The organism is Streptomyces sp. NPDC034103 (assembly GCF_055575395.1).
The window spans coordinates 145,847-193,231 of sequence record NZ_JBVISS010000019.1 but is presented as its reverse complement, the minus strand read 5'-3'; the positions used below and the strand labels follow the sequence as shown (position 1 = coordinate 193,231).

The window sequence follows — 47,385 nt, the reverse complement described above, 5'->3', positions numbered from 1 at the left end:
TCGTGACGATGCGGGTGACGCAATGCCGAAAAGTGCCATGGAACGCCGGGCTCCCCTTCCTCGACGTAACTCTACGTAATACGCGCGCAATAGAAGTTCATAGTTTCATCCTCGGGCAGCGCTATGCACAGCAGCTTTCAGAGGCCCTACAAGTCGCCTGTAGCAACGATTTTCGGTAATTAGCAAAACGCCCGAGACGCCTGAACGACCCTGGTCGGGTCCTGCGGATTCTCACAATGTGGACCGGGCGAATCCGCCTGAATTCCGCGGTTCCACCCACTCAGCACCGCTCTGCATTACGACGTGTCATAACAAGAGCGTCACAGCCTCCCCCAGACCCTCCTCCACGATCCCCGCACACGCTTAGAGTCACGGCCAGTCACCGCGCCACCGGATTGCCACGTCAGGACCCGCGCAGCGACTCGGCCGCTTCCAGGCGGGAGCGCCGCGCCAGTGAAAGGACGAATCGTGCGTCAACGTTCGCTCATCACCATCACCGCCGCGCTGGCGGCGGGAGCACTCACCCTCACCGCCTGCGGTTCGCGCGACGGCGACAGCGGTGACTCGGACTCCGGTGGGGGCACCAAGGTCGTCATCGGCGTCGACGCCCCTCTGACGGGTGACCTCTCCGCCCTCGGTCAGGGCATCAAGAACTCCGTGGACCTCGCCGCGAAGAACGCCAACAAGCAGAAGCTCGTGGACGGCGTCACCTTCGAGATCAAGGCCCTCGACGACCAGGCACAGCCCTCCTCGGGCCAGTCGAACGCCGTCCAGCTCGTCAGCGACAAGGCCGTTCTGGGCGCTGTCGGCCCGCTGAACTCCTCCGTCGCCGAGTCGATGCAGAAGGTCTTCGACGACGCCAAGCTCGTCCAGATCTCCCCGGCCAACACCGGTCCGGCGCTCACCCAGGGCGTCAACTGGCAGAAGGAGAAGACCCGGACGTACAAGTCGTACTTCCGCACCGCGACCACGGACGCCATCCAGGGCCCGTTCGCCGCGCAGTACGTCTTCAACGACGCCAAGAAGAAGAAGGTCTTCGTCATCGACGACAAGAAGACCTACGGCGCCGGTCTGGCCTCCACCTTCACCGCGGAGTTCAAGAAGCTCGGCGGCAAGGTCGTCGGCACCGACCACATCGACCCGGACACCAAGGACTTCTCCGCGGTCGCCACCAAGGTCAAGAACTCCGGCGCGGACGTCGTCTACTACGGCGGCGAGTACCCGCAGGCCGGCCCGCTGAGCAAGCAGATCAAGGCCTCCGGCGCCAAGATCCCGCTCGTCGGCGGCGACGGCATCTACGACCCGACCTTCATCGAGCTGGGCGGCGCGGGCAGCACCGGTGACCTCGCCACCTCTGTCGGTGCCCCGGTCGAGGAGCTCGACTCCGCCAAGCAGTTCGTCGCCGACTACAAGGCGGCCGGCTACAAGCAGGAGTACGCGGCCTACGGCGGTTACTCCTACGACGCCGCCTGGGCGATCATCCTCGCCGTGAAGAAGGTCGTCGAGGACAACGACGGCAAGCTCCCCTCGGACGCCCGCGCGAAGATCACCGCCGCCGTCCAGAACGTGTCGTTCGACGGTGTGACCGGCAAGGTCTCCTTCGACGAGTACGGTGACGCCACCAACAAGCAGCTCACCGTGTACGCGGTCGAGAACGGTGCCTGGAAGGCCGTGAAGTCCGGCACCTACACCGGCTGATAGAGACCCGCAGCACCACCTGAACGAGCCGCGCGGGGCGCTGTTCCACTGGCGCCCCGCGCGGACTCGCATCCGGCCTCAACTCGGCCACACACCCGGCCACACATCCGTCGAACATCCGAAGTCTCGGAGGACATGCGGTGAACGAACTGCCGCAGCAGCTGGTCAACGGCCTGCTACTAGGAGCCATGTACGGGCTCGTCGCCATCGGCTACACAATGGTCTACGGCATCGTCCAGCTCATCAACTTCGCCCACGGCGAGATCTTCATGATCGGAGGGTTCGGCGCCCTCACGGTCTACCTCTACGTACTGCCCGACGGCACCACCATGTGGATCGCACTGCCCCTGATGCTCCTCGGAGCCGTCATGGCCGCGGTCGTCGTCGCCGTGGGGGCGGAACGGTTCGCCTACCGACCCCTGCGCACCGCCCCACGCCTCGCACCCCTCATCACCGCCATCGGTCTCTCCCTCGCGCTCCAGCAGGCGGTGTGGGCCTGGTACCCCGGGGCCAAGGAGTCCATCAACTTCCCCGAGATCGCGGGCGGCCCCTTCGAGATCGGTAGCGTCACCATCCAGACCGGTGACGTGTTCCTGCTCGTCGCCGCACCCATCAGCATGGCGATCCTCGCCTACTTCGTCATGAAGACCCGCACCGGCCGAGGCATGCAAGCCACCGCCCAGGACCCCGACACCGCCAAGCTCATGGGCATCAACACCGACCGCATCATCGTGGTCGCCTTCGCCCTCGGCGCCGTCTTCGCCGCCGTCGGAGCCGTCGCCTACGGCCTCAAGTACGGCCAGGTCCAGTTCCGCATGGGCTTCATCCTCGGCCTCAAGGCCTTCACCGCAGCCGTCCTCGGCGGCATCGGCAACATCTACGGCGCCATGCTCGGCGGCCTCGTCCTCGGCCTCGCCGAAACCATGGCCACCGCCTACATCGCCGACGTCCCCGGCTTCGACCTCCTCGGCGGCCAGTCCTGGGCCAACGTCTGGGCCTTCGTACTCCTCATCCTCGTACTCCTCGTCAGGCCACAAGGCCTGCTCGGCGAGCGCGTCGCTGACAGGGCGTGACACCGATGACCACACAGACCACCGAAACCCCCGGCGCGCCGATCAAGAAGAGCGAGCCCACCGGCCTCATCGGCATCCCGGAGAACATCGGCCGCGCCCTCGCCACCGGCGGCGGCATCCTCGCCATCATCTCCACCTTCCTCGCCTGGACCTGGACCAGCGAATTCCCCGGCGACCTCACCGTCACCGGCTACCCCGGCGGCCTCCAGGTCCTCGTCCTCATCGGCGGCGCCCTCACCACCCTCCTCGGCCTCGCCTCCTACCGCATCAAGGGCCTGCGCTGGCTCACCCCCGCAGGAGCCGACAGCGCCATCAAACTGGCCGCACTGGGCACCTTCGTCACCGCCTGGTACACCGTCATCGCGATCAGCGTCCAACTCGGCGGCGTCGTCAACCTCGAACCCGGCGGCTGGATCGCCGCGATCGTCACCCTCGCCACCGTCCTCGGCGCCTACGCACTGCCCTTCGAACGCCCCGAGCCCGAGCCCACCGACCCCGACGACACCGGATGGGAGCAGTTCCGGCACAAAGCGCGCCACAACTGGACCATCTTCAAGTCCGCCGTCGCCTCCGGAACCCCCAGCAAGGCACGCGAACTCCCCGCCTACGCCGAGATCCTCGTCATCGTCGCCGCCATGGCCGTCGGCCTGACCGTCTTCACCTACGGCATCGGCACCGAATACGACGAACTCTTCGTCGGCTTCCTCATCACCGTCGGCTTCGGCTTCGCCGCCCTCGCCAAGGCCGGGCTCGTGGCCCGGGTCTCGGCCATCACCGGCAAACACCGCACCATCACCATGTTCGGCGCCTTCATCGCCGCCGCACTCTTCCCCTTCACCCAGTCCGACGACCAGTACGCGACCATCGGCGTCTACATCCTGATCTTCGCCACCGTCGCCCTCGGCCTCAACATCGTCGTCGGCCTCGCCGGCCTCCTCGACCTCGGCTACGTCGCCTTCCTCGGCGTCGGCGCCTACACCGCGGCCATGGTCTCCGGCTCCCCCTCCTCACCGTTCGACCTCCACCTGCCGTTCTGGCTCTCCGCGATCCTCGGCGCCGCAGTCGCCATGGTCTTCGGCGTCCTCATCGGCGCCCCCACCCTCCGACTGCGCGGCGACTACCTCGCCATCGTCACCCTCGGCTTCGGAGAGATCTTCCGCATCACCGTCCTCAACATGGACGGCACCTCCGGACCCGACATCACCAACGGCTCCAACGGCATCTCCTCCATCCCGAACCTCAACATCCTCGGCTTCGACTTCGGCGCCGAACACACCATCCTCGGGTTCACCATCGCGCGATTCGCCAACTACTTCCTGCTCATGCTGCTCATCACGCTCGTCGTCGTCGTAGTCTTCCAGCGCAGCAGCGACTCCCGCATCGGCCGCGCCTGGATCGCCATCCGCGAAGACGAGACCGCCGCACTCGCCATGGGCATCAACGGCTTCCGCGTCAAACTCATCGCCTTCGCCCTCGGCGCCTCCCTCGCCGGCCTCGCCGGCGCCGTACAGGCCCACGTCACCTACACCGTGACACCCGAGCAATACCAGTTCGCCCACGTCGTACCACCCAACTCCGCCTTCCTCCTCGCCGCGGTCGTCCTCGGCGGCATGGGCACCATCGCCGGCCCCCTCGTCGGCGCGGCCCTGCTCTACCTGATCCCGGCCAAGCTCCAGTTCCTCGGCGACTACCAACTCTTCGCCTTCGGACTCGCGCTCGTCCTGCTGATGCGATTCCGCCCCGAGGGCCTCATCCCCAACCGGCGCCGCCAGCTCGAATTCCACGAAGAGGCCGCAGCGCCCGCAGTCCTCGGCAAGACAGGGGCCTGACACATGACCACCGACACCACCACCGTCACCGGGACGACCGTCCTCGACGCCCGCGGCGTCACCATGCGCTTCGGCGGCCTCACCGCCGTCCGCAACGTCGACCTCACCGTCAACAGCGGCGAGATCGTCGGACTCATCGGCCCCAACGGCGCCGGCAAGACCACCTTCTTCAACTGCCTCACCGGCCTCTACATCCCCACCGAGGGCGAGGTCCGCTACAAGGGCACGGTCCTGCCGCCGAAGTCCTTCAAGGTCACCGCCGCCGGCATCGCGCGCACCTTCCAGAACATCCGCCTCTTCGCCAACATGACGGTCCTGGAGAACGTGCTCGTCGGCCGCCACACCCGCACCAAGGAAGGCCTGTGGTCCGCACTGCTGCGCGGCCCCGGCTTCCACAAGGCCGAGCGGGCCTCACGCGAACGCGCCATGGAACTCCTGGAGTTCGTGGGCCTCGCCAACAAAGCCGAGCACCTCTCCCGCAACCTCCCCTACGGCGAACAGCGCAAGCTCGAGATCGCGCGCGCCCTGGCCAGCGAGCCGGGCCTGCTGCTCCTCGACGAGCCCACAGCCGGCATGAACCCGCAGGAGACACGGGCAACCGAGGAACTCGTCTTCGCCATCCGCGACAAGGGCATCGCCGTCCTCGTCATCGAGCACGACATGCGGTTCATCTTCAACCTCTGCGACCGCGTCGCCGTCCTGGTCCAGGGCGAGAAACTCGTCGAGGGCGACAGCGCCACCGTCCAGGGCGACGAGCGCGTCGTCGCCGCCTACCTCGGCGAGCCCTTCGAAAACGCCCCCGGCGACGAAGAAGCCGCAGAAGTCGAGACGGCGGAGGCCAACGCCCCCTCGGACGCCGCGCCCGGCAAGGAGAACGACCGATGACCGCACTGCTCGAAGTCGAGGACCTCCGAGTCGCCTACGGCAAGATCGAGGCCGTCAAGGGCATCTCGTTCAAGGTCGAGGCCGGCGAGGTCGTCACCCTCATCGGCACCAACGGCGCCGGCAAGACAACGACACTGCGCACGCTGTCGGGCCTGCTCAAGCCGGTCGGCGGCCAGATCAAGTTCGACGGCAAGTCACTGAAGAAGACCCCCGCCCACCAGATCGTCTCGCTCGGCCTCGCCCACTCCCCCGAGGGCCGGCACATCTTCCCCCGCATGACGATCGAGGACAACCTCCGGCTCGGAGCGTTCCTGCGCAACGACAAGCAGGGCATCGAGAAGGACATCCAGCGCGCCTACGACCTCTTCCCGATCCTGGGAGAGCGCCGCAAGCAGGCCGCCGGCACCCTCTCGGGCGGTGAGCAGCAGATGCTGGCCATGGGCCGTGCGCTCATGTCGCAGCCGAAGCTGCTGATGCTGGACGAACCGTCCATGGGCCTGTCCCCGATCATGATGCAGAAGATCATGGCGACGATCGCCGAGCTGAAGTCCCAGGGCACCACGATCCTGCTCGTCGAGCAGAACGCCCAGGCGGCCCTCTCACTGGCCGACCACGGTCACGTCATGGAGATCGGCAAGATCGTGCTGTCCGGCACCGGGCAGCACCTGCTGCACGACGAGTCGGTCCGCAAGGCCTACCTCGGCGAGGACTAGCTCCTCGCGGCGACATGACGAGGCCCGCATCCCCCCTGCCGGGGACGCGGGCCTCGCTTCGTCTCGCTCTGTCCCGCTCCGGGTCAGCCCTTGGACGCCTTCTTCTCCTCCGCGTCCTGGATGACGGCCTCGGCCACCTGCTGCATCGACATACGCCGGTCCATCGACGTCTTCTGGATCCAACGGAACGCGGCCGGCTCGGTCAGCCCGTACTCGGTCTGCAGAATCGACTTCGCCCGGTCGACCAGCTTGCGCGTCTCCAGACGCAGAGTCAGGTCGGCGACCTCCGCCTCCAGCTCCCTCAGCTCGGTGAACCGGGAGACGGCCATCTCGATCGCCGGTACGACGTCGCTCTTGCTGAAGGGCTTGACGAGGTAGGCCATGGCACCGGCATCACGGGCGCGCTCGACGAGGTCGCGCTGGGAGAACGCGGTGAGCATCAGGACCGGGGCGATGCGCTCCTCGGCGATCTTCTCGGCCGCGGAGATGCCGTCCATCTTGGGCATCTTCACATCGAGGATGACCAGGTCCGGCTTGTGCTCACGGGCCAGCTCGATGGCCTGCTCACCGTCACCGGCCTCACCGACGACGCTGTAACCCTCCTCCTCCAGCATCTCCTTGAGGTCGAGGCGGATCAGGGCCTCGTCCTCGGCGATGACGACACGGGTCGTCAGCGGAGGCACGTGCGACTTGTCGTCGTCGGGCGCGTCTACGGGCTGGGGCGACTCGGGGGCGGTCACGGGGGCTCCTTGATCGGGGCAGGGGTGCTGCTGACAAGAGCCTACCTAGCTGCGGTAAGGTGGGGGCACAGCGGGTGACCGCTGACCTTCACATTGAAGGGGGCCCCGGTAGCCCAGCGGTAGAGGCCATGGATTCAAAACCCATACAGCGTCGGTTCGAATCCGACTCGGGGCACTTTTCCTTCGAATCGAAGGTTGCCATCAGAAAGCGGATGTTCCCGTTCTCGTGAACATCCGCTTTTTGCTGCGTGTCGCCGTGAACACTCACACAGTGTGGTCGCATGGAAGAGCACAACCCTTCGATTCGCGCACACGCTGTCGCGCTCATGCGCCAGGGCATCCCGAACCGAGTAGTCGCCGCCCGCCTCAACATCCCGCGAGGGACGGTCGGCTGGTGGCGCAGCGAGGACCGCAAGCTACGCGACGAAACCTACGAGCAGCCCACAGACTGCCCCCAGTGCACTGGCCGCGAATTCGACGAGGTCGCGTATGCCTATCTCCTGGGCCTCTACCTCGGCGACGGCCACATCATCTCGAAGCCCAAGCAGCATCATTTGTCCGTCTTCTGCAACGCCACACAGACCGGCCTTATCAAGGCCGCCGAAGACGCCATGCGCAAGGTGATGCCCCTGCCACGCGTGAGCCAGCGCTTCAAGCCTGGCTGCATCGAAGTGAAGTCGTACACGAAGCACTGGACCTGCATGTTCCCCCAGCACGGCCCTGGCAAGAAGCACGAGCGGCCGATCGTCCTCCACCCCTGGCAACAGGAAATCGTCGACGCCCACCCCTGGGAATTCATCCGCGGTCTCATCCACTCAGACGGCTGCCGCATCACCAACTGGACCACCCGCCTCGTCGCCGGTGAGCGAAAGCGGTACGAATACCCCCGGTACTTCTTCACCAACGTCTCCGACGACATCAGGCAGCTCTACACAGACACCCTCGACAAGCTGGACATCGAGTGGACGCACTGCACCCGCCACGGAAACCCGTACAACATCTCGGTCGCCAAGAAGGCCTCAGTCGCCCTGCTCGACATCCACGTGGGCCCGAAACACTGACTACTTGGGGCTGTCGTCCTCGCCGATGTGGTGGACCCGGACGAGGTTCGTCGATCCGGCGACTCCGGGCGGTGAGCCGGCCGTGATCACGACCACGTCACCCTTCTCGCAGCGGCCGTACTTGAGCAGCAGCTCGTCCACCTGGTCGACCATCGCGTCGGTGGAGTCGACCTGGGGGCCCAGGAACGTCTCCACGCCCCACGTCAGGCTGAGTTGTGACCGAATCGCCGGTTCGGGGGTGAAGGCCAGCAGGGGGATCGGGGAGCGGTAGCGGGACAGGCGTCGCACGGTGTCCCCGGACTGGGTGAAGGCGACCAGGAACTTCGCGCCGAGGAAGTCGCCCATCTCCGCCGCGGCTCGCGCGACCGCTCCGCCCTGGGTGCGGGGTTTGTTGCGTTCGGTCAGGGGCGGGAGGCCCTTGGCGAGGATGTCCTCCTCGGCCGCCGTGACGATCCTGGCCATCGTCCGTACCGTCTCGATGGCGTATTTGCCGACGCTGGTCTCGCCGGACAGCATGACCGCGTCCGTGCCGTCGATGACGGCGTTCGCCACGTCGCTCGCCTCGGCCCTCGTCGGGCGGGAGTTGTCGATCATCGAGTCCAGCATCTGTGTCGCCACGATCACCGGTTTGGCGTTGCGTTTGGCGAGTTTGATCGCGCGCTTCTGGACGATCGGGACCTGTTCGAGGGGCATTTCGACGCCCAGGTCTCCGCGCGCGACCATGATGCCGTCGAAGGCGGCCACGATGTCGTCGATGGCGTCGACCGCCTGGGGCTTTTCCACCTTGGCGATGACCGGGAGGCGGCGGCCTTCCTCGTCCATGATGCGGTGGACGTCCTCGATGTCGCGGCCGCTGCGGACGAACGACAGGGCGATCACGTCGAAGCCGGTGCGCAGGGCCCAGCGCAGGTCTGCCTCGTCCTTTTCGGACAGGGCCGGCACGGATACGGCTACGCCGGGCAGGTTGAGGCCTTTGTTGTCGGAGACCATGCCGCCTTCGATGACGGTGGTGTGGACTCGGGGTCCGTCGACGGCGGTGACCTCCAGGCAGACCTTGCCGTCGTCGACGAGGATGCGCTCACCGGCGGTCACGTCGGCGGCGAGTCCGGTGTATGTGGTCCCGCAGTGCCGCTGGTCGCCTTGGGCGCCTTCTTCCACGGTGATGGTGAAGGTGTCGCCGCGTTCAAGGAGTACGGGGCCTTCGGTGAAGCGGCCGAGTCGGATCTTCGGGCCCTGAAGGTCGGCGAGGGTGCCGACGCTGCGGCCGGTTTCGTCGGAGGCCTTGCGGACGCGCTGGTAGCGCTCCTCGTGTTCGGCGTACGAGCCGTGGCTGAGGTTGAAGCGGGCTACGTCCATTCCGGCCTCGACCAGTGCCTTGATCTGGTCGTACGAGTCGGTGGCGGGGCCCAGGGTGCAGACGATTTTTGCTCGGCGCATGATCCGAGCCTAGGCCTTACCGGCGGGTAGGGATTTGGCGTGGGGTGACTACTCAACAACCTTTGAGTGAAAGGCTTTTGACAAGTGTTGAATTGTGCGGCGGGGTGCTCCGATGAGCGTTCCCGTTCGTGAATTCGGGCGGTTATTCGGGTGGGAATTCGAATGTGGACCGGGGCTCGGGTTCGGGCGCGGTCACAGTTGGGGCGGCGCCATGGTGAAGCGGGCGTTGACCTGGGCGTGGATGCGCTGGCGCTGGGGTTCGAGGTCCAGGGGGGCGGCGGCGGTGTCGTCGTCGGCGGCGTAGGCCATGGAGCGCATCCGTCCGCCGGCGGCGGGGGCGAGGGGTTGGGCGTTCTCGGCGCCGATGTCGGCGAGTTCCACCAGGGCGGCGAGGGAGGTGCCGAGTGCCTCCGCGTACTCCCGGGCGCGTTGGACGGCTTCTTTCACTGCCTGCTGGCGGGCTTGGCGGTGGGCTGGGGAGTCGGGGCGCAGTGCCCACCAGGGGCCGTCGACGCGGGTGAGTTCCAGGTCGGCGAGGCGGGTGGTGAGTTCGCCGAGGGCTGTGAAGTCGGTGAGTTCGGCGGTGATGTGGACGCGGCCGTGGTAGGCGTGGACGCGTTCGCCGCGGCTTTTCTCCTTGAGTTGGGGGGTGAGGGAGAAGGAGCCGGTTTCCAGTCGTTCGACGGCGTCGCCGTAGGACTTGACCAGGTCGAGGACGGTGGCGTTGCGGCGGGTGAGGTCGTCGAGGGCGGCGCGGCGGTCTTTGCCGCGGGCGGTGACGCTGATGCCGATGCGGGCGATCTCGGGGTCGACTTCGAGCTGTGCTTCGCCGCGGACGGCGATGCGGGGTGCGTCGGGGGTGCCGTAGGGCTGGAAGGGGTGGGGGTCGTCCGCGGTGGGTGTGGTCATACGCCCTACTCTGTCACTTCTTGACTGGTGGGTGGCGGCGAATGTCACAGGTTGGGTCATCAGATCGAAACCTGGAGGGGGTGTTGCCGCTTGCGGTGGCCGGGTCAGAATCTACGCGCGTCATTGACCGTTCCTCGAGGAGATCAAGACATGCCGTTGAACCGCAGGAAGTTCCTGGAGAAGTCCGCCGTGACCGGGGCGGGCGTCGCGCTGGCTGGTGCCGTCGGGGCTCCTGCTGCCGAGGCTGTGGAGGCGTCGGGTGTGAAGCGGCCGAAGCCCGCGAAGCGGTACTCCCTGACGGTGATGGGGACCACGGACCTGCACGGCAACATCTTCAACTGGGATTACTTCAAGGACGCGGAGTACACCGACGCCAAGGGCAACGCCAAGGGGCTGGCCCGGGTCTCGACGCTGGTGGACCAGGTCCGCGCGGAGAAGGGCCGGCGCAACACGCTGCTCATCGACGCGGGTGACACCATCCAGGGGACTCCGCTGACGTACTACTACGCGAAGGTCGACCCGATCACCGCTCCCGGTGGTCCGGTGCACCCGATGGCGGCGGCGATGAACGCGATCGGCTACGACGCCGTGGCGCTCGGCAATCACGAGTTCAACTACGGCATCGAGACGTTGCGCAAGTTCGAGGACCAGTGCGACTTTCCGCTGCTGGGTGCGAACGCGTTGGACGCCAAGACCCTGAAGCCGGCCTTCCCGCCCTACTTCATGAAGAAGTTCTGCCCGCCCGGTCTGCCGCCGGTCAAGGTCGCCGTCCTTGGTCTGACCAACCCGGGCATCGCGATCTGGGACAAGGCGTACGTCGACGGCAAGCTGGTGTTCCCGGGTCTGGAGGAGCAGGCGGCGAAGTGGGTGCCGAAGCTGCGGTCGATGGGTGCGGACGTGGTCGTCGTCTCGGCGCACTCCGGTTCCTCGGGCACCTCCTCCTACGGGGACCAGTTGCCGTACATCGAGAACTCCGCGGCGCTGGTGGCCCAGCAGGTGCCCGGCATCGACGCGATCCTGGTCGGGCACGCGCACACCGAGATCGCCGAGCTGCTGGTCACCAACGACAAGACGGGTAAGACGGTCGTGTTGTCGGAGCCGCTCTGCTACGCGCAGCGGCTGTCCTTGTTCGACTTCGAGCTGGTCTTCGCCAAGGGCCGCTGGACGGTGGAGTCGGTGAAGGCGACGGTGCGTGACTCCAGGACGGTCGCGGACGACCCGAAGATCACCAAGCTGCTCAAGGACGACCACGACATCGTCGTGGAGTACGTCAACCAGGTCGTCGGTACGGCTACCGCGACGCTGACGACGGTCGAGGCGCGGTACAAGGACGCCCCGATCATCGATCTGATCACCAGGGTCCAGGAGGATGTGGTCAAGGCGGCTCTGGCGGGCACCGAGCATGCCTCGCTGCCGGTCATCGCGCAGGCCTCGCCGTTCTCGCGCACCTCGGAGATCCCGGCGGGCGAGGTGACGATCCGGGACCTGTCGAGCCTGTACGTGTACGACAACACGCTGGTCGCGAAGTTGATGACGGGCGCGCAGCTCAAGGCGTATCTGGAGTATTCGGCGGAGTACTTCGTGCAGACCCCGGCGGGCGCCGCGGTCGACGTGGAGAAGCTGACGAACGCGAACAACCGCCCGGACTACAACTACGACTATGTGTCGGGTCTGGCGTACGAGATCGACATCGCGCAGGCGGCGGGTTCGCGGATCAAGAACCTGACGTACAACGGTGCCGCGCTGGACGAGACGCAGAAGTTCGTGTTCGCGGTGAACAACTACCGGGCGAACGGTGGTGGCGCGTTCCCGCATGTGGCGTCGGCGCCCGAGCTGTGGGCGGAGTCGACGGAGATCCGTACCCGGATCGCGGAGTGGGTGACGGCGAAGGGTGTGCTGGACCCGGCGGACTTCGCGTCGGTGGACTGGAAGCTCACGCGCAACGGGACGCCGGTCTTCTGAGGCTTCGGCAGCGTTTCGTACTCGGCGCCGGCGCGGATTTTCGCGCCGGCGCCGTGCGCGTTCAGTGGCTTTCGGTCAGCGGGGTGAGTGCGGGGGCCTGGCGGGCGGCGGGGATCTGGGGGCGCGGGTCGAGTCCGAAGGTGGTGAAGGCCGTTCGCGGGGGCAGCGGGTATGGGTCTTTCTGGGTGAGGGAGTTGAGGATGGTGGCGCTGCGCCAGGCGGCGAGGCCGAGGTCGGGGGTGCCGACGCCGTGGGTGTGGCGTTCGGCGTTCTGGACGTAGAGGGTGCCGGTGACGGACGGGTCGAGGACGAGTCTGAACTGTTCGTCGATGCGGGGGCGTTCGCGGCTGTCGCGGCGCAGGTAGGGGTCGAGTCCGGCGAGGATGCGGTCGAGGGGGCGTTCTCGGTAGCCGGTGGCGAGGACGACGGCGTCGGTGGTGAGGCGGGAGCGGGTGTTCTGCTCGGTGTGTTCGAGGTGCAGTTCGACTTTGGTGGTGGCGACTCGGCCCGCGGTGCGGACGCGGACGCCGGGGGTGAGGACGGCGTCGGGCCATCCGCCGTGCAGGGTGCGCCGGTAGAGCTCGTCGTGGATGGCGGCGATGGTGTCGGCGTCGATGCCTTTGTGGAGTTGCCATTGGGAGGTGACGAGCCGGTCGCGTTCGGCTTCGGGCAGGGCGTGGAAGTAGTGCGCGTAGTCGGGTGTGAAGTGTTCGAGGCCGAGCTTGGAGTACTCCATGGGGGCGAAGGCTTCGGTGCGGCCGAGCCAGTGCAGGCCCTCGCGGCCCGGGGGGCGGGTGCGTAGCAGGTCGAGGAAGATCTCGGCGCCCGACTGTCCGGTGCCGACGACGGTGACGTGTTCGGCGCGCTGGAAGGCGTCGCGGTGGGTGAGGTAGTCGGCGGCGTGGATGACGGGCACGCCGGTGGCCTCGACGAGGGGTTTGAGTGGTTCGGGGAGGTAGGGCTCGGTGCCCACGCCGAGGACGATGTTCCGCGTGTAGGTCCGTCCGAGGGCCTCGGCTTCCCCGTCGGTGTCGAGTTGGGTGAAGTCGACTTCGAACAGGTCGCGTTCGGGGTTCCAGCGGACGGCGTCGACCTGGTGTCCGAAGTGGAGTCCGGGGAGGTTGTCGGCGGTCCAGCGGCAGTAGGCGTCGTACTCGGCGCGTTGGATGTGGAAGCGCTCGGCGAAGTAGAAGGGGAAGAGTCTCTCGCGGCTTTTGAGGTAGTTGAGGAAGGTCCAGGGGCTGGTGGGGTCGACGAGGGTCACCAGGTCGGCGAGGAAGGGGACTTGGATGCGGGCGCCGTCGATGAGGAGGCCGGGGTGCCAGTCGAAGCCGGGGCGCTGTTCGTAGAAGACGGTGTCGAGTTCGGCGAGGGGGTGGGCGAGGGCGGCGAGGGAGAGGTTGAAGGGTCCGATGCCGATGCCGACCAGGTCGCGGGGTGCGTCGGGCTCGCGGTGGGGAGGGGTGGGGGTCATCGGTGGGGGGTTCCTTCCAGGGTCTTCAGGAGTGCGGCCAGGTCGTCGGGCCGGGTGTGGGGGTTGAGGAGGGTGGCTTTGAGCCAGAGCCGGCCGTCGAGGCGGGCGCGGCCGAGGACGGCGCGGCCGTTGGTGAGGAGGTGTCGGCGTGCGGCGGCGAGGTCGTCGTCGGTGGCGTGGACCGGTCGGAACAGGACTGTGCTGATGGTGGGCCGGTCGTGGAGTTCGAAGCCGGGGTGGGCTTGGACGAGGTCTGCGAACTGCGCTGCCTGTGCGCAGACTTGGTCGACGAGGTGGCCGAGTCCCGTGCGTCCGAGGGTCTGGAGGGTGACGGCGATCTTGAGGGCGTCGGGGCGGCGGGTGGTGCGCAGGGAGCGGCCGAGGAGGTCGGGCAGGCCGGCTTCGGTGTCGTCGTCGGCGTTGAGGTAGTCGGCGCGTTGCCGCAGTGCGGCGAGGTCGCGGGTGTCCTGGACGGCGAGGATTCCGGCGGCGGCGGGTTGCCAGCCGAGTTTGTGCAGGTCGAGTGTGACGGTGGCTGCGGCGCTCAGGCCGGTGAGCTTGTCCCGGTGCCGGGTGCTGAAGAGGAGTCCTCCGCCGTATGCCGCGTCGATGTGGAGGCGGGCGCCGTGGGTTCGGCAGAGCGCGGCGATCTCGGGGAGGGGGTCGATGAGGCCGGCGTCGGTGGTTCCCGCGGTGGCGGCGACGAGGTGGGGGCCGGGGAGGTCGGTGAGTGCGGCGTCCAGGGCGGTGGGGTCGAGGGTGCCTGCGGGGGCCGGCACGAGGACCGGATCGGGCGTGCCGAGGAGCCAGGTGGCGCGGGGCAGGGAGTGGTGGGCGTTGGTACCGCAGACCAGGCGGACGCCTGCGCCGAGGGCTTCCCGGGCCAGGAGAAGGGCCAGTTGGTTTGATTCGGTGCCGCCCGTGGTCACGAGGGCGTCGGGTGCGTTGTCGGCTGCGGGCCGGTGGGGGCTTGTCGCGCCCCGCGGCGGAGCCGCATGTCGGTACAGCCCCGCGCCCCTGGGTACGTCGGCGTAGACCTCGTTCGCGAGTGCCCGTGTCAGGAGGGACTCCAGCTCCGACGCTGCTGGTGCCTGGTCCCAGGAGTCCAGGGACGGGTTGAGGACTGATGCCGCGAGGTCTGCTGCCGCCGCTACGGCGAGGGGTGGGCAGTGCAGGTGGGCGGCGCACAGGGGGTCCGCCGGGTCGGCGGATCCTTCCGCCAGGGACCGGACCAGGTGCCGTAGGGCTTGCGGGTCGCCTTCGTCCGGGAGGAGGTCGCCCACCGCGTCCCGGACTCGTGCCGCGACTGTCTCCGGGCCGCCGGCCGGTAGTGGTCCCCCGCGCTTCCGCGTGCCGTCGCTGAGTGCGTCGAGGACGGTGGTGAGCAACGGGCGCAGGGCGCGGGGGCCTTCGGGTCCTGAGGCCAGTGGCGGGGTGCGCATGGTGCCAGCTTGTACGCGGTTGCGTGGGCGCGCCCGAGAGGTTCGGCGATTCAGACCCGAAAGGGGGTACTTCGGTGCGGGGGAGAGGTGGCGGGGGTCAGCCCCGGAAGTCCTCGGCGTGGTCGCGGGCCCACTGCTCGAAGGTGCGGGCGGGGGTGCCGGTGATCTTCTCGACGGTGTCGGTGATCTCCGGGGTCGTGCCGACGGTGGCGGCCCAGCTCTTCAGCAGGAACTGGAGGAGGTGGGGCGGCATGTGGGAGAAGAGTTCGGTGGCGGCCTGGTCCGGCGGGAGTTCGACGTACTCCAGGTCGCGTCCGAGGGCTCGGCCGATCGCGGCGATCTGGTCGGCGTTGCTGGTGGCCGCGGGTCCGGTGAGGATGTGGGCGGCGCCTTCGTGGCCGATGTCGAGGAGGGCGCGTTCGGCGACGGCGGCGATGTCGTCCTCGTGGATGGGTGCGCTCATCGCGTCGGCGAAGACGCCGCGGACGGTGTCGCCGGCGCGGATCTGTCCCGCCCAGGAGAGGGCGTTGACGGCGAAGGCGTGGGGGCGCAGGAAGGTCCATTCCAGGCCGCTGTCGCGGACCGCCTGTTCGGCGTCGGCGTGCATGATCCGCAGGGGGTTGTGGTCGTCGGCGCCCTCCTTGACGTATCCGGCGGACAGCAGCACGACGTGGCGGACGCCGGCTTCGCGGGCGGCCGTGAGGAGGTCGGCGTTCGCGGCCTGGACGTAGAGGAAGAGTTTGGTGGCGCCTTCGAAGGCGGCCGGGTCGGGGTGGAGGCGCATGACCTCCACCCCGTCGGGCAGTGCGGCCTTGTGGGGGTCGCGGGTGAGGGCGCGTACGGGTCGGCCTGCGGCGAGGAGGCGGTCGACGAGGGCACGGCCGACGTTTCCGGTGGCGCCGGTTACTAAGATCACGGGTCTGTCTCCCAGGGTTGATCGTCCTTGACTGTCCGTAGCCTAGAGCGGACGATCGCCTTCCCGCGTCGTCTCCCGGGAGCAACCGCGGCCTACGTCTGAGGTCCTAGGCCTGCCTCACTCGCCATGCGCGTGCCAGGTCGTCGAGTTGGTCGGCGAGCTTGCGGCGCAGGGCCGGGATGGGGTCGGCGTCGCGCAGGCAGGCCTCGCCCGCGCTGAGGGTTGCCGCGTCGACGGCGTACGCGGGGAACGCCCAGCGGCCGGCGGCGTCGGCGATGGCGGGGCCGCGGCGGGTGGCGAGGGCGACGGCGTCCTCGAAGTAGCGCGGGACGTACTCCTCCAGGAGTTCGGCCTGCTCGGGCTGCCAGAAGCCCTGGGCGGTGGCGATGAACAGGTAGTTGGACAGGTCGTCGCCGGTGAACATGGCCTCCCACGCGGTGCGCTTGGCGTCCGCGTCGGGCAGGGCGGCCCGGCAGCGGGTGGCGCCTTCCTGTCCGGTGGCGGACGGGTCGCGTTCCAACTCGGCGGCGATGGCGGCCTCGTCGGTGGCGTCGAGGACGGCGAGCCGGGCCAGGACGCGCCAGCGCAGTTCGGGGTCGAGTTCGGGGCCGCCGGGGACGGTGCCGTCGGCGAGCCAGGCGGCGATGGTGTCGGGGTGGGCGGCGACGTCGATGAAGTGGCGTACGGCGATCAGGCGCAGGCCGGGGTGGTCGCCGTCCTCGGTGCGGCGGATCAGGTCGCGGCACAGGTCGGTGAGGGTGGCGAGGGCGGCGGGGCGCTCCTCGGCGGTGACGTAGCGGCCGGCGACCTGGACGCAGGCGAAGGCGAGGACGCCCTGGACGAGGGCGAGGTCGGTCTCGTGCGGGAGGTGGGTGCGGGCGGCCTCCAGGTAGGCGGCGGGGGCCAGTTCGCCGTCGCGGACGCAGTCGCGCAGGGCGTTCCAGACGACGGCGCGGGTGAGCGGGTCGGGCAGCCCCGACAGGTTCGCGCGGACGGTGTCGAAGGAGGCGGTGTCGAAGCGGACCTTGGCGTAGCTGAGGTCGCCGTCGTTGAGCAGCAGGAGCGCGGGGCGTTTGCCGATGGGCTGCGGCGCGCTCTGCGGGATGTCGAGGTCGAGGCGTTCGCGCAGCACGAGGTGGCGGCCCTCGTCGGCGACGTCCTGGTCGTAGAGGCCGACGCGGATGCGGTGCGGGCGGCTGCCGAGGTGTTCGACGCGGAGGGTGTAGGTGCCCTCGTCGCCGGGGGTCACTTCGGGCTTGAGGGTGTCGACGCCGGTGGTGCGCAGCCAGGTCTCCGCCCAGGCGTGGACGTCGCGTTCGGTGCTGCTCGCGAGGGAGTCGATGAAGTCGGCGAGGGTGGCGTTGGCGAACTTGTGCCGGGCGAAGTGGGTGTTGATGCCGGCGAGGAAGTCCTTCTCGCCGAGCCAGGCCACCAGTTGCCGTAGTGCGGAGGCGCCCTTGGCGTAGGAGATGCCGTCGAAGTTGAGCATCGCGGAGGCGGTGTCCGGGACCAGTTCGGGGTCGGGGGCGACGGGGTGGGTCGAGGGGCGCTGGTCGGCCTCGTAGCCCCAGGCCTTGCGGGCGACGCCGAAGTCGGTCCAGGTGTCGGTGAATCGGGTGGCCTCGGTGAGGGTCTGGTAGCCCATGTACTCGGCGAAGGACTCGTTCAGCCAGATGTCGTCCCACCAGCGCAGGGTGACGAGGTCGCCGAACCACATGTGGGCCATCTCGTGGGCGATGACCATGGCGCGGGTCTGGCGTTCGGCGTCGGTGACGGCGGAGCGGTAGACGAACTCGTCGCGGAAGGTGACCAGTCCGGGGTTCTCCATGGCGCCGGCGTTGAACTCGGGGACGAACGCCTGGTCGTAGGAGTCGAAGGGGTAGGGCTCCTCGAACTTCTCGTGGTAGCGGTCGTAGCACTGCTTGGTGATCTCGAACAGTTCGTCGGCGTCCGGGTCGAGGTAGGGGGCCAGGGAGCGGCGGCAGTGCAGGCCGAAGGGCAGGCCGCGGTGTTCGGTGGTGACCGAGTGGTAGGGGCCGGCGGCGAGGGCGACGAGGTAGGTGGAGATCCGCGGGGTGGGGGTGGCCTGCCAGCGGCCGTCACCGAGGTGCTCGGCGCGGCCGTTGGCGAGGACGGTCCAGTTCTGGGGGGCCGTGACGGTCAGTTCGAAGACGGCCTTGAGGTCGGGCTGGTCGAAGGCGGCGAAGACGCGCGGGGCGTCGTCCATGCAGAGCTGGGTGTAGAGGTAGGTCTCGCCGTCGGTGGGGTCGGTGAAGCGGTGCATGCCCTCGCCGGTGCGGGAGTAGCGCATGCTGGCGTCGATGTGGAGTTCGTGTTCGCCGGCGGTGAGGTTCTTCAGGGGGAGCCGGTCGGCGTCCAGGGAGTCGGTGTCGAGGGGCTGTCCGTCGAGGGTGACGGAGCGCAGTTCGGCGGGCTTCAGCTCGACGAAGGTGTCCGCGTCGGTCGTCGCGGTGAAGCGGATGACGGTGCGGGAGTCGAAGGTGTCGTCCCCGGTGGTCAGATCGAGGTCGATCGTGTACCGGTGGACGTCGAGGAGCTTGGCACGGGTCTGCGCTTCGTCGCGCGTCAGTACGGACATGCACGACATGCTGCCTGATGGGAACGGCCGGGCACAGGGGCGGATCGGTACGCGGCCTATGTCCGTTCCTGCTCCAGGCTGCCGCCCCGCGCCCTGTCCGCGCGCTGGAACGGGACCCTGGTGTCCGGGTGGGGCGGGGCGGGTCTCGCGGGGCGGTCGCCGGCCTCGCCATGGCCCTTGACGAGGGCGCGCAGCTCGCGGATCTCCTCCTCCAGGAGGAGCTGGCGGCGGTAACTGTCGTAGAGGTGGCGGACCTTGGTGCGCAGCGCCCAGGGGTCGACGGGCTTCATGATCAGGTCGGCGACGCCGAGCCCGAAGGCGGTGGCGGCCAGTTCGTGGTCGGGTCCGAAGCCGGTGAGCAGGACGACGGGGATGTGCTGGGTCTGTTCCAGGCGGCGCATGTAGCGGACCACGTCGAGGCCGCTGACGCCGGGCATGCGGACGTCGAGGAGGAGCAGTCCGACCTTCCCGCGGAGCACCTGCTTGAGTGCCTCGTCGCCGCTGGTGGCCCGGCCGAGCCGGTACCCCAGCGGGGCGAGGGCGCTCTCCAGCGCGTACAGCGTGTCCTCGTGATCGTCGACGATGAGGATCCTGGCATCCGATGGCATGGCCCGACCGTCCCTCCCGCGTGGGACAACCACCTTGGGTCTAAGGCGCTGACGGGGAGTGCTCGTCAGCTGACAAGGAGTGCACAGCGCAGCATGCCTCCCGCGGGCCCGCCTGTCACGTCCTTGTGCCGTACGCCGGGGTCAGTTGCCTGGGGACGGGCTGCTGTCGGCCGTGCCGTCGGCGATCCGCTCGTGGTGCCTGATCACTTCGGCGATGATGAAGTTGAGGAACTTCTCGGCGAACGCCGGGTCGAGCCGGGCGTTCTCGGCGAGGCTGCGCAGCCGCTCGATCTGCCGGGCCTCGCGCGCCGGGTCGGCGGGCGGGAGCTGGTGCTTGGCCTTGAGGTGGCCGACCTGCTGGGTGGCCTTGAAGCGCTCGGCGAGCATGTGGACGACGGCGGCGTCGATGTTGTCGATGCTGTCGCGCAGCCGGCCGAGTTCCTCGCGCACGGCGGGGTCGACGTCACCGGTTCCGTTGTTGCTGGTGGTCATGGCGGACCAGCCTACGTGTCGCCGCGGCGGGAGACCTCGGGCGGATCACCGACGCCGGGCGCCTCACGGGGTGTCCGCGTCCGTCCCCGGCAGCCGTGGCGGGTCGGCGGGGTCGGGTGTCCGGTCGCTCCAGCCGCCGGGGACGGTGCGGCTCTGCTGGGCGCGGAAGCGGACGGGGGCGGTGCCGACGCGGCGGGTGAACAGGCGGGAGAAGTAGGCGGGGTCGTCGTAGCCGACGCGGCGGGCGACGGCGGCGACGGGGAGTTCGGTGGCGGCGAGGAGTTCCTTGGCGCGGCCGAGGCGGATGCCGAGCAGGTAGTCCTTGGGGCTGCGACCGGCGGCGCGGCGGACGGCGGTGCGCAGTTCGGCGAGGGTCATGCCGTGCCGGGCGGCGTGGTCGGCGACCGTCATCGGCGTGCAGGCGTCGCGGGCGAGGGCCTTGAGGACCTGGTGGCCGTCGGGGGCGAGGTCGGCGCGGGCCCGGCGCAGGGCGACGAGGAGTTCGTGGACGGCGGCGCCGGTCTCGACCTCCAGCAGCGGGTTGTCGCGGCGCGCGGCGCGGGCCATGCGGCCGATGACGGCACGCGGTCCTGCGGCGTCCAGGAGGGGCACGACGGGCCGGTCGGGCTCGATGTAGCCGAGTTCGGTGTAGGTGTCGGCGGCGGGCCCGGTGAAGTCGACGAAGCCCTCGTCCCAGCCGGAGTCCGGGTCGGGCGCGTAGTGGTGCGGGACGCCCGGGGTGAGCCACAGCAGCGCGGGCGCGGTCACGGTCGTACGCCGGCCGCGCGCGTCCTCGTACCAGCCGCCGCCGGTGCTGACGACGACGGCGACGTGGTGGTCCAGGGTGCGGGGTCCGACGGTCGGCAGGGCGCCGTGCTGGAGGCCGACCCCGAGGCAGACGAGGCCGAGGCGGTGGTGGGCGGGGCCGGGGGTGAGGAACCGCATCCAGGTCTGGTACATCGGCGCGGTCCCTCTCCTTCCGTCCAAGCTGCGCCGATCTTTGTCCATGGACCCCGGCCCGCGCCAGAGGTGAGGGTGGCGGCATGAGCGAGTTCACGGTGGGGGACACCGATTTCCTGCTGGGCGGGCGGCCGGTGCGGCTGCTGTCCGGTGCGTTGCACTACTTCCGGGTGCACGAGGCCCAGTGGGGGCACCGGCTGGCGATGCTGCGGGCGATGGGCCTGAACTGCGTGGAGACGTACGTGCCCTGGAACCTGCACGAGCCGCGGCCGGGCGCCTACGACGACGTGGAGGCCCTCGGTCGTTTCCTGGACGCGGCCCGGCAGGCGGGGCTGTGGGCGATCGTGCGGCCGGGCCCGTACATCTGCGCCGAGTGGGAGAACGGCGGCCTGCCGCACTGGCTGACGGGACGGCCCCGCACGGGTGACGAGGAGTACGTGGGGCACGTCGAGCGCTGGTTCCGCAGGCTGCTGCCCCAGGTGGTGGACCGGCAGTGGGACCGCGGCGGGCCGGTGATCATGGTGCAGGTGGAGAACGAGTACGGCAGTTACGGCTCGGACGCCGGGTACCTGCGGTGGCTCGCCGACCTGTTGCGGGCCGAGGGCGTCACGGTCCCGCTGTTCACCTCCGACGGACCCGAGGACCACATGCTGAGCGGCGGCTCGCTCCCCGGCGTCCTCGCCACGGTCAACTTCGGCTCCCACGCCCGCGCCGCCTTCGCGACCCTGCGCCGGCACCGCCCGGGCGGCCCGCTGATGTGCATGGAGTTCTGGTGCGGCTGGTTCGACCACTGGGGCGCCGAGCACGTCGTACGTGACCCTCGCGACGCGGCGGCGGCCCTGCGGGAGATCCTGGAGTGCGGGGCGTCGGTGAACCTCTACATGGCGCACGGCGGGACGAGCTTCGCCGGGTGGGCGGGGGCGAACCGGGGTGGCGATCTGCACGACGGCCCGCTGGAGCCGGACGTGACGTCGTACGACTACGACGCGCCGATCGACGAACTCGGCCTCCCGACCGAGAAGTTCTGGCGCTTCCGCGAGGTCCTCGCCGAGTACGCCGACGTCCCCCTGCCGGAACTCCCCCCGCAGCAGCCGCGGTTGGCCGCTCCCGCCGAGGTGACGCTCACCGACTGGGCGCCCCTGGGACGGGTGCTGGAGACCCTCGGCGGCCCCGAGACCCTCTCCCCCGTACCGCCCACCTTCGAGGAACTGGACGTGGACCGGGGTCTGGTGCGCTACGAGGTGACCGTCCCCGGGCCACGGCAGCCGTACCCGCTGACCGCGCGCGGACTGCGGGACCTGGCGGTGGTGTACGTCGACGGGCAGCCGGCCGGGACGCTCACCGAGGAGGACGAGCGGCTGAGGGAGCCGGTCGCCGGGCACGCGCGCGTGGAGCTGTGGGTGGAGTCCCTGGGCCGGGTCAGCTACGGACCGCGGACCGGTGAGGCGAAGGGGATCACCGGGGGGCTGCTGCACGAGCGGCAGTATCTGCACGGGGTACGCGCGCGTGGGCTGCGTCTGGACGCGCTGGACGCGCCGGCCGACGTCGAGCGGGTGCCCTTCCTGCCCCTCACCGAGCCCGGCGCTCCCGGCACCCACCGGGACACGCGCGGCGAACCCGGCGCCCCGGGGCTCTACCGCGGCACCCTCACCGTGCGCGGCGCGGGCGACGCGCTGCTCGAACTGCCGGGCTGGACGCGGGGGTTCGTCTGGATCAACGGCTTCAACCTGGGCCGCTACTGGTCCACCGGCCCCCAGCACACGCTGTTCGTCCCCGGCCCGGTGCTGCGGGAGGGCGGCAACGACGTGTGGCTGCTGGAACTGGCGGGGACGGCGGCGCGGGCGCCGTACGTCAGGAGCCGGTGACCCGGCCGGGACCGGGCCCGGGGGTGCGGCCGGGGACGGCTGGGAGCGCGACCGGGGAGAACCCGCTCGCATCCTCGTAGAGTGGAACCGGGTTCACGGCGTCTTGGGGGTACGGGCGTGGCGAACGACGGACCGGTCGAGCACGGCTACCCGCACCTGGAGACGGTGCGGGCCTCGATCACCGCGCTCTGGAAGCGGCTGTCGTACGACACCGTGCAGACGTTCTCGACCAGTGTGGCCCCCGCCGACGTGGCGTTCTGCGACACGGACGATCTCCATCTCGGGGCGCAGCGGGTGGCCCGCGAGCTGGTGCGGCACTACCGGCTCCCGGACGCCCGGATGATCGTCGGCTTCCGGGAGATGACCCACGCGGCCAATGTCGAACTGGCCGCCGGTCCCGAGTACTTCGTCGAGCTGAACGACCGTTTCCGGACTCATCGGCGGGACATCGGGGCGGCCCTCGCGCACGAGGTGATGCACGTCTACCTGCACCGGCTCGGGCTGTCGTTCCCCGGCCTCAGGGAGAACGAGATCCTCACGGACACGGCGACGACGTACCTGGGCGCCGGGTGGCTGCTTCTGGACGCGTACCGGGAGGACGCGGCGTCCTCGCAGAAGCTGGGGTATCTGACCCCGGAGGAGTTCGGGTACGTGCTGGCCAAGCGGGCGCTGGTGTTCGGTGAGGACCCGTCGGTGTGGTTCACCAGTCCGCAGGCCTACACGGCGTACGTGAAGGGCATGGGCCGGGCGCGGGAGGACGAGCAGCAGCCCCCGCTGACCGCCGCGGGGTGGGCGGGGCGGCGGCGGTACGCGCGGGACCGGCGGGCGCGTGCGCCGCATCCGGGGGCGCCGTACGCCTTCTCGCCGGAGTGTGAGGCAGGGGGGCTGCGTGTGTCCTTCCCCTGCCCGACCTGCCATCAGCGGATCAGGGTGCCGGTCCGGGGGCGGATGAGGGCGCGGTGTGCCTTGTGCCGGACCGTGCTGGAGTGCGACACGTAGGGGGTGCGTCGCCGGCTGCGGGCAGGGGGGCCCGGTCGCGCCCCTCACCGAGGGGGTGCGTCGCCGGCTGCGGGCAGTGGGGCCCGCTCACGAGGGGGTGCGCCGTCGGCTGCGGGCAGTGGGGCCGCCAGCGCCCCTCGCCCGCTGGGGGTGCGCCTCCAACTCCGGGCAGCGGGGCCCGGCCGGACCCCTCCCGAAGGCCTACGCCCCGTACACCGGCCCCGGTACCTCCGCCTCGACCAGCAGTTTCCGTGCCGCCTCTCCGGCCTCCGCCGGTGTCCACCTCGCCCCCTTGTCGGCGCTCGGGCCCGGTCTCCAGCCCTCCATCACCGTGATGCGGCCGCCCTCCGCCTCGAAGACCCTCCCCGTCACCCCCGCGCTCGCCGCCGATCCCAGCCAGACGACCAGCGGGGAGACGTTCTCCGGGGCCATCGCGTCGAAGCCCGCGTCCGGTGCCGCCATGGTCTCGGCGAAGGCGCGCTCCGTCATCCGGGTCCGGGCCGCCGGGGCGATCGCGTTGACCTGGACGCCGTAGCGCGCGAACTCGGCGGCGGCCACCAGCGTCAGGCCGACGATCCCCGCCTTCGCCGCGCTGTAGTTCCCCTGCCCGACCGAGCCCGACAGCCCCGCCCCGCTGCTGGTGTTGACGACCCGGGCCACCGGTGCGCGCCCCGCCTTGGTCTCCGCCCGCCAGTGCGCCGCCGCGTGCCTCAGGGGCAGGAAGTGCCCCTTGAGATGCACCCGCAGCACGGCGTCCCAGTCGTCCTCGTCCAGGTTGACCAGCATCCGGTCGCGCAGGAACCCGGCGTTGTTGACGAGGGTGTCGAGTCGGCCGTACGCCTCCAGGGCGGTGGCGATCAGGGAGCGGGCCCCGTCCGCCGTGGCGATGTCGCCGCCGTGGGCGATCGCCTGGCCGCCGGTCGCCCGGATCTCGGCGACCACCTGGGCGGCGGGGCTGTCGGCACCCGGCGAGCCGTCGAGGCCGACGCCGAGGTCGTTGACCACGACGCGCGCCCCCTCGGCGGCGAAGGCGAGCGCGTGCGCCCGGCCGAGTCCCCGGCCCGCCCCGGTGACGACGACGACCCTGCCGTCGCAGATTCCGCTCATCTCAGATGTCCTTGTGGGCGATCGCGTCATCTCGGCTCCCTTTGTGGGCGGTTGCGGCGTCCAGGTACAGCGGCCGCTCCCCGCCCCCGTGCACCGGCAGCGAGGCCCCGGTGATGTACGCGGCGGCGTCGGAGGCGAGGAAGACGGCGGCGGCGCCGATGTCCGAGGGTTCGGCGAGACGTCCGAGGGGGACGGTGGAGGCCACCGCGGCGATCCCGTCGTCGCCGCCGTAGTGGAGGTGTGCCAGTTCGGTGCGCACCATGCCGACGACCAGCGTGTTCACCCGGACGTCCGGCGCCCACTCCACCGCCATCGACCGGGCCAGGTTCTCCAGCCCTGCCTTCGCGGCCCCGTACGCCGCCGAGCCGGGTGAGGGGCGGCCGCCGCTGACGCTGCCGATCATGACGACGCTGCCCTGGGACCGTCTCAGATGGTCGTACGCCGCGAGGGAGACCGCCAGCGGGGCGAGGAGGTTGAGCTCCACGACCCGGGCGTGCCGCTCGGCCCCCACGTCCGCCAGCAGCCGGTACGGTCCGCCGCCCGCGTTGTTGACGAGGACGTCGAGGCGGGACAGCCCGGCGAGGAAGGCGTGCACGGCGTCCGGGTCCCGTACGTCCAGGGGCGCGAACTCCACGCCGTCGAGCGGCACTTCGGGTGCCCTGCGGGCGCACGCCAGGACCGTCGCGCCCGCCTCCACGAACGCGCGCGCGATCCCGGCGCCCACTCCGCGCGTACCGCCCGTGACGACCGCGACCTTCCCCTTGAGCTCCATTCGCCGCTACCCTCCACCTAACAAACGTTTGGTGGAAAGGTAGCTGATGCTTCCATGGGTGTCTCCACCTCCGCCCCGGAAAAGGGGCCCGAAAAGGGCGGCGTCGCCGTCGTCACGGTCGACTTCCCGCCGGTGAACGCCCTGCCGGTGGACGGCTGGTTCGCCCTCGCCGACGCCGTGCGCACGGCAGGCCGCGACCCCGAGGTGCGGTGCGTGGTGCTGGCCGCCGAGGGCCGGGGGTTCAACGCGGGCGTCGACATCAAGGAGATCCAGGCCCACGGGCAGCGCGCGCTGGTGGGCGCCAACCGCGGCTGCCACGAGGCCTTCTCGGCGGTGTACGACTGCGAGGTCCCGGTGGTGGCGGCGGTGCAGGGCTTCTGCCTGGGCGGCGGCATCGGTCTCGTGGGCAACGCGGACGTGGTCGTGGCGAGCGAGGACGCCACCTTCGGGCTGCCCGAGCTGGACCGGGGCGCGCTGGGCGCGGCCACGCATCTGGCCCGGCTGGTCCCGCCCCACCTCATGCGGGCCCTGTACTTCACCTCGCGCACGGCTACCGCGGCCGAGCTGCACGCGCACGGGTCGGTGTGGCGCGTCGTCCCGCGTACCGAACTGCGTGGTGCGGCGCTGGAGTTGGCGGGCGAGATCGCCGCCAAGGACGGCGAGCTGCTGCGCCTGGCCAAGGCCGCCATCAACGGTATCGACCCCGTCGACGTACGCCGCAGCTACCGCTTCGAGCAGGGCTTCACCTATGAGGCGAGCGTCCTCGGGGTCGCCGACCGCGTCCGTGACCGGTTCGGGAAGGAGGGCCGTTAGATGAGCGACAAGACCATGAGTGCGGACGAGGCCGTGGCCCGGCTGTACAGCGGCATGACCCTCGGCATCGGCGGCTGGGGTTCCCGCCGCAAGCCGATGGCCCTGGTCAGGGCGCTGCTCCGGTCGGATGTCACCGACCTGACGATCGTCTCCTACGGCGGCCCGGACGTCGGCATGCTCGCCGCGGCCGGACGGATCCGTACCCTGGTGGCGGCCTTCGTCACCCTCGACTCGATCCCCCTGGACCCGCACTACCGGGCGGCCCGTGAGCGCGGCGACCTGGAACTGACGGAGATCGACGAGGCGATGTTTTTGTGGGGGCTGCACGCCGCCGCCAACCGCCTGCCCTTCCTGCCCGTGCGCGCGGGCCTCGGCTCGGACGTCATGCGGGTCAACCCCGGCCTGCGCACGGTGACTTCACCGTACGACGACGCGGAGACGTTCGTGGCGATGCCCGCCCTGCGCCTGGACGCGGCCCTGGTCCACGTCAACCGCGCCGACCGGTCGGGCAACGGGCAGTACCTGGGCCCGGACCCGTACTTCGACGACCTGTTCTGCGAGGCGGCGGACGCGGCCTACGTCTCGTGCGAACGGGTCGTCGACACCGCCGAGTTGACCAAGGAGGCGGCGCCGCAGTCGCTGCTGATCAAGCGGCACACCGTCACCGGTGTCGTGGAGGCGCCGAACGGGGCGCACTTCACGTCCTGCGCGCCCGACTACGGCCGGGACGAGTCCGCGCAGAAGGCGTACGCGACCACCCCGTGGCCGGAGTTCGCGGAGAGCTACCTGAAGGAGGGGCCGTGAACGGGGTCACCCGCGCCGAGTACTGCGTGATCGCCTGCGCCGAGGCCTGGCGGGGCGGCGGCGAGATCCTCGCGAGCCCCATGGGTCTGATCCCCTCCCTCGGTGCCCGGCTCGCCCGGCTGACCTTCGCACCGGAGCTGCTGCTGACCGACGGGGAGGCGATGCTGGTCCGCCCGGACGGCACCGTCGAGGGCTGGCTGCCCTACCGGCAGCATCTGGCCCTGGTCACGGGCGGCCGACGGCACGTGATGATGGGCGCGAGCCAGATCGACCGGTACGGCAACCAGAACATCTCCTGCATCGGCGACTGGGCGAAGCCGCGGCGGCAGCTGCTCGGGGTGCGGGGCGCGCCGGTCAACACCCTGAACAACCCGACGAGTTACTGGGTGCCCAGGCACTCCCGGCGGGTCTTCGTGGAGAAGGTCGACCTGGTGTGCGGGGTGGGGTACGACCATGCGGCGGGCGCCCGCTTCCACCGCGTCCCGCGTGTCGTCAGCGACCTCGGTGTCTTCGACTTCGCCACACCCGACCACTCCATGCGGCTGGCCTCGCTGCACCCCGGGGTGACCGTCGAGCAGGTGGCCGGGGCGACCGGGTTCGCCCTGAGCGTCCCGGACGACGTCCCGTACACGCGGGAACCGACCACCGACGAGCTGAGGTTGGTCCGGGAGGTGCTCGACCCCGCCGGTGGTCGCGCCCGGGAGGTCGCCGCCTGATGGACACGGCACTGACCCGGCTCGTCGGCGTCCGCCATCCCCTGGTGCAGACCGGCATGGGCTGGGTCGCGGGCCCCCGCCTGGTGTCGGCCGCGGCGAACGCGGGCGCCCTCGGCATCCTGGCCTCGGCGACCATGAGCCTGGACCGGCTGCGGGAGGCGGTGCGCGAGGTCAGGTCCCGCACGGACGCGCCCTTCGGGGTCAACCTCCGCGCGGACGCGGTGGACGCCGGCGACCGGGTGCGCCTGATGATCGAGGAGGGCGTCCGGGTGGCGTCCTTCGCCCTCGCGCCCTCCGCCGAGCTGATCGCGGAGCTGAAGGCGGCGGGCCTCGTCGTGATCCCGTCCGTCGGTGCCCGGCGGCACGCCGAGAAGGTCGCCGCCTGGGGTGCGGACGCGGTGATCGTGCAGGGCGGGGAGGGCGGCGGACACACCGGGGACGTGGCGACGACCGTGCTGCTGCCGCAGGTGGTGGACGCGGTGGACATCCCGGTCGTGGCGGCGGGGGGCTTCTTCGACGGGCGGGGGCTGGTCGCGGCGCTGGCGTATGGCGCGGCGGGCGTCGCGATGGGCACGCGGTTCCTGCTCACGTCGGACTCGACGGTGCCGCAGGCGGTGAAGGCGCGCTATCTCGCGGCCACGGTCAAGGACGTGACGGTGACACGGGCGGTGGACGGTCTGCCGCACCGCATGCTGCGTACGGACCTGGTGACCGGGCTGGAGAACTCGGGGCGCGCGCGGTCCCTGCTGCGGGCGATCCGGCACGCGGCCGGCTTCCGGCGCCTGTCCGGACTCACCTGGCGCCAGATGATCCAGGACGGCCTGGCGATGAAGCACGGCAAGGACCTGACGTGGAGCCGGCTCCTCCTCGCCGCGAACACCCCCATGCTGCTCAGGTCGGCGATGGTGGACGGCCGTACGGATCTCGGTGTCATGGCCTCCGGGCAGGTCGCCGGGGTGATCGACGACCTGCCCTCGTGCGCGGAGCTGGTGGAGCGGATCATGAAGGAGGCGGAGGAGGTGCTGGAGGGCCTGCCTCGGTGACGGCGCCGCGAAGGCTCACAGCCTCTCGATGATCGTCACGTTCGCCTGTCCCCCGCCCTCGCACATCGTCTGGAGCCCGAACCGCCCGCCCGTGCGCTCCAGTTCGTGCAGCAGGGTCGTCATCAGCTTCACTCCCGTGGCCCCCAGTGGATGCCCGAGCGCGATCGCGCCGCCGTTGACGTTGACCTTCTCGGGGTCCGCGCCCGTCTCCTTCAGCCAGGCCAGCACCACCGGGGCGAAGGCCTCGTTGATCTCGATGAGGTCGATGTCGGCGATGGAGAGGCCGGTCTTCTTCAGGGCGTGGGCGGTGGCGGGGATGGGCGCGGTGAGCATGCGGATGGGGTCCTCGCCGCGCACCGACAGGTGGTGGACCCGGGCGCGTGGCTGCAGGCCGTGTTCGCGTACCGCCCGTTCCGAGGCCAGCAGCATGGCCGCGGCCCCGTCGGAGACCTGGGAGGAGCAGGCGGCGGTGATGGTGCCGCCCTCCACGACCGGCTTCAGCGCGGCCATCTTCTCCAGCGAGGTGTCCCGGCGCGGGCCCTCGTCGACGGTGACGTCCCCGTGGGCCACGGTCTCCCGGGTGAAGCGCCCCTCGTCGATCGCCCGCAGCGCCCGCTGGTGGGACCGCAGCGCGAACTCCTCCTGGTCCTGACGGCTGATCCCCCACTTCGCGGCGATCATCTCGGCGCCGACGAACTGGTTGACCGGCTTGCCGCCGTACCGCGCCTGCCAGCCGGTGCTTCCGGCGAAGGGGCCCTGGGTGAGTCCGAGCGGCTCGGCGGCCTGCCGGGTCGCGAAGGCGATCGGGATCATGGACATGTTCTGCACCCCGCCCGCGACCACCAGGTCCTGCGTCCCGGACAGCACGCCCTGCGCCGCGAAGTGCACCGCCTGCTGCGAGGAGCCGCACTGCCGGTCCACGGTCACGCCCGGCACCTCCTCGGGCAGCCCCGCCGCCAGCCAGCAGGTCCGCGCGATGTCCCCGGCCTGCGGCCCCACGGCGTCGAGACAGCCGAACACGACGTCCTCCACGGCACCCGGGTCGACCCCCGCCCGCTCCATCAACGCGCCGAGCACATGCGCGCCCAGGTCGGCCGGATGGACCCCGCTCAGTCCTCCCCCGCGCCGCCCGACGGGCGTCCGGACCGCTTCGACGATGTAGGCCTCGGCCATGGCGACTCCCTGCCAGATAGGGGTTATGGGCGTACGGCGATCCCGTCCAGCACCATCGACAGGTACTGCCGGGCGATCTCCTCCGGGCTGTGCTGTCCGCCGGGCCGGTACCAGGACGCGGCGACCCAGACGGTGTCGCGCACGAAGCGGTAGGTGAGCCGGACGTCGAGGTCGGCCCGGAACACCTCGGCCGCGACCCCGCGCTCCAGCGTGGACAGCCACGCCTTCTCGAACGTGCGCTGCGACTCGGCGAGGAACCCGAACCGCTCCTGCGCGACCAGGTGCCTGCTCTCCTTCTGGTAGATCGCGACGGCGGCGCGGTGCCGGTCGATCTCCCGGAACGACTCGGTGACCAGGGCCTCCAGCGTCTCGCGGGGCCCGAGTTCGGCGGCGAGGACGGTGTCGTAGCCGTCCCAGAGCTCGTCGAGGAAGGTCCGCAGGATCTCCTCGAGCATCGACTCCTTGGAGTCGAAGTGGTAGTAGAGGCTGCCCGCGAGCATGCCCGCGTGGTCCGCGATCTTCCGTACGGTGGTGGCGTTGTAGCCCTGTTCGGCGAAGACCTCGGCGGCGGTGTCGAGGAGTTCCCGGCGGCGGGCGGGCGCGGCGGGGGTCACCTGCGGCTTCTTCTTGGTCGGCACATCGTCCATTGTCCTAGGCGTGTTGGCTGCTGACGGCGACGACCTCGCCCGTCATGTACGACGAGTAGCCGGACGCCAGGAACACGATCACGTTGGCCACCTCCCAGGGCTGCGCGTACCGTCCGAACGCCTCCCGCGCGGTCAGTTCCGCGAGCAGTTCCGCAGTGGTCACCTTCACGAGGTGCGGGTGCATCGCGAGGCTCGGCGCCACCGCGTTGACGCGCACGCCGTACGCGGCGGCCTCCATCGCCGCGCACCGGGTCAGTGCCATGACCCCGGCCTTCGCGGCGGCGTAGTGGGCCTGTCCCGCCTGGGCACGCCAGCCCATGACGGAGGCGTTGTTGACGATCACGCCGCCGCCGGTCCCCCGCATCGCCCGCAGGGCGGCCCGGGTGCACCGGAAGGTGCCGTTCAGCGTGACGTCGAGGACGCGGGACCACTGCTCGTCGGTCATGTCCACGAGGTCCGACGTCCCGCCGAGACCGGCGTTGTTGACGACGACGTCGAGCCGTCCGTGCACGTCCGCGGCGGCCTCGAACAGCGCCCGCACCTGGGCCTCGTCGGTCACGTCACACGGCGTCGCGGCCACCGAGCCCGCGCCGAACTCCGCCGCCAGCTCGGCCTCGTACTCCTTGAGCCGGCGCGGGTGCGCGTCGCTGATCAGCACCCGCGCGCCCTCCTCCAGGAACCGCCGCGCGGTGGCCCCGCCGATGCCGGCGCCGGCCGCCGCGGTGACGACGGCGGTGCGCCCGCTCAGCAGCCCGTGCCCTGGCTCGTACGCCGGAGTCTCGACGCCTGTCATAGGGCCACGCTAACCTACCAAACACTTGTTAGGGAAGCGTCGTCGAAGGGCTGCCGCCGATGGACCTCGACTTCACGCGGGACGAGGAGGCCTTCCGTGCCGAGGCCCGCGCCTGGCTCACCGCGCATGTGCCGTCCGAGCCGCTGCCCTCCCTGGAGACGGCGGAGGGCTTCGCCGCGCACCGCGCGTGGGAGGCCGAACTGGCCGCGGACCGCTGGTCGGTGGTCGACTGGCCGACGGTGTACGGCGGGCGGGCGGCGGGATTGGTCCGCTGGCTGCTCTTCGAGGAGGAGTACTACGCGGCGGGCGCCCCCGGCCGCGTCAACCAGAACGGGATCAGCCTGCTCGCCCCGACCCTCTTCGCCCACGGCACGCCCGAGCAGCGCGCGCGGGTGCTGCCGCCGATGGCCGCGGGCGAGGTGGTCTGGGCGCAGGCGTGGTCGGAGCCGGAGGCCGGGTCGGACCTGGCGTCGCTGCGCGCGAGGGCGGTCCGCGCGGACGGCGGCTGGGTGCTGAGCGGGCAGAAGACGTGGTCGTCGCGGGCGGCCTTCGCGGACCGCGCGTTCGGCCTGTTCCGCAGCGACCCGGACACCCCGAAGCCGCACCAGGGCCTGACGTACGTGATGTTCGACCTCCGCGCCCCGGGTGTCACCGTCCGCCCGATATCCCGCCTGGACGGCAGGCCGGCCTTCGCGGAGCTCTTCCTCGACGAGGTGTTCGTGCCGGACGCGGACGTGATCGGCGAGCCGGGGCAGGGCTGGCGGATCGCGATGGCGACGACGGGGAACGAACGGGGGTTGAAGCTGCGCTCCCCGGGCCGTTACCTGGCCGCCGCGGACCGGCTCCGCGCCCTCTGGCAGACCGAGGGCGCACCCGAGGGCGCACCCGGGGGCGCCGCGGACCGCGTGGCCGACGCCCTGATCGGCGCCCGCGCCTACGAGCTGTACACCTACGCCGCCGCCTCCCGCGTCCTGGACGGCGAGTCGCTCGGCCCGGAGTCCAGCCTGAACAAGGTCTTCTGGTCCGAGCTGGACCTGGCCCTGCACGAGACGGCCCTCGATCTCCTGGGCCCGGCGGGCGAGTTGGCTGACACACCCTGGTCCGAGGGCTACGTCTTCGCCCTCGCCGGCCCCATCTACGCGGGCACCAACGAGATCCAGCGCGACATCATCGCCGAGCGTCTGCTCGGCCTGCCGAAGGGACGCCGGTGATGCGCTTCCTCCTCGACACCGAGCAGCGCGCCTTCGTCACCTCGCTGGACGCCATGCTGACGGCCGCGGACACCCCGGCGGTGATACGGGACTGGAGCCGGGGGGTCCACACGAGCGGGCGCGCCCTGTGGTCCCGTATCGCCGAAGCCGGGGTGTTCGCACTGGCGGTACCGGAGGCCCACGAGGGCCTGGGCCCCCGCCCCGTGGAACTGGCCCTGGCCTTCATCGAACTGGGCCGCCACGCGGTACCCGGCCCCCTGGTGGAAACGGTCGCGGCGGCGACGCTCCTCGCCGGCCTGGACGACCCGGCCCCGGCGAAACGTCTGCTGCCCGCACTGGCCGCCGGGGAGACGATGGCCACGACGACGACAGGCCGGTACCTGCTGGACGCGAGCGTGTCCGACATCCGCCTCACAGCGCTCCGGGTGTCACCAGCCCGTCCGGCCCCAGCACCCACCGAACTCCGCCTCGCACCCCCACCCCCCAGCCCCCCGCACCCCTCCCTCGACCCCGCCCGTCGTCTCTCCCCCACCCCCCGTACCGGCGAACTCCTCGCCACCGACCCCCCGTCCCTCCCGCCCGCCCTCCTCCTCGCCCGCCTCGCCACCGCCGCCCAGGCCCTCGGGGTCGGCCTGGCGCTGCTCGACCGCACGGTCGCCCACGTCAGGCGGCGAACCCAGTTCGGCGCCCCCATCGGCTCCTTCCAGGCCGTCAAGCACCAACTGGCCGACGTGAGGATCGCGTTGGAGTTCGCCCGCCCCCTCGTCCTCGGCGCCGCGCTCACCCTGGCCGAGAGCGACGTCGCCGCCGCAAAGGTGAGCGCGTGCGAGGCGGCGTACGCGGCCGCCCGTACCGCGCTCCAACTGCACGGCGCCATCGGCTACACCGCGGAGGACGACCTGCACCTCTGGCTGACCAAGGCCCGCGCCCTGCGCACGGCCTGGGGCGGCCCGGACGAGTGCCGGGCCGTCGTCCTCAGTGGCGGTCGCCGCTGGTGATCTGCCGGTACTCCTCCACCGTCGGCTTGGGGATCCGGGTCTCCGGCCCGAACATCGCCCGCGCCAGCCGCGCCCGCACCCGCTCGGAGACCGTGACCGGCCGCCGCACCCCGTTGCCGTCGACCAGCGGCCCGATCTCGTACGGCGGGTTCTGCTCGTGCTGGGTGAGGGTGTGCAGCCGCTCCTGGGCGAGGGGCTGGTGGACCTCGACGTACTCCCCGTGCGGCAGCCGTTTGACGACGCCCGTCTCCCGGCCGTGCAGCACCTTGTCCCGGTCCCGGCGCTGGAGCCCCAGACAGATCCGCTTGGTCACCCAGAACGCGAGGGCCGGCACCACGAAGACGGAGATCCGCACGAACCAGGTGATGGCGTTGATGGACAGATGCAGGTGCAGGGCCACGATGTCGTTGCCGCCGCCGATCAGCAGCACCACGTACAGGCTCAGCCAGGCCACGCCGAGCCCCGTGCGCACGGGGACGTTGCGCGGCCGGTCCAGGATGTGGTGCTCGCGCTTGTCGCCGGTGATCCACGCCTCGACGAAGGGGTAGACGCCGATGGCGAGCAGGATCAGCGGGAAGAGCGAGAAGGGGATGAGGACGCCCAGCACCAGGGTGTGGCCGAGGGCGCTGATCTCCCATCCCGGCATCACCCGGATCAGCCCCTCGGAGAAGCCGAGGTACCAGTCGGGCTGTGCGCCCGTGGTGACCAGGTCCGGGCGGTAGGGGCCGAACGCCCACACGGGGTTGATCTGGGCGAGGCCGCCCATGAGGGCCAGCACCCCGAAGACGAGGAAGAAGAAGCCGCCCGCCTTGGCCGTGTAGACGGGCAGGAACGGCATCCCCACGACCGTCCGCTCGTCCCGTCCGGGCCCCGGGTACTGCGTGTGCTTGTGGTAGAAGACCAGGATCAGATGCGCGACCACCAGTCCCAGCATGATCCCGGGCAGCAGCAGGACATGCATCGGGAACAGCCTCGGGATGATGTCGTGGCCCGGGAACTCCCCGCCGAACAGGAAGAACGACAGATACGTCCCGAGGATCGGGACCGACAGGATCGCGCCCTGCGCGAAGCGGATGCCGGTGCCGGAGAGCAGGTCGTCGGGGAGCGAGTAGCCGGTCAGTCCGGTGAGGATGCCGAGCATCAGCAGGGTCCAGCCGAACACCCAGTTGGCCTCGCGCGGCTTGCGGAAGGCGCCGGTGAAGAACACCCGCATCATGTGCACCAGCATGCCGGTGACGAAGACCAGCGCCGCCCAGTGGTGGATCTGCCGGATCAGCAGCCCGCCGCGCACATCGAAGCTGATGTCGAGCGTGGACTCGAACGCCCGGGTCATGACGATGCCGTTGAGGGGCTCGTAGGAGCCGTGGTAGACGACCTCGACGCCGCTGGGCTCGAAGAACAGGGTGAGGTAGATGCCGGTGAGGATGACCACGAGGAAGCTGTAGAGACAGACCTCGCCGAGCATGAAGGACCAGTGGTCGGGAAAGACCTTGCGCATGTTGGCCTTGGCCAGCCCGAACAGGCCGAGCCGCCCGTCCGCCCAGTCGGCGAGTTTCTCGCCCTTCGCGGGCGTGCGCCCCCGCGTCTCGTTCACCGATCGTGCGCCGTCCATGGGCCGTCGCCTTTCGCCGGATCACTTTCAGAGTGGCACGACGGTGCGACTTAGCCAACGGGAGGAGCAGCTTCTGAGCCACGGGGACGGCCGGGCCGGACGAGCTCGGCCCCCTGCGGTGGGAGGGGGCCGTTCTCGGGCTGTGAAACCGGCGGTTCAGGCGCCCGGCGGGACGATCCCCTGGGCCCGCGCCGCCACCAGCCACTTCGGGAACTCCCCGACGATCCGGTCGTACAGCTCCGCGTCGGACACCTTCCGCGGCTGCGCTCCGGCGTGGAAGAACCCGGCGTTGTCGACCACCCGCTTGTCCGGCACGGACAGCTCGTCGAGCTTGCGCAGATAGTCGAACTGCTTGCTGCTCGTGTCCCCGAACCCGATGAACTGCCAGAACAGCGGGAGCCTGGCCGCCTTGCACAGGTACCGTTCCGCGGCGAGCTTGTTGATCGGGCCGCCGTCGGTCTGGAAGACGACCAGGGCCGGCTCCCGCGAGCCGCTGTCGAGATAGTGGTCGATGACCGCGTCCATGGCCAGGTGGTAACTGGTCTTGCCCATGTGCCCGAGCCCGGCCACGATCCGATCGATGCGCCCCTGGTGGTCGGCGAGCGCGATCTCCGTCTCGGCGTCCACGTCCGTCGAGAAGAACACCACCGGCACGCTGCCGTCGTCGTCGAGGTGCGCGGACAGCCCCAGCACCCGGTCGGCGAGCGCCTGCACACTGCCGTCCTTGTAGTACGGCTTCATGGACCCGGAGTAGTCGATCACCAGGTAGACCGCGGCGCGCAGCCCGTCCAGCCCGTGCTTGCGCAGCGACACACCGGCGCTCTTGTACAGGCTGACCAGCGCGGGTGCCGTCTCCTCGACCTTGCTGAGACTGATCGCCGCCATGTTCCCCCACTTTCGCTGCGTGCACAGCCATTGGCTATTTTGGTTCGCCGCCGACCCCACCGGCTCAGTGATCGTCCCGTCCCCGAGGAGCCGGCCGTGGAACCCGAGTCCACTCTCACCACCTGCTATCGCCACCCCACGGTGGAGTCCCACGTCCGCTGCACCCGCTGCGACCGGTACATCTGCCCGGACTGCATGCGGGAGGCGGCCGTCGGGCACCACTGCGTGGAGTGTGTGAAGGAGGGCGCGCGGTCGGTCCGCCAGGCCCGTACGGTCGTCGGCGGCCGGGTCTCGGCGGTGCCGGTCGTGACGTACGCCCTGATGGCGGTCAACATTCTGGCCTATGTCGGCGAGATCGTGCGCCCGCGGATCGTGGACCGTTTCTCGATGCTCACCGCCGGTCTGGTGGGCCCGGACGGCGGTCACTACGTCTACCAGTCCGCCCACCCGCCCGGCTTCCACGCCGAGGGCGTGCTGGCCGGAGAGTGGGAGCGGCTGCTGACCAGCGGGTTCCTGCACCTGGAGCCCACTGAGGGAACGTTTGGCCTGCTGCACATCGTGATGAACATGCTGTCGCTGTGGCAGCTCGGGCGGGCGGTGGAGCCGATGCTGGGCCGGGTCCGGTACCTGGCCCTCTACCTGCTCGCCACGGTCGGCGGTTCCGTGGCCGAACTGCTCCTCGCCGATCCCGGGACGCAGTCGCTGGGCGCGTCGGGGGCGATCTTCGGCCTGGGCGCGGCGTACTACGTCCTGGCCCGCCGGGTGGGCGCGGACATGCGGTCGGTCAACCGCTTCATGGGCTTCCTCCTCCTGTGGTTGCTGCTCTCCGCGGGCCTCACCTCCTGGCAGGGCCACCTCGGTGGCCTGCTCACGGGTGGTGCGGTGACGCTGGCGTACGCGTACGCTCCCCCGGGGCCCCGGCGCGCTCTGGTCCAGGTGAGCGCGTGTGTGGCGCTGCTGGCGCTGCTCGTGGCCCTGTCCATCCTGAGAATCTCGGAGCTGACCCAGTGAGACGACCGCGCGTCCTGCTCGTCGTGACCGCCCTACCCGTCGTCATCACCGCGGCGGCCTACCTCCTCGCCCCCACGAACTCAGGGGACGCCCCGGCGCGGCCGTCGGTGTCCGCCTCGCAGGCGGCGCTCCAGGAGGCCAAGGACCGGGCCGAACAGGAGCGGTCGGCGGACGACAAGGCGATCGCCGCGCTGCCGGCCGGGCTCGCCGCGCCCGCGAAGAAGGAGCTGGCCCAGCAGATCGTGGCGAGCGCCGAGAACTCCACCCTCGACTGGCGTTCCGCCTACGGCTACATCGAGGACATCGGGGACGGGCAGGGCTACACCGCCGGCATCATCGGCTTCTGCACCGGCACCCACGACCTGCTGACCCTGGTGGAGCGCTACACCGAGGCCCACCCCGGCAACGGCCTGGCCCGCTACCTCCCCGCCCTGCGCGAGGTCGACGGCACGGACTCCCACGAGGGCCTGGACCCCGGGTTCACGAAGGCCTGGAAGGCGGAGGCCGAGGTCAAGGCCTTCCGGGACGCGCAGGACGCCGAGCGCGACCGCGTCTACTTCGACCCCGCGGTCCGCCTCGCCAAGCTCGACGGCCTGGGCACGCTGGGCCAGTTCATCTATTACGACGCCATGGTCTTCCACGGCCCCGGCACCGGCGCCACCAGCTTCTACGGCCTGCGCGAACGCGCCCTGCACGAGGCCGACCTGCCCTCCGAGGGCGGCTCCGAGAAGGCCTACCTCGACATCTTCCTGGACATCCGCGTGAAGGCGATGCGCACCAGGAAGGCGGACATCGACACCAGCCGCGTCGACACCGCCCAGCGGCGCTTCCTGTACGACGGGAACCTGGACCTGAAGACGCCGCTGACGTGGCAGGTGTACGGGGAGACGTTCCGGGTGCCTTAGGGACGAGGGTGCCTTGGGGGACGCCTGCTGACCTGGCAGGCGTCCGGGGCGGTCCGAGCATGCGACGGCGCCCGCCCTCCGTCCGGTCGGGGACAGGGAGGGCGGGCGCCGTCAGTGTTCCGTACGCCTTTGTACGGGACGTCTGTGGTGCCGCCGGAGCGGATGCCGGGTCAGACCACCAGGGAGCGGTCCGTCGGACGGATCGGGGCCGGCAGGTCGCTGGCACCGGTCAGGAAGCGGTCGACACCACGGGCGGCCGAGCGACCCTCCGCGATCGCCCACACGATGAGCGACTGGCCACGGCCGGCGTCACCGGCGACGTACACGCCGGGGACGTTGGTCTGGAAGTCGGCGTCGCGGGCGACGTTGCCGCGCTCGTCGAGCTCCAGGCCGAACTGCTCGACCAGGCCGTTCTCCCGGTCGGTGCCGGTGAAGCCCATGGCGAGGGTGACCAGCTGGGCGGGGATCTTGCGCTCGCTGCCCGGCTTCGGGGTCAGCCGGCCGTCGATGAACTCGACCTCGGTGAGGTGCAGCCACTGGACGTTGCCGTCCTCGTCGCCCTCGAAGTGGGTCGTCGAGACGGAGTAGACCCGCTCGCCGCCCTCCTCGTGCGCGGAGGTGACCTTGTAGAGCATCGGGAAGGTCGGCCACGGCTGGTGCGGGGCACGGTCCGCGCTCGGCTGCGGCATGATCTCCAGCTGCGTGACCGAGGCCGCGCCCTGGCGGTGGGCGGTGCCCACGCAGTCGGCGCCGGTGTCGCCACCGCCGATGACCACGACGTGCTTGCCCTCGGCGGTGATGGGGGGCGCCACGAAGTCGCCCTCCTGCACCTTGTTGGCCAGCGGCAGGTACTCCATGGCCTGGTGGATGCCCTTGAGCTCACGGCCGGGGACCGGCAGGTCACGGGCGGTCGTGGCACCGGCGGCGATGACGATCGCGTCGTAGCGCTTCTTGAGGTCGGTCGCCTTGAGGTCGCGGCCGATCTCGATCCCGGTACGGAAGCGGGTGCCCTCCGCGCGCATCTGCTCGATACGGCGGTTGATGTGCCGCTTCTCCATCTTGAACTCGGGGATGCCGTACCGGAGGAGGCCGCCGACGCGGTCGGCGCGCTCGTAGACGGCGACGGTGTGACCGGCCCGGGTGAGCTGCTGGGCGGCGGCCAGGCCCGCCGGGCCCGAGCCGATGACCGCGACGGTCTTGCCGGACAGGCGCTCCGGGGCCTGCGGCTCGACGTCACCGCTGTCCCAGGCCTTGTCGATGATCGAGACCTCGACGTTCTTGATGGTCACGGCCGGCTGGTTGATGCCGAGCACACACGCCGACTCACAGGGAGCGGGGCACAACCGCCCGGTGAACTCCGGGAAGTTGTTGGTCGCGTGCAGCCGCTCGGAGGCGGCGGACCAGTCCTCGCGGTAGGCGAAGTCGTTCCACTCGGGGATGAGGTTCCCGAGCGGACAGCCGTTGTGGCAGAACGGGATGCCGCAGTCCATGCAGCGGCTGGCCTGCTTGCTGATGATCGGCAGCAGGGAGCCGGGGACGTAGACCTCGTTCCAGTCCTTCAGGCGCACGTCGACGGGGCGGGACTTGGCGACCTCACGGCCGTGGTTCAAAAAGCCCTTCGGGTCAGCCATTGATCGCCGCCTCCATCATCTTCTCGGTGATCTCGGTCTCGGAGAGACCTGCCTGCTCGGCGGCGACCTTGGCGGCGAGCACTGCCTTGTACGTGCTGGGGATGATCTTGCTGAAGCGCTGCACGGACGTGTCCCAGTCGACGAGCAGCTTCTCGGCGACCGTCGAACCGGTCTCCTCGGCGTGGCGGCGCACCACCTCGTGCAGCCACTGCCGGTCGCTGTCGTCCAGCTCCTCGACCGCGCCGACGTTGCCCACGTTGACGTTGTCGCGGTTCAGGTCGATGACGTAGGCGACACCGCCGGACATGCCGGCCGCGAAGTTGCGGCCCGTCTCGCCCAGGACCACCGCGTGACCGCCGGTCATGTACTCGCAGCCGTGGTCGCCCACGCCCTCCGAGACCACCAGCGCGCCGGAGTTGCGGACGCAGAACCGTTCGCCGGTACGGCCGCGCAGGAACAGCTCGCCGCCGGTCGCGCCGTAGGCGATGGTGTTGCCCGCGATCGTGGAGAACTCGGCGAGGTGGTCGGCGCCCCGGTCGGGACGGACGATCACCCGGCCGCCGGAGAGGCCCTTGCCGACGTAGTCGTTGGCGTCGCCCTCCAGGCGCAGCGTGACACCGCGCGGGAGGAAGGCGCCGAAGGACTGACCGGCCGAGCCGGTGAAGGTGATGTCGATGGTGTCGTCGGGCAGGCCCGCGCCACCGAACTTCTTGGTCACCTCGTGGCCGAGCATGGTGCCGACCGTGCGGTTGATGTTGCGGATGGCGACCTGGGCGCGCACCGGCTGGGCGTCGGTCGCCGAGTCGGCGGCGAGCGCGTCGGCGGCGAGCTTGATCAGCTCGTTGTCGAGCGCCTTCTCCAGGCCGTGGTCCTGCTCGATGACCTGGTGCAGCGGGGTGCCCTCGGGCAGCTCGGGCACGTAGAAGAGCGGGGACAGGTCCAGGCCCTGCGCCTTCCAGTGGTCGACCGCGCGGGTCACGTCGAGGGCCTCGGCGTGGCCGACGGCCTCCTCGATGGAGCGGAAGCCCAGCTCGGCGAGGATCTCGCGGACCTCTTCGGCGATGAACTGGAAGAAGTTCACGACGTACTCGGCCTTGCCGGCGAACCGGTCGCGCAGCGTCGGGTTCTGGGTGGCGATGCCGACCGGGCAGGTGTCCAGGTGGCAGACGCGCATCATGACGCAGCCGGAGACGACGAGCGGCGCGGTCGCGAAACCGAACTCCTCGGCGCCGAGCAGCGCGGCGATGACGACGTCACGGCCGGTCTTGAGCTGGCCGTCGGTCTGGACGACGATCCGGTCGCGCAGGCCGTTGAGCAGCAGGGTCTGCTGGGTCTCGGCGAGACCGAGCTCCCAGGGGCCACCGGCGTGCTTGAGCGAGGTGAGCGGGGAGGCACCGGTACCGCCGTCGTGGCCGGAGATGAGCACCACGTCCGCGTGGGCCTTGGACACACCCGCCGCGACCGTGCCGACGCCGACCTCGGAGACCAGCTTCACGTGGATCCGCGCCTGCGGGTTCGCGTTCTTCAGGTCGTGGATCAGCTGGGCCAGGTCCTCGATGGAGTAGATGTCGTGGTGCGGCGGCGGGGAGATCAGGCCGACACCCGGGGTGGAGTGCCGGGTCTTGGCGACCCACGGGTAGACCTTGTGGCCGGGCAGCTGGCCGCCCTCGCCGGGCTTGGCGCCCTGGGCCATCTTGATCTGGATGTCGTCCGCGTTGACCAGGTACTCGGAGGTCACACCGAAGCGGCCGGAGGCGACCTGCTTGATGGACGAACGCCGCGCCGGGTCGTACAGCCGGTCCGCGTCCTCGCCGCCCTCACCGGTGTTGGACTTGCCGCCCAGCTGGTTCATGGCGATGGCGAGGGTCTCGTGCGCCTCCTTGGAGATGGAGCCGTACGACATGGCGCCGGTGGAGAAGCGCTTGACGATCTCGCTGGCCGGCTCGACCTCGTCGAGGGGGATCGAGGGACGGTCCGACGTGAAGCCGAAGAGCCCGCGCAGGGTCATCAGCCGCTCGGACTGCTCGTTCACCCGGTCCGTGTACATCTTGAAGATGTCGAAGCGGCCGGTGCGCGTGGAGTGCTGGAGGCGGAAGACCGTCTCCGGGTCGAACAGGTGCGGCTCGCCCTCGCGGCGCCACTGGTACTCGCCGCCTATGTCCAGGGCGCGGTGGGCCGGCGCGATGCCGGAGGCCGGGTAGGCCTTGGCGTGCCGGGCGGCGACCTCCTTGGCGATGACGTCGATGCCGACGCCGCCGATCTTGGTGGCGGTGCCGTTGAAGTACTTCTCCACGAAGGCCGAGTCGAGACCGACGGCCTCGAAGACCTGGGCGCCGCGGTAGGAGGCGACGGTCGAGATGCCCATCTTGGACATGACCTTCAGCACGCCCTTGCCGAGCGCGTAGATCAGGTTGCGGATGGCCTGCTCGGGCTCCATGCCGTTCAGGAAGGTGCCCGCGCGCAGCAGGTCCTCCACCGACTCCATGGCGAGGTACGGGTTCACGGCCGCGGCGCCGAACCCGATGAGCAGCGCGACGTGGTGGACCTCGCGGACGTCACCGGCCTCGACCAGCAGTCCCACCTGGGTGCGCTGCTTGGTGCGGATGAGGTGGTGGTGGACGGCCGCGGTGAGCAGCAGCGAGGGGATCGGCGCGTGCTCGGCGTCGGAGTGCCGGTCCGACAGGACGATCAGACGGGCGCCGTTGTCGATGGCGGCGTCGGCCTCGGTGCAGATCTCGTCGATGCGGGCGGCGAGGGAGTCACCGCCGCCGGAGACCCGGTACAGACCGGAGAGGGTGGCGGCCTTGAAGCCGGGCATGTCGCCGTCGGCGTTGATGTGGATGAGCTTGGCGAGCTCGTCGTTGTCGATGACCGGGAAGGGCAGCACGACGGAGCGGCAGGAGGCGGCCGTCGGGTCGAGCAGGTTGCCCTGCGGACCGAGGGCGCTGCGCAGCGAGGTGACGAGCTCCTCGCGGATCGCGTCCAGCGGCGGGTTGGTGACCTGCGCGAACAGCTGGGTGAAGTAGTCGAAGAGCAGGCGCGGACGCTCGCTCAGCGCGGCGATCGGCGAGTCGGTGCCCATCGAACCGATCGGCTCGGCGGCCGCCTTGGCCATCGGCGCGAGGATGACGCGCAGCTCCTCCTCGGTGTAGCCGAAGGTCTGCTGGCGGCGGGTGACCGAGGCGTGGGTGTGGACGATGTGCTCGCGCTCGGGCAGGTCGGAGAGCTCGATCTCGCCGGCCTCCAGCCACTCCGCGTAGGGGGCCTCAGCGGCGAGCTGCGCCTTGATCTCGTCGTCCTCGATGATGCGGTGCTCGGCGGTGTCGACGAGGAACATCCGGCCGGGCTGGAGGCGGCCCTTGCGGACGACCTTGGCGGGGTCGATGTCGAGGACGCCGACCTCGGAGCCGAGGACGACGAGGCCGTCGTCGGTGACCCAGTAGCGGCCGGGACGCAGACCGTTGCGGTCGAGGACCGCGCCCACCTGGGTGCCGTCGGTGAAGGTGACACAGGCCGGGCCGTCCCAGGGCTCCATCAGGTTGGAGTGGAACTGGTAGAAGGCGCGCCGGTCCGGGTCCATGGAGTCGTGGTTCTCCCACGCCTCCGGGATCATCATCAGCACGGAGTGCGGCAGGGAGCGGCCACCGAGGTGGAGCAGCTCCAGCACCTCGTCGAAGGACGCCGAGTCGGAGGCGTCCGGCGTACACACCGGGAAGACGCGCTCGATCGCCTTGTCGTCGTTGCCGAACAGGTCCGACACGAGCTGCGACTCGCGGGCCGCCATCCAGTTGCGGTTGCCCTTGACGGTGTTGATCTCACCGTTGTGCGCGACGAAACGGTAGGGGTGTGCGAGCGGCCACGACGGGAAGGTGTTCGTGGAGAAGCGCGAGTGGACGAGGGCGACGGCCGAGGCGAAGCGGCGGTCGGACAGGTCCGGGAAGAACGGTTCGAGCTGGCCGGTGGTCAGCATGCCCTTGTGCACGATCGTGCGCGCGGAGAGCGAGGGGAAGTAGACGTCGACCTCGCGTTCGGCGCGCTTGCGCAGCACGAACGCCTTGCGGTCGAGGTCGATGCCGGTGCTGGCACCGTCGGCGACGAAGATCTCGCGGAAGGCCGGCATGGTCGACCGGGCGGTGGCGCCGAGCAGCTCGGGGGCGACCGGGACCTCGCGCCAGCCGAGGACGGTGAGGTTCTCCTCGGCGGCGATCGTCTCGATCCGTGAGACGGCCTCCGCGATCCCGTCCTCCGGGAGGAAGGCGATACCGACGGCGTACGCGCCGGCCTCGGGCAGCTCGAAGTCGGCCACCTCGCGGAAGAACGCGTCCGGGACCTGGGTCAGGATGCCCGCGCCGTCACCCGAGTCGGGCTCGGAACCGGTGGCACCGCGGTGCTCCAGGTTGCGCAGAACGGTGAGCGCCTGCTCGACCAGCGCATGGCTCGCCTCGCCGGTGAGGGTGGCCACGAAACCGACGCCGCAGGCGTCCTTTTCGTTGCGGGGGTCGTACATACCCTGCGCAGCAGGGCGAGCATCCATGAAGGACCAGTTCTGGCCATTCGCGGAGTGCTGGGACGGCTGGCGCGGCGTACGCATCGGCTCTCCCGTCGTCGTCTCAAGTGGCATATCTGCGTGCCGAGGGACGACGTTGGCCCTCTGCGTGTGCGCAAAATTTCGTGCAGATTACATGATGGAGCGAATCTCGGGAAGCGGATACCCCGTTCCAACATGCGGACGCCACGGGGGTGCGACGGGGGGTATCGCGCACGTGGCCTGAAGTGTGTGTGGGGGCCGTCAGGACAGATCGATGTCCGCCGACCCGAGGGGCGAGAGAGGCGTCGTCGCCCACCTCGCCGATGCACGGCAGGCGTCATTGCCCACAGCGCTTACGGCTCATGCCCAGTGGTTAAGCGTTCGAAACCAGTGAGTAACGACTACTTATGCGGCCCAACGCATAACATGCAGCCGCCCTATCCTACGGCGGTCCCGAAGAAGCTGCCCAGGGCGTACGTCACACCGGCCGCGGCACCGCCGAGCGCGAGCTGCCGCAGCCCGCTGAACCACCAGCTCCGCGCGGTCACCCTGGCCACCACGGCACCGCAGGTGAAGAGTCCGACCAGCGCCACCAGCACCGCCGGCCACAGCGCGCTCGCCCCGAGCAGGTACGGCAGCACGGGAAGCAGGGCCCCCAGCGCGAACGCCCCGAACGAGGACACGGCGGCCACCAGCGGCGAGGGCAGGTCCCCGGGGTCGATCCCGAGCTCCTCGCGGGCGTGTATCTCCAGGGCCTGCTCGGGGTCGCGCGACAGCTGCCTGGCCACCTCGCGGGAGAGCCGGGGCTCCACACCACGGGCCTCGTAGAGCGCCGCGAGCTCGGCCTCCTCGTCCTGCGGGTGCTTGCGCAGCTCCCGCCGCTCGACCTCCAGCTCGGCCTCGACGAGCTCGCGCTGCGAGGCGACGGAGGTGTACTCGCCCGCGGCCATGGAGAAGGCGCCGGCGGCCAACCCCGCGAGCCCGGTCAGCACGATGGCCTGCCGCCCGACGGACCCGCCGGCGACACCGGTCATCAGGGCGAGGTTGGAGACCAGCCCGTCCATGGCGCCGAAGACGGCGGGGCGGAGCCAGCCGCCGTTCACGTCCCGGTGGGTGTGGTTGTCACGGTGCGCCTCGTGCAGTGGCGCCTCGGTCTCGATGATGGCCATGCGGCTCCCCCAGATAGCTAAGCCAAAGCTAACTTTGGACTGGTTCTAATTATGGAAACCACACTGTACGTCGAGGCATTCCCCTTCCGCCAGAAAGGAAAGGCTGCGCTAACCTGCGGCTTTACCCTCGAATGCGCATACGATCAAGCAGCCGCTCAGATGTCGACCGGGTGATGCTGAGCCTCCCGATGCTCTGCCGCCGTGCGCCGGTGGGACACATCCGCAAAGGCCCCGCGCCCTGTGCGGAGCCCCCGTAGGAGAGGCCGCGTATGGCATCCATCGCCTGCATTCCCCCGGTCCCGGCGCCCGCGGACGCCGCCGGACTCCGCGACCGGGCCCGCGGGGCACTGCTGGGCCTGGCCGTCGGCGACGCCCTCGGCGCCCCCGCCGAGAACATGAAGCCCTCCGAGATCCGGGCCCGCTGGGGCCGCATCACGGGCTACGTGGCCGAGAGCCCCGCGGGCACGGACGACACCGAGTACGCGATCTTCTCCGGCCTCCTGCTGGCCCGCCACGGCTCGGCACTGACGCCGGCGGACGTGGGGGCGGCCTGGCACGAGTGGATCGCCGACCGGGACGAGGGTCCCTTCCGAGGCGCCGGCTTCAGCGAGCGCGGCACCCTGGAGAACCTCCGCCGGGGCCTTGCCGCCCCCATCTCGGCCCAGCACCGCCACGCCTGGAGCGACGGCCTGGCGATGCGGGCGGCCCCCTTCGGCGTCTTCGCCGCGGGCCGCCCCGCGGAGGCGGCCCGCCTGGTGGCGATCGACGGCTCGGTCAGCCACGAGGGCGAGGGCATCTACGGCGGCCAGGCGGTCGCGGCCGGCGTGGCCGCGGCGATGGCGGGCGCCCCCACGATCGCGGTGGTGGCGTCGGCCCTGGCGGTCATCCCCGACGACTCCTGGACGGCCCGGTCCCTGCGCCGTGCGGTGGCGGTGGCGCACCGGGGCGAACGAGCGGTCCGCTCGGCGGTGGTGATCGGCGGCTACCCGTGGACCGACCTGGCCCCCGAGGCGGTCGCCCTGGCCTTCGGCGCGTACGCCGCGGCCGACGGCGACTTCGTGGAGGCGGTCCTGACCGCGGTGAACATGGGCAGGGACGCCGACACCACGGCGGCGGTGGCGGGGGCCCTGGCGGGCGGGACACGGGGCGCCTCCTCGATCCCGGCGGACTGGGCGGCGGCCATCGGCCCGGCTCGCGGCAGCTGTCTCCCGGCGATGGCGGGCCATCACGTCCTGGACGTGGCGGACCGGCTGACCGAGGCGGTACGACAAACGGCTCCCGCACCCGAGAACCCCTGGCCGCCCCCGAACCCGACGGCGTACACACTGGCGGCGGGCGAAGAGCCGGGGGCGACCCGATGAACGCAGGTCTTTCAGCCTGTCCGGCATTCGAGGACGAGGCCCCTTCAGGGCCGACGGGGGTCCAGGAGGCGGAGTCCCCTGGCGGCGGGCGAAGAGCCGGGGGCGACCCGGTGAACGCATGCCTTTCAGCCTGTCCGGCGATTGAGGACGAGGCCCCTTCAGGGCCGACGGGGGTCCAGGGGGCGGAGCTCCCTGGAGGCGGGCGAAGAGCCGGGGGCGACCCGATGAACGCAGGTCTTTCAGCCTGTCCGGCATTCGAGGACGAGGCCCCTTCAGGGCCGACGGGGCTCCAGGAGGCGGAGTCCCCTGGAGGCGGGCGAAGAGCCGGGGGCGACCCGATGAACGCATGCCTTTCAGCCTGTCCGGCGATTGAGGACGAGGCCCCTTCAGGGCCGACGGGGGTCCAGGGGGCGGAGCTCCCTGGAGGCGGGGCCGAAGGGGCGGCAGCCCCTGGAGGCGGGGCCGAAGGGGCGGCAGCCCCTGGAGGCGGGGCCGAAGGGGCGGCAGCCCCTGGAGGCGGGGCCGAAGGGGCGGCAGCCCCTGG

Annotated in this window: 38 protein-coding genes, 1 tRNA gene and 1 pseudogene; 20 read left to right on the top strand and 20 right to left on the bottom strand. The window is 70.5% G+C overall.

Features of this window, described 5'->3' with window-relative positions:
- From ACZ56U_RS35365 to ACZ56U_RS35340, 6 genes and pseudogenes are all read left to right on the top strand, one after another.
- Positions 1–179 (top strand): annotated as a pseudogene (locus tag ACZ56U_RS35365) (Tat pathway signal sequence domain protein); the annotation flags it as partial.
- 289 nt (positions 180–468) lie between these two features.
- Positions 469–1,698, top strand: coding sequence for a branched-chain amino acid ABC transporter substrate-binding protein (locus ACZ56U_RS35360; RefSeq protein ID WP_469088015.1), 1,230 nt, complete (start codon positions 469–471; stop codon positions 1,696–1,698).
- Between the two features lie 140 nt (positions 1,699–1,838).
- A complete protein-coding gene (locus ACZ56U_RS35355) occupies positions 1,839–2,771 on the top strand; it encodes a branched-chain amino acid ABC transporter permease (protein WP_469088014.1) in 933 nt (310 codons plus the stop codon).
- A gap of 5 nt (positions 2,772–2,776) precedes the next feature.
- Positions 2,777–4,600: a branched-chain amino acid ABC transporter permease gene (locus ACZ56U_RS35350; protein WP_469088013.1), complete on the top strand. Its 1,824-nt coding sequence runs from the start codon at positions 2,777–2,779 to the stop codon at positions 4,598–4,600.
- Between the two features lie 3 nt (positions 4,601–4,603).
- Positions 4,604–5,485 carry an ABC transporter ATP-binding protein gene (locus ACZ56U_RS35345; RefSeq protein WP_469088012.1) on the top strand — a complete coding sequence of 294 codons (882 nt, stop codon included), beginning with the start codon at positions 4,604–4,606 and terminating at the stop codon, positions 5,483–5,485.
- Positions 5,482–6,198, top strand: coding sequence for an ABC transporter ATP-binding protein (locus tag ACZ56U_RS35340; RefSeq protein ID WP_469088011.1), 717 nt, complete (start codon positions 5,482–5,484; stop codon positions 6,196–6,198). The genes ACZ56U_RS35345 and ACZ56U_RS35340 overlap by 4 nt, the downstream gene beginning before the upstream one ends.
- A gap of 83 nt (positions 6,199–6,281) precedes the next feature.
- Here ACZ56U_RS35340 and ACZ56U_RS35335 read toward each other — a convergent pair whose 3' ends face one another.
- Positions 6,282–6,938, bottom strand: coding sequence for an ANTAR domain-containing response regulator (locus tag ACZ56U_RS35335; protein WP_469088010.1), 657 nt, complete (start codon positions 6,936–6,938; stop codon positions 6,282–6,284).
- A 102-nt stretch (positions 6,939–7,040) separates the two neighbouring features.
- On the opposite strand from ACZ56U_RS35335, the gene ACZ56U_RS35330 reads away from it, so the two are divergent.
- A tRNA-Leu gene (locus tag ACZ56U_RS35330) sits at positions 7,041–7,113 on the top strand.
- Positions 7,114–7,219: 106 nt separating this feature from the next.
- Complete coding sequence (locus ACZ56U_RS35325; RefSeq protein WP_469088009.1) at positions 7,220–7,999, top strand: helix-turn-helix domain-containing protein; 780 nt, start codon at positions 7,220–7,222, stop codon at positions 7,997–7,999.
- Here ACZ56U_RS35325 and pyk read toward each other — a convergent pair whose 3' ends face one another.
- Positions 8,000–9,436 (bottom strand): pyruvate kinase, encoded by a 1,437-nt coding sequence (pyk, locus tag ACZ56U_RS35320; RefSeq protein WP_469088008.1) that lies wholly within the window; start codon positions 9,434–9,436, stop codon positions 8,000–8,002. It abuts the gene before it with no gap.
- A gap of 192 nt (positions 9,437–9,628) precedes the next feature.
- Positions 9,629–10,345: an SIMPL domain-containing protein gene (locus ACZ56U_RS35315; RefSeq protein ID WP_469088007.1), complete on the bottom strand. Its 717-nt coding sequence runs from the start codon at positions 10,343–10,345 to the stop codon at positions 9,629–9,631.
- A 150-nt stretch (positions 10,346–10,495) separates the two neighbouring features.
- On the opposite strand from ACZ56U_RS35315, the gene ACZ56U_RS35310 reads away from it, so the two are divergent.
- A complete protein-coding gene (locus tag ACZ56U_RS35310; RefSeq protein ID WP_469088006.1) occupies positions 10,496–12,307 on the top strand; it encodes a bifunctional metallophosphatase/5'-nucleotidase in 1,812 nt (603 codons plus the stop codon).
- Positions 12,308–12,368: 61 nt separating this feature from the next.
- On the opposite strand, the gene ACZ56U_RS35305 is transcribed toward ACZ56U_RS35310, so the two are convergent.
- From ACZ56U_RS35305 to ACZ56U_RS35275, 7 genes are all read right to left on the bottom strand, one after another.
- On the bottom strand, positions 12,369–13,781 hold the full coding sequence (locus ACZ56U_RS35305; RefSeq protein WP_469088005.1) for a lysine N(6)-hydroxylase/L-ornithine N(5)-oxygenase family protein: 1,413 nt from the start codon (positions 13,779–13,781) through the stop codon (positions 12,369–12,371).
- The gene (locus ACZ56U_RS35300; protein ID WP_469088004.1) at positions 13,778–15,223 is read right to left on the bottom strand and encodes a pyridoxal phosphate-dependent decarboxylase family protein; all 1,446 of its coding nucleotides are present in this window, start codon (positions 15,221–15,223) and stop codon (positions 13,778–13,780) included. Before ACZ56U_RS35300 ends, ACZ56U_RS35305 begins: the two co-directional genes overlap by 4 nt.
- Positions 15,224–15,320: 97 nt before the next feature.
- A complete protein-coding gene (locus ACZ56U_RS35295; protein ID WP_469088003.1) occupies positions 15,321–16,139 on the bottom strand; it encodes an NAD(P)H-binding protein in 819 nt (272 codons plus the stop codon).
- 106 nt (positions 16,140–16,245) lie between these two features.
- Positions 16,246–18,738 (bottom strand): aminopeptidase N, encoded by a 2,493-nt coding sequence (gene pepN / locus ACZ56U_RS35290; RefSeq protein WP_469088002.1) that lies wholly within the window; start codon positions 18,736–18,738, stop codon positions 16,246–16,248.
- 56 nt (positions 18,739–18,794) lie between these two features.
- Complete coding sequence (locus tag ACZ56U_RS35285) at positions 18,795–19,346, bottom strand: response regulator (RefSeq protein ID WP_469088001.1); 552 nt, start codon at positions 19,344–19,346, stop codon at positions 18,795–18,797.
- A 141-nt stretch (positions 19,347–19,487) separates the two neighbouring features.
- On the bottom strand, positions 19,488–19,838 hold the full coding sequence (locus ACZ56U_RS35280; protein WP_469088000.1) for a chorismate mutase: 351 nt from the start codon (positions 19,836–19,838) through the stop codon (positions 19,488–19,490).
- A 63-nt stretch (positions 19,839–19,901) separates the two neighbouring features.
- Complete coding sequence (locus ACZ56U_RS35275) at positions 19,902–20,798, bottom strand: helix-turn-helix domain-containing protein (RefSeq protein ID WP_469087999.1); 897 nt, start codon at positions 20,796–20,798, stop codon at positions 19,902–19,904.
- An 83-nt stretch (positions 20,799–20,881) separates the two neighbouring features.
- Between ACZ56U_RS35275 and ACZ56U_RS35270 the strand changes: the two genes are divergently transcribed.
- Both ACZ56U_RS35270 and ACZ56U_RS35265 read left to right on the top strand, forming a co-directional pair.
- Positions 20,882–22,663, top strand: a complete 1,782-nt coding sequence (locus ACZ56U_RS35270; protein WP_469087998.1) for a glycoside hydrolase family 35 protein — start codon at positions 20,882–20,884, stop codon at positions 22,661–22,663.
- Between the two features lie 117 nt (positions 22,664–22,780).
- Positions 22,781–23,662 (top strand): hypothetical protein, encoded by an 882-nt coding sequence (locus ACZ56U_RS35265; protein WP_469087997.1) that lies wholly within the window; start codon positions 22,781–22,783, stop codon positions 23,660–23,662.
- A gap of 201 nt (positions 23,663–23,863) precedes the next feature.
- Here the strand turns inward: ACZ56U_RS35265 and ACZ56U_RS35260 are convergent, their stop codons facing one another.
- Together ACZ56U_RS35260 and ACZ56U_RS35255 are read right to left on the bottom strand one after the other, a co-directional pair.
- Complete coding sequence (locus tag ACZ56U_RS35260; RefSeq protein ID WP_469087996.1) at positions 23,864–24,769, bottom strand: SDR family oxidoreductase; 906 nt, start codon at positions 24,767–24,769, stop codon at positions 23,864–23,866.
- A 1-nt stretch (position 24,770) separates the two neighbouring features.
- On the bottom strand, positions 24,771–25,541 hold the full coding sequence (locus tag ACZ56U_RS35255) for an SDR family oxidoreductase (RefSeq protein WP_469087995.1): 771 nt from the start codon (positions 25,539–25,541) through the stop codon (positions 24,771–24,773).
- A 54-nt stretch (positions 25,542–25,595) separates the two neighbouring features.
- Between ACZ56U_RS35255 and ACZ56U_RS35250 the strand changes: the two genes are divergently transcribed.
- From ACZ56U_RS35250 to ACZ56U_RS35235, 4 genes are read left to right on the top strand one after another with little or no spacing between them, the layout of a single operon-like run.
- A complete protein-coding gene (locus ACZ56U_RS35250; protein WP_469087994.1) occupies positions 25,596–26,354 on the top strand; it encodes an enoyl-CoA hydratase family protein in 759 nt (252 codons plus the stop codon).
- A complete protein-coding gene (locus tag ACZ56U_RS35245; protein ID WP_469087993.1) occupies positions 26,355–27,158 on the top strand; it encodes a CoA transferase subunit A in 804 nt (267 codons plus the stop codon). It abuts the gene before it with no gap.
- A complete protein-coding gene (locus ACZ56U_RS35240; protein WP_469087992.1) occupies positions 27,155–27,874 on the top strand; it encodes a CoA-transferase subunit beta in 720 nt (239 codons plus the stop codon). Before ACZ56U_RS35245 ends, ACZ56U_RS35240 begins: the two co-directional genes overlap by 4 nt.
- Complete coding sequence (locus ACZ56U_RS35235) at positions 27,874–28,917, top strand: NAD(P)H-dependent flavin oxidoreductase (protein ID WP_469087991.1); 1,044 nt, start codon at positions 27,874–27,876, stop codon at positions 28,915–28,917. The genes ACZ56U_RS35240 and ACZ56U_RS35235 overlap by 1 nt, the downstream gene beginning before the upstream one ends.
- Positions 28,918–28,932: 15 nt before the next feature.
- Here the strand turns inward: ACZ56U_RS35235 and ACZ56U_RS35230 are convergent, their stop codons facing one another.
- The 3 genes from ACZ56U_RS35230 to ACZ56U_RS35220 are packed head-to-tail and all read right to left on the bottom strand — an operon-like array spanning position 28,933 to position 31,530.
- On the bottom strand, positions 28,933–30,090 hold the full coding sequence (locus tag ACZ56U_RS35230; protein WP_469087990.1) for an acetyl-CoA C-acetyltransferase: 1,158 nt from the start codon (positions 30,088–30,090) through the stop codon (positions 28,933–28,935).
- Positions 30,091–30,113: 23 nt separating this feature from the next.
- Positions 30,114–30,728, bottom strand: coding sequence for a TetR/AcrR family transcriptional regulator (locus ACZ56U_RS35225; protein WP_469087989.1), 615 nt, complete (start codon positions 30,726–30,728; stop codon positions 30,114–30,116).
- A 13-nt stretch (positions 30,729–30,741) separates the two neighbouring features.
- The gene (locus ACZ56U_RS35220) at positions 30,742–31,530 is read right to left on the bottom strand and encodes an SDR family oxidoreductase (protein WP_469087988.1); all 789 of its coding nucleotides are present in this window, start codon (positions 31,528–31,530) and stop codon (positions 30,742–30,744) included.
- 59 nt (positions 31,531–31,589) lie between these two features.
- On the opposite strand from ACZ56U_RS35220, the gene ACZ56U_RS35215 reads away from it, so the two are divergent.
- Both ACZ56U_RS35215 and ACZ56U_RS35210 read left to right on the top strand, forming a co-directional pair.
- A complete protein-coding gene (locus ACZ56U_RS35215; protein ID WP_469087987.1) occupies positions 31,590–32,741 on the top strand; it encodes an acyl-CoA dehydrogenase family protein in 1,152 nt (383 codons plus the stop codon).
- Complete coding sequence (locus tag ACZ56U_RS35210; RefSeq protein WP_469087986.1) at positions 32,741–33,739, top strand: acyl-CoA dehydrogenase family protein; 999 nt, start codon at positions 32,741–32,743, stop codon at positions 33,737–33,739. Before ACZ56U_RS35215 ends, ACZ56U_RS35210 begins: the two co-directional genes overlap by 1 nt.
- On the opposite strand, the gene qcrB is transcribed toward ACZ56U_RS35210, so the two are convergent.
- Together qcrB and ACZ56U_RS35200 are read right to left on the bottom strand one after the other, a co-directional pair.
- Entirely contained in the window at positions 33,717–35,351 is a 1,635-nt protein-coding gene (qcrB, locus tag ACZ56U_RS35205) for a cytochrome bc1 complex cytochrome b subunit (RefSeq protein WP_469087985.1), read from the bottom strand. The genes ACZ56U_RS35210 and qcrB overlap by 23 nt on opposite strands.
- 156 nt (positions 35,352–35,507) lie before the next feature.
- Positions 35,508–36,236: a vWA domain-containing protein gene (locus ACZ56U_RS35200; RefSeq protein ID WP_469087984.1), complete on the bottom strand. Its 729-nt coding sequence runs from the start codon at positions 36,234–36,236 to the stop codon at positions 35,508–35,510.
- Positions 36,237–36,332: 96 nt separating this feature from the next.
- Here ACZ56U_RS35200 and ACZ56U_RS35195 point away from each other — a divergent pair, with 96 nt between their 5' ends.
- Together ACZ56U_RS35195 and ACZ56U_RS35190 are read left to right on the top strand one after the other, a co-directional pair.
- Complete coding sequence (locus tag ACZ56U_RS35195; protein WP_469087983.1) at positions 36,333–37,247, top strand: rhomboid family intramembrane serine protease; 915 nt, start codon at positions 36,333–36,335, stop codon at positions 37,245–37,247.
- On the top strand, positions 37,244–38,152 hold the full coding sequence (locus ACZ56U_RS35190) for a chitosanase (protein ID WP_469087982.1): 909 nt from the start codon (positions 37,244–37,246) through the stop codon (positions 38,150–38,152). The genes ACZ56U_RS35195 and ACZ56U_RS35190 overlap by 4 nt, the downstream gene beginning before the upstream one ends.
- A gap of 170 nt (positions 38,153–38,322) precedes the next feature.
- Here the strand turns inward: ACZ56U_RS35190 and ACZ56U_RS35185 are convergent, their stop codons facing one another.
- The 3 genes from ACZ56U_RS35185 to ACZ56U_RS35175 form a co-directional block, all read right to left on the bottom strand.
- Positions 38,323–39,783 carry a glutamate synthase subunit beta gene (locus ACZ56U_RS35185; RefSeq protein WP_469087981.1) on the bottom strand — a complete coding sequence of 487 codons (1,461 nt, stop codon included), beginning with the start codon at positions 39,781–39,783 and terminating at the stop codon, positions 38,323–38,325.
- Complete coding sequence (gene gltB, locus ACZ56U_RS35180; protein ID WP_469087980.1) at positions 39,776–44,374, bottom strand: glutamate synthase large subunit; 4,599 nt, start codon at positions 44,372–44,374, stop codon at positions 39,776–39,778. The genes ACZ56U_RS35185 and gltB overlap by 8 nt, the downstream gene beginning before the upstream one ends.
- A gap of 374 nt (positions 44,375–44,748) precedes the next feature.
- Complete coding sequence (locus tag ACZ56U_RS35175; protein ID WP_469087979.1) at positions 44,749–45,480, bottom strand: VIT1/CCC1 transporter family protein; 732 nt, start codon at positions 45,478–45,480, stop codon at positions 44,749–44,751.
- Between the two features lie 269 nt (positions 45,481–45,749).
- On the opposite strand from ACZ56U_RS35175, the gene ACZ56U_RS35170 reads away from it, so the two are divergent.
- On the top strand, positions 45,750–46,841 hold the full coding sequence (locus tag ACZ56U_RS35170) for an ADP-ribosylglycohydrolase family protein (protein WP_469087978.1): 1,092 nt from the start codon (positions 45,750–45,752) through the stop codon (positions 46,839–46,841).
- Positions 46,842–47,385 lie beyond the last annotated feature (544 nt).

Coding starts and splice junctions, on each gene's coding strand:
- ACZ56U_RS35350 (WP_469088013.1), top strand. CDS start 2,777: ATGACCACACAGACCACCGAAACCCCCGGCGCGCCGATCAAGAAGAGC.
- ACZ56U_RS35345 (WP_469088012.1), top strand. CDS start 4,604: ATGACCACCGACACCACCACCGTCACCGGGACGACCGTCCTCGACGCC.
- ACZ56U_RS35340 (WP_469088011.1), top strand. CDS start 5,482: ATGACCGCACTGCTCGAAGTCGAGGACCTCCGAGTCGCCTACGGCAAG.
- ACZ56U_RS35325 (WP_469088009.1), top strand. CDS start 7,220: ATGGAAGAGCACAACCCTTCGATTCGCGCACACGCTGTCGCGCTCATG.
- pyk (WP_469088008.1), bottom strand. CDS start 9,436: ATGCGCCGAGCAAAAATCGTCTGCACCCTGGGCCCCGCCACCGACTCG.
- ACZ56U_RS35315 (WP_469088007.1), bottom strand. CDS start 10,345: ATGACCACACCCACCGCGGACGACCCCCACCCCTTCCAGCCCTACGGC.
- ACZ56U_RS35310 (WP_469088006.1), top strand. CDS start 10,496: ATGCCGTTGAACCGCAGGAAGTTCCTGGAGAAGTCCGCCGTGACCGGG.
- ACZ56U_RS35305 (WP_469088005.1), bottom strand. CDS start 13,781: ATGACCCCCACCCCTCCCCACCGCGAGCCCGACGCACCCCGCGACCTG.
- ACZ56U_RS35300 (WP_469088004.1), bottom strand. CDS start 15,223: ATGCGCACCCCGCCACTGGCCTCAGGACCCGAAGGCCCCCGCGCCCTG.
- pepN (WP_469088002.1), bottom strand. CDS start 18,738: ATGTCCGTACTGACGCGCGACGAAGCGCAGACCCGTGCCAAGCTCCTC.
- ACZ56U_RS35285 (WP_469088001.1), bottom strand. CDS start 19,346: ATGCCATCGGATGCCAGGATCCTCATCGTCGACGATCACGAGGACACG.
- ACZ56U_RS35280 (WP_469088000.1), bottom strand. CDS start 19,838: ATGACCACCAGCAACAACGGAACCGGTGACGTCGACCCCGCCGTGCGC.
- ACZ56U_RS35275 (WP_469087999.1), bottom strand. CDS start 20,798: ATGTACCAGACCTGGATGCGGTTCCTCACCCCCGGCCCCGCCCACCAC.
- ACZ56U_RS35270 (WP_469087998.1), top strand. CDS start 20,882: ATGAGCGAGTTCACGGTGGGGGACACCGATTTCCTGCTGGGCGGGCGG.
- ACZ56U_RS35260 (WP_469087996.1), bottom strand. CDS start 24,769: ATGAGCGGAATCTGCGACGGCAGGGTCGTCGTCGTCACCGGGGCGGGC.
- ACZ56U_RS35255 (WP_469087995.1), bottom strand. CDS start 25,541: ATGGAGCTCAAGGGGAAGGTCGCGGTCGTCACGGGCGGTACGCGCGGA.
- ACZ56U_RS35250 (WP_469087994.1), top strand. CDS start 25,596: ATGGGTGTCTCCACCTCCGCCCCGGAAAAGGGGCCCGAAAAGGGCGGC.
- ACZ56U_RS35245 (WP_469087993.1), top strand. CDS start 26,355: ATGAGCGACAAGACCATGAGTGCGGACGAGGCCGTGGCCCGGCTGTAC.
- ACZ56U_RS35235 (WP_469087991.1), top strand. CDS start 27,874: ATGGACACGGCACTGACCCGGCTCGTCGGCGTCCGCCATCCCCTGGTG.
- ACZ56U_RS35230 (WP_469087990.1), bottom strand. CDS start 30,090: ATGGCCGAGGCCTACATCGTCGAAGCGGTCCGGACGCCCGTCGGGCGG.
- ACZ56U_RS35220 (WP_469087988.1), bottom strand. CDS start 31,530: ATGACAGGCGTCGAGACTCCGGCGTACGAGCCAGGGCACGGGCTGCTG.
- ACZ56U_RS35215 (WP_469087987.1), top strand. CDS start 31,590: ATGGACCTCGACTTCACGCGGGACGAGGAGGCCTTCCGTGCCGAGGCC.
- ACZ56U_RS35210 (WP_469087986.1), top strand. CDS start 32,741: ATGCGCTTCCTCCTCGACACCGAGCAGCGCGCCTTCGTCACCTCGCTG.
- qcrB (WP_469087985.1), bottom strand. CDS start 35,351: ATGGACGGCGCACGATCGGTGAACGAGACGCGGGGGCGCACGCCCGCG.
- ACZ56U_RS35200 (WP_469087984.1), bottom strand. CDS start 36,236: ATGGCGGCGATCAGTCTCAGCAAGGTCGAGGAGACGGCACCCGCGCTG.
- ACZ56U_RS35185 (WP_469087981.1), bottom strand. CDS start 39,783: ATGGCTGACCCGAAGGGCTTTTTGAACCACGGCCGTGAGGTCGCCAAG.
- gltB (WP_469087980.1), bottom strand. CDS start 44,374: ATGCGTACGCCGCGCCAGCCGTCCCAGCACTCCGCGAATGGCCAGAAC.
- ACZ56U_RS35175 (WP_469087979.1), bottom strand. CDS start 45,480: ATGGCCATCATCGAGACCGAGGCGCCACTGCACGAGGCGCACCGTGAC.
- ACZ56U_RS35170 (WP_469087978.1), top strand. CDS start 45,750: ATGGCATCCATCGCCTGCATTCCCCCGGTCCCGGCGCCCGCGGACGCC.